At 67.9% G+C, this 56173-nt stretch carries 55 protein-coding genes (2 of these 55 cut by a window edge); 29 read left to right on the top strand and 26 right to left on the bottom strand.

What is annotated here, in order from left to right; all coding sequences use genetic code 11:
* The 5 genes from dnaK to ACWF4Z_RS25950 all read left to right on the top strand — a co-directional run.
* Positions 1 to 676, top strand: partial view of a molecular chaperone DnaK gene (dnaK, locus tag ACWF4Z_RS25970; protein WP_452245745.1) — the 3' end only. 1178 nt of this gene lie to the left of the window's left edge; the window shows 676 of its 1854 coding nt (coding positions 1179–1854); its start codon lies off the left edge, out of view; the stop codon is at positions 674 to 676.
* Positions 673 to 1356, top strand: a complete 684-nt coding sequence (grpE, locus tag ACWF4Z_RS25965) for a nucleotide exchange factor GrpE (RefSeq protein ID WP_452245744.1) — start codon at positions 673 to 675, stop codon at positions 1354 to 1356. Before dnaK ends, grpE begins: the two co-directional genes overlap by 4 nt.
* Positions 1357 to 1383: 27 nt before the next feature.
* On the top strand, positions 1384 to 2559 hold the full coding sequence (gene dnaJ / locus ACWF4Z_RS25960; protein WP_452245743.1) for a molecular chaperone DnaJ: 1176 nt from the start codon (positions 1384 to 1386) through the stop codon (positions 2557 to 2559).
* The gene (locus ACWF4Z_RS25955; protein ID WP_452245742.1) at positions 2559 to 3014 is read left to right on the top strand and encodes a heat shock protein transcriptional repressor HspR; all 456 of its coding nucleotides are present in this window, start codon (positions 2559 to 2561) and stop codon (positions 3012 to 3014) included. Before dnaJ ends, ACWF4Z_RS25955 begins: the two co-directional genes overlap by 1 nt.
* 274 nt (positions 3015 to 3288) lie before the next feature.
* Positions 3289 to 3825, top strand: a complete 537-nt coding sequence (locus ACWF4Z_RS25950) for a GNAT family N-acetyltransferase (protein WP_452245741.1) — start codon at positions 3289 to 3291, stop codon at positions 3823 to 3825.
* Here the strand turns inward: ACWF4Z_RS25950 and ACWF4Z_RS25945 are convergent.
* Positions 3792 to 4976: a glycosyltransferase 87 family protein gene (locus ACWF4Z_RS25945; protein ID WP_452245740.1), complete on the bottom strand. Its 1185-nt coding sequence runs from the start codon at positions 4974 to 4976 to the stop codon at positions 3792 to 3794. The two genes, ACWF4Z_RS25950 and ACWF4Z_RS25945, sit on opposite strands and share 34 nt — an antisense overlap.
* A gap of 167 nt (positions 4977 to 5143) precedes the next feature.
* On the opposite strand from ACWF4Z_RS25945, the gene ACWF4Z_RS25940 reads away from it, so the two are divergent.
* The 6 genes from ACWF4Z_RS25940 to ACWF4Z_RS25915 all read left to right on the top strand — a co-directional run bounded on the left by ACWF4Z_RS25940 (position 5144) and on the right by ACWF4Z_RS25915 (position 13082).
* Positions 5144 to 6940: an ATP-binding protein gene (locus tag ACWF4Z_RS25940; RefSeq protein ID WP_452245739.1), complete on the top strand. Its 1797-nt coding sequence runs from the start codon at positions 5144 to 5146 to the stop codon at positions 6938 to 6940.
* Positions 6937 to 7584: a response regulator gene (locus tag ACWF4Z_RS25935; protein WP_452245738.1), complete on the top strand. Its 648-nt coding sequence runs from the start codon at positions 6937 to 6939 to the stop codon at positions 7582 to 7584. The genes ACWF4Z_RS25940 and ACWF4Z_RS25935 overlap by 4 nt, the downstream gene beginning before the upstream one ends.
* Positions 7585 to 7659: 75 nt before the next feature.
* On the top strand, positions 7660 to 8892 hold the full coding sequence (locus ACWF4Z_RS25930; RefSeq protein WP_452245737.1) for a hypothetical protein: 1233 nt from the start codon (positions 7660 to 7662) through the stop codon (positions 8890 to 8892).
* 250 nt (positions 8893 to 9142) lie between these two features.
* The gene (gene clpB, locus ACWF4Z_RS25925; RefSeq protein ID WP_452245736.1) at positions 9143 to 11725 is read left to right on the top strand and encodes an ATP-dependent chaperone ClpB; all 2583 of its coding nucleotides are present in this window, start codon (positions 9143 to 9145) and stop codon (positions 11723 to 11725) included.
* A gap of 128 nt (positions 11726 to 11853) precedes the next feature.
* On the top strand, positions 11854 to 12384 hold the full coding sequence (locus ACWF4Z_RS25920) for a hypothetical protein (protein ID WP_452245735.1): 531 nt from the start codon (positions 11854 to 11856) through the stop codon (positions 12382 to 12384).
* Between the two features lie 98 nt (positions 12385 to 12482).
* Entirely contained in the window at positions 12483 to 13082 is a 600-nt protein-coding gene (locus ACWF4Z_RS25915) for a hypothetical protein (protein WP_452245734.1), read from the top strand.
* A 439-nt stretch (positions 13083 to 13521) separates the two neighbouring features.
* On the opposite strand, the gene ACWF4Z_RS25910 is transcribed toward ACWF4Z_RS25915, so the two are convergent.
* Both ACWF4Z_RS25910 and ACWF4Z_RS25905 read right to left on the bottom strand, forming a co-directional pair.
* Positions 13522 to 14673 (bottom strand): pyridoxal phosphate-dependent aminotransferase, encoded by a 1152-nt coding sequence (locus ACWF4Z_RS25910; RefSeq protein ID WP_452245733.1) that lies wholly within the window; start codon positions 14671 to 14673, stop codon positions 13522 to 13524.
* Positions 14674 to 14683: 10 nt separating this feature from the next.
* Positions 14684 to 15115, bottom strand: coding sequence for a MarR family winged helix-turn-helix transcriptional regulator (locus tag ACWF4Z_RS25905; RefSeq protein WP_452245732.1), 432 nt, complete (start codon positions 15113 to 15115; stop codon positions 14684 to 14686).
* 308 nt (positions 15116 to 15423) lie between these two features.
* Between ACWF4Z_RS25905 and ACWF4Z_RS25900 the strand changes: the two genes are divergently transcribed.
* Positions 15424 to 16971 (top strand): MFS transporter, encoded by a 1548-nt coding sequence (locus ACWF4Z_RS25900; protein WP_452245731.1) that lies wholly within the window; start codon positions 15424 to 15426, stop codon positions 16969 to 16971.
* 15 nt (positions 16972 to 16986) lie between these two features.
* On the opposite strand, the gene ACWF4Z_RS25895 is transcribed toward ACWF4Z_RS25900, so the two are convergent.
* Positions 16987 to 18942: a glycosyl hydrolase family 28-related protein gene (locus ACWF4Z_RS25895; protein WP_452245730.1), complete on the bottom strand. Its 1956-nt coding sequence runs from the start codon at positions 18940 to 18942 to the stop codon at positions 16987 to 16989.
* Between the two features lie 91 nt (positions 18943 to 19033).
* The gene (locus ACWF4Z_RS25890; protein WP_452245729.1) at positions 19034 to 19732 is read right to left on the bottom strand and encodes a FadR/GntR family transcriptional regulator; all 699 of its coding nucleotides are present in this window, start codon (positions 19730 to 19732) and stop codon (positions 19034 to 19036) included.
* Positions 19733 to 19827: 95 nt separating this feature from the next.
* On the opposite strand from ACWF4Z_RS25890, the gene ACWF4Z_RS25885 reads away from it, so the two are divergent.
* Positions 19828 to 20595: an SDR family NAD(P)-dependent oxidoreductase gene (locus tag ACWF4Z_RS25885; RefSeq protein ID WP_452245728.1), complete on the top strand. Its 768-nt coding sequence runs from the start codon at positions 19828 to 19830 to the stop codon at positions 20593 to 20595.
* A gap of 4 nt (positions 20596 to 20599) precedes the next feature.
* Here ACWF4Z_RS25885 and ACWF4Z_RS25880 read toward each other — a convergent pair whose 3' ends face one another.
* The 5 genes from ACWF4Z_RS25880 to ACWF4Z_RS25860 form a co-directional block, all read right to left on the bottom strand.
* The gene (locus ACWF4Z_RS25880; protein ID WP_452245727.1) at positions 20600 to 21607 is read right to left on the bottom strand and encodes a hypothetical protein; all 1008 of its coding nucleotides are present in this window, start codon (positions 21605 to 21607) and stop codon (positions 20600 to 20602) included.
* Between the two features lie 4 nt (positions 21608 to 21611).
* Positions 21612 to 22124 (bottom strand): SigE family RNA polymerase sigma factor, encoded by a 513-nt coding sequence (locus ACWF4Z_RS25875; RefSeq protein WP_452245726.1) that lies wholly within the window; start codon positions 22122 to 22124, stop codon positions 21612 to 21614.
* Positions 22125 to 22149: 25 nt separating this feature from the next.
* A complete protein-coding gene (locus ACWF4Z_RS25870) occupies positions 22150 to 23751 on the bottom strand; it encodes a hypothetical protein (RefSeq protein WP_452245725.1) in 1602 nt (533 codons plus the stop codon).
* Between the two features lie 80 nt (positions 23752 to 23831).
* Entirely contained in the window at positions 23832 to 24602 is a 771-nt protein-coding gene (locus ACWF4Z_RS25865) for a dolichyl-phosphate beta-glucosyltransferase (protein ID WP_452245724.1), read from the bottom strand.
* A gap of 50 nt (positions 24603 to 24652) precedes the next feature.
* Entirely contained in the window at positions 24653 to 25546 is an 894-nt protein-coding gene (locus ACWF4Z_RS25860) for a LysR family transcriptional regulator (RefSeq protein ID WP_452245723.1), read from the bottom strand.
* A gap of 265 nt (positions 25547 to 25811) precedes the next feature.
* On the opposite strand from ACWF4Z_RS25860, the gene ACWF4Z_RS25855 reads away from it, so the two are divergent.
* On the top strand, positions 25812 to 26756 hold the full coding sequence (locus ACWF4Z_RS25855; RefSeq protein WP_452245722.1) for a LysR substrate-binding domain-containing protein: 945 nt from the start codon (positions 25812 to 25814) through the stop codon (positions 26754 to 26756).
* 23 nt (positions 26757 to 26779) lie between these two features.
* Here ACWF4Z_RS25855 and ACWF4Z_RS25850 read toward each other — a convergent pair whose 3' ends face one another.
* From ACWF4Z_RS25850 to tdh, 5 genes are all read right to left on the bottom strand, one after another.
* Positions 26780 to 27604: an aldo/keto reductase gene (locus tag ACWF4Z_RS25850; protein ID WP_452245721.1), complete on the bottom strand. Its 825-nt coding sequence runs from the start codon at positions 27602 to 27604 to the stop codon at positions 26780 to 26782.
* A gap of 62 nt (positions 27605 to 27666) precedes the next feature.
* The gene (locus ACWF4Z_RS25845; protein WP_452245720.1) at positions 27667 to 28752 is read right to left on the bottom strand and encodes a winged helix DNA-binding domain-containing protein; all 1086 of its coding nucleotides are present in this window, start codon (positions 28750 to 28752) and stop codon (positions 27667 to 27669) included.
* Positions 28749 to 29867: an epoxide hydrolase family protein gene (locus ACWF4Z_RS25840; RefSeq protein WP_452245719.1), complete on the bottom strand. Its 1119-nt coding sequence runs from the start codon at positions 29865 to 29867 to the stop codon at positions 28749 to 28751. The genes ACWF4Z_RS25845 and ACWF4Z_RS25840 overlap by 4 nt, the downstream gene beginning before the upstream one ends.
* Before the next feature lie 188 nt (positions 29868 to 30055).
* Positions 30056 to 31237, bottom strand: a complete 1182-nt coding sequence (locus ACWF4Z_RS25835) for a glycine C-acetyltransferase (protein WP_452245718.1) — start codon at positions 31235 to 31237, stop codon at positions 30056 to 30058.
* Positions 31237 to 32286, bottom strand: a complete 1050-nt coding sequence (gene tdh / locus ACWF4Z_RS25830) for an L-threonine 3-dehydrogenase (protein ID WP_452245717.1) — start codon at positions 32284 to 32286, stop codon at positions 31237 to 31239. The genes ACWF4Z_RS25835 and tdh overlap by 1 nt, the downstream gene beginning before the upstream one ends.
* A 107-nt stretch (positions 32287 to 32393) precedes the next feature.
* Between tdh and ACWF4Z_RS25825 the strand changes: the two genes are divergently transcribed.
* From ACWF4Z_RS25825 to ACWF4Z_RS25805, 5 genes are all read left to right on the top strand, one after another.
* Positions 32394 to 33020: a class E sortase gene (locus ACWF4Z_RS25825; protein WP_452245716.1), complete on the top strand. Its 627-nt coding sequence runs from the start codon at positions 32394 to 32396 to the stop codon at positions 33018 to 33020.
* Positions 33021 to 33048: 28 nt separating this feature from the next.
* A complete protein-coding gene (gene pyrE, locus ACWF4Z_RS25820; protein ID WP_452245715.1) occupies positions 33049 to 33594 on the top strand; it encodes an orotate phosphoribosyltransferase in 546 nt (181 codons plus the stop codon).
* A gap of 76 nt (positions 33595 to 33670) precedes the next feature.
* Positions 33671 to 34474, top strand: a complete 804-nt coding sequence (locus ACWF4Z_RS25815) for a LemA family protein (protein WP_452245714.1) — start codon at positions 33671 to 33673, stop codon at positions 34472 to 34474.
* Between the two features lie 222 nt (positions 34475 to 34696).
* Positions 34697 to 37681 (top strand): AfsR/SARP family transcriptional regulator, encoded by a 2985-nt coding sequence (locus ACWF4Z_RS25810; RefSeq protein ID WP_452245713.1) that lies wholly within the window; start codon positions 34697 to 34699, stop codon positions 37679 to 37681.
* Positions 37682 to 37893: 212 nt separating this feature from the next.
* Positions 37894 to 38283, top strand: coding sequence for a hypothetical protein (locus ACWF4Z_RS25805; protein WP_452245712.1), 390 nt, complete (start codon positions 37894 to 37896; stop codon positions 38281 to 38283).
* Positions 38284 to 38288: 5 nt separating this feature from the next.
* Here the strand turns inward: ACWF4Z_RS25805 and ACWF4Z_RS25800 are convergent, their stop codons facing one another.
* Both ACWF4Z_RS25800 and ACWF4Z_RS25795 read right to left on the bottom strand, forming a co-directional pair.
* Positions 38289 to 39032, bottom strand: coding sequence for a nucleoside phosphorylase (locus ACWF4Z_RS25800; RefSeq protein WP_452245711.1), 744 nt, complete (start codon positions 39030 to 39032; stop codon positions 38289 to 38291).
* A gap of 2 nt (positions 39033 to 39034) precedes the next feature.
* Positions 39035 to 39733 carry a DedA family protein gene (locus ACWF4Z_RS25795; RefSeq protein WP_452245710.1) on the bottom strand — a complete coding sequence of 233 codons (699 nt, stop codon included), beginning with the start codon at positions 39731 to 39733 and terminating at the stop codon, positions 39035 to 39037.
* 63 nt (positions 39734 to 39796) lie between these two features.
* Between ACWF4Z_RS25795 and ACWF4Z_RS25790 the strand changes: the two genes are divergently transcribed.
* A complete protein-coding gene (locus ACWF4Z_RS25790) occupies positions 39797 to 40423 on the top strand; it encodes a TrmH family RNA methyltransferase (protein ID WP_452245804.1) in 627 nt (208 codons plus the stop codon).
* Here the strand turns inward: ACWF4Z_RS25790 and ACWF4Z_RS25785 are convergent.
* Positions 40405 to 40836 carry a MarR family winged helix-turn-helix transcriptional regulator gene (locus ACWF4Z_RS25785; RefSeq protein ID WP_452245709.1) on the bottom strand — a complete coding sequence of 144 codons (432 nt, stop codon included), beginning with the start codon at positions 40834 to 40836 and terminating at the stop codon, positions 40405 to 40407. The genes ACWF4Z_RS25790 and ACWF4Z_RS25785 overlap by 19 nt on opposite strands.
* A gap of 412 nt (positions 40837 to 41248) precedes the next feature.
* On the opposite strand from ACWF4Z_RS25785, the gene ACWF4Z_RS25780 reads away from it, so the two are divergent.
* From ACWF4Z_RS25780 to ACWF4Z_RS25770, 3 genes are all read left to right on the top strand, one after another.
* Positions 41249 to 41914, top strand: coding sequence for an FUSC family protein (locus ACWF4Z_RS25780; protein ID WP_452245708.1), 666 nt, complete (start codon positions 41249 to 41251; stop codon positions 41912 to 41914).
* The gene (locus ACWF4Z_RS25775) at positions 41904 to 43175 is read left to right on the top strand and encodes an alpha-amylase family glycosyl hydrolase (protein WP_452245707.1); all 1272 of its coding nucleotides are present in this window, start codon (positions 41904 to 41906) and stop codon (positions 43173 to 43175) included. The genes ACWF4Z_RS25780 and ACWF4Z_RS25775 overlap by 11 nt, the downstream gene beginning before the upstream one ends.
* A gap of 139 nt (positions 43176 to 43314) precedes the next feature.
* Complete coding sequence (locus ACWF4Z_RS25770) at positions 43315 to 43503, top strand: hypothetical protein (RefSeq protein WP_452245706.1); 189 nt, start codon at positions 43315 to 43317, stop codon at positions 43501 to 43503.
* Between the two features lie 80 nt (positions 43504 to 43583).
* Here the strand turns inward: ACWF4Z_RS25770 and ACWF4Z_RS25765 are convergent, their stop codons facing one another.
* Genes ACWF4Z_RS25765 through ACWF4Z_RS25755 form a run of 3 tightly spaced genes read right to left on the bottom strand, consistent with a single transcriptional unit; the run spans position 43584 to position 47292 of the window.
* Complete coding sequence (locus ACWF4Z_RS25765; protein ID WP_452245705.1) at positions 43584 to 45314, bottom strand: FAD-dependent oxidoreductase; 1731 nt, start codon at positions 45312 to 45314, stop codon at positions 43584 to 43586.
* Positions 45311 to 46183: an intradiol ring-cleavage dioxygenase gene (locus ACWF4Z_RS25760; RefSeq protein WP_452245704.1), complete on the bottom strand. Its 873-nt coding sequence runs from the start codon at positions 46181 to 46183 to the stop codon at positions 45311 to 45313. The genes ACWF4Z_RS25765 and ACWF4Z_RS25760 overlap by 4 nt, the downstream gene beginning before the upstream one ends.
* Positions 46184 to 46200: 17 nt before the next feature.
* Positions 46201 to 47292, bottom strand: coding sequence for a maleylacetate reductase (locus ACWF4Z_RS25755; RefSeq protein ID WP_452245703.1), 1092 nt, complete (start codon positions 47290 to 47292; stop codon positions 46201 to 46203).
* Between the two features lie 64 nt (positions 47293 to 47356).
* Between ACWF4Z_RS25755 and ACWF4Z_RS25750 the strand changes: the two genes are divergently transcribed.
* Entirely contained in the window at positions 47357 to 48139 is a 783-nt protein-coding gene (locus ACWF4Z_RS25750) for an IclR family transcriptional regulator domain-containing protein (RefSeq protein ID WP_452245702.1), read from the top strand.
* A gap of 8 nt (positions 48140 to 48147) precedes the next feature.
* Here the strand turns inward: ACWF4Z_RS25750 and ACWF4Z_RS25745 are convergent, their stop codons facing one another.
* Positions 48148 to 48564, bottom strand: a complete 417-nt coding sequence (locus ACWF4Z_RS25745) for a VOC family protein (RefSeq protein ID WP_452245701.1) — start codon at positions 48562 to 48564, stop codon at positions 48148 to 48150.
* 89 nt (positions 48565 to 48653) lie between these two features.
* Positions 48654 to 49673, bottom strand: coding sequence for an SIS domain-containing protein (locus ACWF4Z_RS25740; RefSeq protein WP_452245700.1), 1020 nt, complete (start codon positions 49671 to 49673; stop codon positions 48654 to 48656).
* A 139-nt stretch (positions 49674 to 49812) separates the two neighbouring features.
* Here ACWF4Z_RS25740 and ACWF4Z_RS25735 point away from each other — a divergent pair, with 139 nt between their 5' ends.
* From ACWF4Z_RS25735 to ACWF4Z_RS25725, 3 genes are all read left to right on the top strand, one after another.
* Entirely contained in the window at positions 49813 to 50532 is a 720-nt protein-coding gene (locus ACWF4Z_RS25735; protein ID WP_452245699.1) for a GntR family transcriptional regulator, read from the top strand.
* A 192-nt stretch (positions 50533 to 50724) separates the two neighbouring features.
* Positions 50725 to 51750, top strand: a complete 1026-nt coding sequence (gene fbaA, locus ACWF4Z_RS25730) for a class II fructose-bisphosphate aldolase (protein ID WP_452245698.1) — start codon at positions 50725 to 50727, stop codon at positions 51748 to 51750.
* A gap of 109 nt (positions 51751 to 51859) precedes the next feature.
* Entirely contained in the window at positions 51860 to 52831 is a 972-nt protein-coding gene (locus ACWF4Z_RS25725; protein ID WP_452245697.1) for an ABC transporter substrate-binding protein, read from the top strand.
* A gap of 25 nt (positions 52832 to 52856) precedes the next feature.
* Here the strand turns inward: ACWF4Z_RS25725 and ACWF4Z_RS25720 are convergent, their stop codons facing one another.
* The 3 genes from ACWF4Z_RS25720 to ACWF4Z_RS25710 all read right to left on the bottom strand — a co-directional run bounded on the left by ACWF4Z_RS25720 (position 52857) and on the right by ACWF4Z_RS25710 (position 55084).
* Positions 52857 to 53822 carry a type IV toxin-antitoxin system AbiEi family antitoxin domain-containing protein gene (locus ACWF4Z_RS25720; RefSeq protein ID WP_452245696.1) on the bottom strand — a complete coding sequence of 322 codons (966 nt, stop codon included), beginning with the start codon at positions 53820 to 53822 and terminating at the stop codon, positions 52857 to 52859.
* A 68-nt stretch (positions 53823 to 53890) separates the two neighbouring features.
* On the bottom strand, positions 53891 to 54622 hold the full coding sequence (locus ACWF4Z_RS25715; protein WP_452245695.1) for an N-acetyltransferase: 732 nt from the start codon (positions 54620 to 54622) through the stop codon (positions 53891 to 53893).
* A 12-nt stretch (positions 54623 to 54634) separates the two neighbouring features.
* Positions 54635 to 55084 (bottom strand): HNH endonuclease, encoded by a 450-nt coding sequence (locus tag ACWF4Z_RS25710; protein ID WP_452245694.1) that lies wholly within the window; start codon positions 55082 to 55084, stop codon positions 54635 to 54637.
* Between the two features lie 145 nt (positions 55085 to 55229).
* On the opposite strand from ACWF4Z_RS25710, the gene ACWF4Z_RS25705 reads away from it, so the two are divergent.
* Both ACWF4Z_RS25705 and ACWF4Z_RS25700 read left to right on the top strand, forming a co-directional pair.
* Entirely contained in the window at positions 55230 to 55637 is a 408-nt protein-coding gene (locus ACWF4Z_RS25705; protein WP_452245693.1) for a DUF3151 domain-containing protein, read from the top strand.
* Positions 55638 to 55678: 41 nt separating this feature from the next.
* Positions 55679 to 56173, top strand: the 5' portion of a protein-coding gene (locus ACWF4Z_RS25700) for a 2-phosphosulfolactate phosphatase (protein ID WP_452245692.1). 141 nt of this gene lie beyond the right edge of the window; only the first 495 of its 636 coding nucleotides appear in the window; it begins with the start codon at positions 55679 to 55681; its stop codon lies beyond the right edge, outside the window.

Raw genomic sequence — 56173 nt, 5'->3', positions numbered from 1 at the left:
GGGTTCGGAGATCTTCACCACGGCCGAGGACAACCAGCCGTCGGTGATGATCCAGGTGTACCAGGGCGAGCGGGAGATGGCGCGCGACAACAAGTCGCTCGGCAACTTCGAGCTGACCGGGCTGCCGCCGGCACCCCGGAACGTGCCGCAGATCGAGGTCACCTTCGACATCGACGCGAACGGCATCGTCCACGTCAACGCCAAGGACCTTGCCACCGGCAAGGAGCAGCGGATGACGGTGACCGGTGGCTCCGCGCTGCCGAAGACCGACATCGACCAGATGGTCCGCGACGCCGAGCAGTACGCCGAGGAGGACCGCAAGCGCCGCGAGGCCGTCGAGTCCCGTAACCAGGCGGAGGGCTTGGTCTACCAGACCGAGAAGTTCCTGCAGGAGAACGAGGACAAGGTCCCCGACGACGTCAAGACCGAGGTCAAGGACGGCGTCGCGGAGCTGAAGAAGGCGCTCGAGGGCACCGACGACGACGCGATCAAGGCCGCGTCGGAGAAGCTCGCCCAGTCCAGCCAGAAGATGGGTGCCGCGATGTACGCGAACGCCCAGGCGGCCGGCGGATCCACGGACGAGAGCACCTCCTCGGACAGCTCGACCGACGACGACGTCGTGGACGCCGAGATCGTCGACGAGGACCGGCCGCAGGACAAGACGGAGGACAAGTGACGGACCGACCGACTGGCAGCGAGTTCGGCGACGGTGAGCCCGTCGTCCGGGACAAGCGCCGGATCGACCCGGACACCGGCGCGCCCCGGGAGGCCGCGGAGCAGTCCGCGGCCCCCGGGCCGGCCGCCCCGGCGGCACAACCGCCGCGGGACCCGTCCGACCTGATCGGCCCGTCGGCCCAGGAGGCCCTGCTGACCGAGGCGCTGAAGGAGCGTACGGCGGACCTGCAGCGACTGCAGGCCGAGTACGTCAACTACAAGCGCCGCGTCGACCGGGACCGGGAGGCGAGCCGCGAGCTCGTCATCGGCTCGGTGCTGACCGAGCTGCTCGGGATCCTGGACGACGTCGGCCGGGCCCGCGAGGCGGGCGAGCTGGAAGGCGCGTTCAAGGCGGTCGCCGAATCGCTGGAGCGGGTCACCGAGAAGCTCGGCCTGGTGAAGTTCGGTGAGAAGGGTGATGCCTTCGACCCGCGCGTGCACGAGGCTCTGCTGCACAACTACTCCGACGAGGTCGACGGTCCGACCGCGACGATGGTGATGCAGCCGGGGTACCGCCTCGGCGAGCGGATCCTGCGGCCGGCCCGGGTGGCCGTCTCGGAACCGACCGAGCAACTGCCGGCCGAGGCCGTCAAGGCCGACGGACCGGTGGAGAGCACTGATGAAGACCAGGCCGCGGAGTAATTCACACGACTGGAGGGGAGGCGCCGGATGAGTACGAAGGACTGGATCGAGAAGGACTTCTACAAGGTTCTCGGCGTCTCCAAGACCGCCGAACAGGACGAGATCAAGAAGTCCTACCGCAAGCTGGCGCGGAAGTACCACCCGGACTCCAATCAGGGTGACGCCTCCGCGGAGGCCAAGTTCAAGGAGGTCTCCGAGGCGTACGACGTCGTCGGTGACCCCAAGAAGCGCAAGGAGTACGACGAGGCACGCCGGCTGTTCGGCAGCGGCGGCTTCCGGATGCCGGGTGGCAGCGGTCAGGGCGGCGGCGGATTCAACTTCGACGTCGGCGATCTCTTCAACCGCGGTGGCGGCACGGCCGGCGGTGCCGGTGGTGGCCTCGGCGACATCCTCGGCGGCATGTTCGGCGGCGGTGGCAGGACCACGACCACGTCGACGGCCCGGCCACGGCGCGGCGCGGACATCGAGACCGAGGCGTCGATCGAGTTCGCCGAAGCGGTGAACGGCGTCACCGTCGCGCTGCGGATGACCAGCGACGAGCCGTGCAAGACCTGCCGGGGGACCGGCGCGAAGTACGGCACGGTGCCGAAGGTCTGCCTCAAGTGCGAAGGCACCGGGATGCAGACGTCGGTCCAGGGTGGCGTGTTCGCGATGACCGAGCCGTGCACCGAGTGCAAGGGTCGCGGTCTGGTCGTCGACGAGCCGTGCGAGACCTGCCACGGCTCCGGTCGCGGCCAGTCGAGCAAGACCATGCAGGTCCGCATCCCCGCGGGCGTGCAGGACGGTCAGCGGATCCGGCTGAAGGGCAAGGGCGCGGCCGGCGAGCGCGGTGGCCCCTCGGGCGACCTCTACGTCACCGTGCACGTGCACACGCACCGGATCTTCGGCCGTCAGGGCGAGCACCTGACGCTGAACGTCCCGGTGAGCTTCACCGAGGCCGCGCTGGGCGCCGAGATCAAGGTCCCGACGCTGGACGGCATGCCCGTCACGGTCCGGATCCCCGCTGGTACGGCGAACGGCAGCAAGCTGCGCGTCCGTGGCAAGGGGTCGGTCCGGCGGGACGGTTCGAAGGGCGACCTCCTGCTCACGATCGAGGTGCAGGTGCCGCACGAGTTGACCGACGAGCAGCGCGCCAAGCTGCAGGAGTTCAACTCGGCATCTGAGCACCCAGACCTGCGGGCCGGGTTGTTCGGGAGCTCCTGATGGGCGTCCCGTTCAATCAGGCGCCGACCTGGGACGACCGCACCCCGATCTACGTGATCTCGGTGGCGGCCCAGCTGGCCGGCATGCACCCGCAGACCCTGCGCCAGTACGACCGGCTCGGATTGGTCACGCCGAGCCGGGCGTCCGGCCGGGGCCGGCGGTACTCCGCGCACGACGTGGCGAGGCTTCGCTACGTGCAGCACCTGTCCCAGGAAGAGGGCATCAACCTCGCGGGAATTCGGCACATTCTCGCGCTACAGTCGGAAGTGGAAGGCCTGCGGACGCGGGTCAACCAGCTACTGGCAGAAGTTCAGCGTGGCGTCGGTGTGTCCCGGCAGAGCAGCAACAGCCGGGTCTTCTCCGCCGGTCCGGCAGGCGATGTGATCGCCATGGGTCGGCAGCAGACGACGACGCGCTGGATCCGGACACAGCCTCTCGAGCTGGGTCCGCGCTGACCGGCGCCCGCCACACCGGCCACGGGTCAGCCGCTCGCACCTGAGTTCGGCTCCAACGACCACCGGAGCGCTCCGAAACCCACCCCTCGGAGCCTCCGGTCCGGTGGAGGCCGTCGTCCCCCCGACGTGCCTCCACAGCCGAAGGCGCGCTTCCCCCGGCGCCCTTCGGCCCCCGCAGGGTGGTCCGTTTCAGGACCGCCCTGCGGTCTTCTCTGTCACCGCGTTCATCTGCTTGACGTGTTGTCTGCGGGCGACAACCGCATACGCTTACACAGTGACCCTCAGTCTGCAGACAGACCGGTTGCTCATCCGGGACTGGGAAGAAGACGACGCCGACGCCGCGCTGGAGATCTACGGCTCGGCCGATGTGGCGCCCTGGCTCTCCCCGGCGATCGACAAGGTCCCGGATGCGGCCAGTATGCGGCTCGTCCTGCAGGCCTGGATCGAGGCCCAGCCGAACTTCGTCGTACCGGCCGGCCGCTGGGCGGTCGCCCGCAGCGACACCGGCGAGGTTGTCGGCGCATTGCTGATCCGCCTGCTTCCGCCGTACGAGGAAGACCTGGAGATCGGCTGGCAGTTGCGGCCGAGCGCCTGGGGTCACGGCTACGCGACCGAGGCGAGCCGCGCGCTGATGCGGTGGGCCTTCAAGGAGGGTGCGGTCGACGAGCTGTTCGCGGTCGCCCGCCCGAACAACAAGCGCGCGATCGCGACGGCCCGTCGTCTCGGCATGGAGTGGGTCGGCGAGACCGACAAGTACTACGACCTGAATCTGCAGGTCTATCGTCTCCGTGCCTCGGAGTTCACCGGCTGAAGCAGGTAGCCGGCTCCCATCAGGAACAGCGCACACAGGAGATACGCGTTGGCGACCACGGTCTGCGCGGCGTTGTAGTTGAACTCCTGGTCGTGGGCGAACGGTAGCCACCACGGCAGACCGGTTACGAACACTGCAGTGATCAAGGCCGAGTACGCCGTACGCCACGAGATCAACCTGGATCGGTGCGACCACAGGACCGCGATCGCGGGCACGATCCAGACCCAGTGACCTGTCCAGGAGATGGGCGAGACCAGGAGACCGGTCAGTGCGGTGACGATCACCGCCTCGAAGGACAGGCCCCGGTCGTACAGCCGGCGGGCGATCAGCAGTCCCGCGATGCCGACGACAGTTGCCGCAAGCAACCATAGGGGCATGGTCGCGGCCGAGCCGTGGGTCACCCGGGCGATCGCGCCGCGCAGTGACTGGTTGCTGATGTAGTGCGCCGGACCCGGACGGTCCGGGTCGAAGACGTACTTGGTCCAGAAGTCGATCGTTGCCCTCGGCATCACGATGAAGGCGAGCAGCATGGTGGCCGCCGTCGTACCGGCCGCGATCGCTGCCTCGCGGAAGCGCTTCGTCACCAGCAGGAACAGGATGAAGATGCCCGGCGTCAGTTTGATGCCGGTGGCAACCCCGACCAGGACCCCGCGGAACCGGTGCGGCATCGGGCCGACCAGATCCAGCATCAGCAGGGCCACCAGCACGATGTTGATCTGGCCGAGTCCGAACGTCGACCACACCGGCTCGAGGACCAAGGCACTGAACGCGATCGCGATCGCTGCGATCGGCGGCCAGCGCAGAGCCTTCGCCGTCGTCCAGCCGATCACCAGCAGAGACGCAGCGGACGCCAGCGTGATCGCTACGCGGGCGAACGGCAGCCCGACCGCGAGGGGTGCGAACACCAGCGCTGCGAACGGCGGATAGGTGAACCCGAGTCCCATCCCCGGGTAGTTGCGGTGCACCGTGTAGATGTCCTGCCCGTCGACGAGCCCACGGGCTGCCGCGAAGTACACCCTCAGGTCGCCCATGGTGTTGTTCCAGGGATGCCACACCAGCAAACAGAGAATCGGCAACATCGTTGCCGTCAGCACCAGAATCCGCGTCGGCACCGGCCGCCGGACCCGCTGTGAAACAAGGTCGATCGTCATGTCTTCGACCCTCCCGGTGACCCCGGTACCGGCACATCGCCGCTGAGAGCCAACTGGGATCCCTGCCGCGAGGGACGTCGTACCGACCTCGGCCGCTCTTTCGGATGACCCCGGTGTCACTCCTGAGAGTGACGGCACAAAGGCCCCGTGGGCCGCAGAATGGATGCGTGACGGGACGACTGCTGCCGGCTTTCAGGCTGCCTACCTTGCGATCGGGCGGCGCCGCGCGGATCACCTGGCCGGATGTCGCCCTCGCGGTGGTGGCTACCGCGGTGACCCAGGTGTGGCTCGTCCTCGAGTCCGGTCACTGGGTCGATGCGCCGCTGGTCCTCGCCGGCTTCATCGTCCTGACCCCGTTGACGCTCGCGATCCGGCGGATCAATCCCGTCCTCGCTCTGACCGCTCTGTTCGCCGGCGCGTACATCTGGTCCGTGACGGTCGGCGAAATCGCCTGGCCGTTGCTGGCCGCCTCTCTGCTGGCCGCCTGGACGGTGCTGCCGCGCTGGGGCACGATCACTTGCTTCGTCCTGGCCGGGGTGGCCGCAGCGCTGCCGCTTCTCGCCGACGGGCTCGACGACTACACCGGATTCGGCCGGGGCGTGTGGACCCGTCTGGGCTGGGTGGGTTGGCGATGGCGGATCGCAGCCGTCCTGATCGTCTGGGTGGTCGTCGTCGTGATCGCTCGGTGGCGATGGGGCCGACAGACGACTCGTCAGCGCGTGGAGGACCTGCTCGCAGCCGTCTTCGGCAAGGCCGACGCGCTGCGGGTCGACGCCCTGATCGGGCTGGGGCTGAGCTCTCTGGTCCTGATCGAGATCTGGGCGGAGAAGGCGCACGGAGAGTGGTGGACCGCGCCCCGCTGGATGCCGTGGATCCTGGTCTACACGCCGCTGACTCTCGCCGTACGACGACGATGGCCGGCCATCCCGGCCGTGGTTCTGGGGGTCGCCGCCTTGGTCTCGTACTGGCAGACCAATGAGCTGTGGGCGATGTTGTTCGCCCTGTCCCTCGCGCTGTATTCGCTGGGCACGGCTCGCCCGCCGCTGAAGTGGTCGGTGCCGACGGCGGTTCTGATTCTGGCGGCGCTGGCGGTGTTCGCGGACCGGATCCGGTATCCGCAGATGAGTGTCATCTTCCCCCGGATCGACAGCCAGGGCTGGGACGTCTACGCCACCATCGTGGATCGGCAATGGCCGATCAGCCTCTCGCTCAGCCTGCTGGTGCCGGTCTGCGCCGGGATTGCCGTCCGGTTGTACGCGCGGAACCGGCAAGCGGCCGCCCGTGAGGCCGAGTTGGAGGAGGAGGCAGTCGAGCGCGAGGCCGAGCAGGTGGTGCTGACCGAGCGGTCCATCATCGCGCGCGACTTGCACGATGTGGTGGCGCATGCCGTGAACCTGATGGTGATTCAGGCCGAGACCGGCCCGGACCTGGTCCAGCGCGGGGAGGCCGACGTACTGGCCGGCTATCAGCGGATCGGCGATGCGGGGCGGCGGGCGCTGGGCGAGCTGGATCGGCTGCTGTCGGCGTTGCGGGACGAGGGCGGCGTACCCGATCCGCAGTTGGCACCGCAGCCCGGGCTCGGGGATCTGCGCCAGCTTGTGAATGACGTGTCGTCCGAGCAGCTCCCGGTCGAGCTGGAGTTGGTCGGCAACACGGCTGCGCCGCCGGAGGGGCATCAGCTGACCGCGTACCGTCTGGTGCAGGAGGGACTGACCAACGCGGTGCGGCACGCGAAGGCGACGAGAGTGCGGGTGACGGTGGAGATCAGCGACGACGGGATCGCGGTGGCGGTTGCCGACGACGGTGCGGGATTCGAGCCGGCCGCCGCGCGTAAGGGTGGCCGGCACGGCCTGACCGGGATGGGCGAGCGCGTCCGGGTCCACCACGGCACGCTGGACATCGAGACCGCACCCGGCGCCGGCACCGTGATCAAGGGCTGGATCCCGCTGGGAGACGCCAAGTGATCAAGGTGATGGTGGTCGACGATCAGGATCTGGTCCGGGACGGGATCTCGATGATCCTGGACGGGCAGCCGGATATCCAGGTCGTTGCCCAGGCGGTCGACGGTGCCGACGCGGTCCGCCAGGCGTCCGCCGTACTGGATCTTGCCGTGGTGCTGATGGATGTGCGGATGCCGGTGATGGACGGGATCGAGGCGACCCGGCGGTTGGCCGGCGGTCCGAAGGTGCTGATCCTCACGACGTTCGACCTGGACGAGTACGTGTACGACGCGCTCCGGGCCGGGGCGAGTGGGTTCCTGCTGAAGCGGTCGTCGCGGGACGAGCTGATCAACGCGGTCCGGGTGATCGCGGCCGGCGATGCGCTGCTCGCGCCACCGGTGACGCGGCGGCTGATCGACCGGTTCGCCGACACCCGGCTCGACCCGGCCGTGGCCGCGCGGCTCGACGTCCTGACCGCGCGCGAGCGGGAGGTCCTGGAATTGGTTGCCAAGGGCAACTCGAACGCCGAGATCGCGGCCGAACTGCACCTGACCGAGCACACCGTCAAGACCCACGTCAGCCGGATGCTGACCAAAACCGGACTCCGGGACCGGGTCCAGGCCGTCATTCTGGCCTACGACGCGGGTCTGGTTTCGGCCGGTCGGTAGTCATTGACTGCCTGTAGTGCCAGGCTGAAAAATATCTGCGACGCCGCTGCCACCCCCGTTCAGAACGAGGACCCTGTGCAGAAGCCAACCGCAGTACTGACCACCGCCCTTCTCCTCAGCTCCGCCGGAATCGCGTACGCCGCGCCGGCCGCGACCACCTACTACATCGACGCCTCCGCGGGCAAAGACTCGAACTCGGGCAAAGACCCCGGTACGGCGTGGAAGAGTCTCGCCAAGGTCAACGGGTCCGGATTCACTGCCGGTGACCGGATCCTCTTCAAACGTGGGGCTTCCTGGACCGGCACGCTCGAGCTGTCGGACGACGGCATCACGGTCGGCGCCTACGGATCCGGCGCGTTGCCGAAGATCGGCGGCCCGGTGCTCACGTGTGTGAACGTGACCGGCTCGGACGTCTTCATCGGCGACCTGCGCGCGAGCGGATGCAACTGGGCCGGCTTCGAGCTCTGGGGTCAGCGCATCGAGCTCGACACTGTCCAGGCAGACAACAACGTCGCCGGTATCTCGATCGTCGACGGCTCGAACGCGAACACGATCCACTGGAGCACGATCGTCGACAACAACAAGATGAGCGTCGACGACGACACCCATCCCGACGACGACTCCGGCGCGTTCGGGATCCTGGTGCACGGTGACGACAACACGATCCAGCACAACACGATCACCGGCAGCTTCCACACCAGCCACGACTACGGGTACGACGGCGGCGCGGTCGAGATCTTCAACGGCAACCGCAACCACGTCGAGTACAACAAGACCGCCGACAACGACACCTTCACCGAGCTCGGCCACGAGGAGGGCAAGACCGCCGACGACAACGTGTTCGCCTACAACACCGTCACGTCGACCAAACCGTCCGGCACCTTCCTGATCACCCGCGGCGCCCAGAGCCAGATCGGTCCGGTACGGCGGACGCTTGCGATCAACAACTCCGTCAACCTGCCGAACGGCGACGGCTGGAGCTGCGACGCCGGCTGCGGCCCGGGCATCCTGAAGCTGCGCAACAACATCGTGAAGGTCGGCAAGAAGGTCGGGTACGACGATTCCTTCGACACCGGCAACCCGGCCGACGCCGCTGATGAGGACCGTGGGGTCTACCAGGGCAGCGTCTACCAGTTCACGCTCGGCCCGCACTCGGTGCGGGCTGATCCCGTCTGGACCACCGACCTCCGCCTGAAGACCGGCAGTCCAGCCATCGGTCGCGCGGAGAAGTCCGGCTATGCCTACGACCTGGCCGACAAGCTGCTCACGGGCCTGACCAGCTGGGACTCCGGCGCGTACCAGTACTGAGCTTCGTCCTGCAGTGATCTTTGGGCTGCCCGAAGGGGGTGGCGCCGGTGGGCGCCACCCCCTGACGCTTGTCCACAGGTCCTCGATCGGTGGTGGCCGAGGGTGCCAAAACGGATACAACTAGTGGTGAGGGCGGAGCTGGACCCTGAGATGTCCCGGATATTTCTCAGAGTTGAGTGGAATGCACTCAAGTCTGGATAGGTTGTCTTCTGTGAGTCCTGTTCTGTGAGCTTGAAAGGTTGGAAACTCGATGGATGTTCAGCGGTTGACGACGCTGGCCCGGGAAACCCTGTCGGTCGCGATCCGTCAGACCTCCGCGGCGGGCAACCCGACCGTGGAACCGATACACCTGCTGTCGGGGCTGCTCGCGCAGCCGGAGGGGACCACTGTGAGTCTCCTCGAGGCGGCCGGTGGTGACGTCGACGCCGTACGACGCAAGACCGCCGAGCAGCTGAGCCGGCTGCCGAAGGCGAGTGGCGGGAGCGTGCAGGCACCGAGCCTGTCACCGAAGACGGGCGAAGTGCTGAACCAGGCGGAGCAGCGCGCGCTGGGGCTCGGGGACGAGTATGTCTCGACCGAGCACCTGCTGATCGCGCTCGCCACGGTCGACGGCGTCGCGAAGTCGGCCCTCGGGGTGACCGCGAACGCGCTCCTGCAGGCGTTCGACCAGATGCGCGGCAACCGCCGGATCACCTCGCCGGAGGCCGAAGGAACCACGAAGACCCTGGAGAAGTACGGCGTCGACCTGACCGAGCGGGCCAAGGACGGCAAGCTCGACCCGGTGATCGGCCGCGACTCCGAGATTCGTCGGGTGGTCCAGGTGCTGTCCCGTCGTACGAAGAACAACCCTGTCCTGATCGGTGAGCCCGGCGTCGGCAAGACCGCCGTCGTCGAGGGGCTGGCCCAGCGGATCGTGGCCGGAGACGTGCCCGAGTCGCTGCGTGGCCGCCGGCTGATCAGCCTCGACCTCGGGGCGATGGTCGCCGGTGCGAAGTACCGCGGCGAGTTCGAGGAGCGGCTGAAGGCCGTGCTGACCGAGATCAAGGAGTCCGACGGTCAGATCATCACCTTCATCGACGAGCTGCACACCGTTGTCGGCGCCGGCGCGACCGGTGAAGGCGCGATGGATGCGGGCAACATGCTGAAGCCGATGCTCGCGCGCGGTGAGCTCCGGATGATCGGTGCGACCACCCTCGACGAGTACCGGACCCGGATCGAGAAGGACCCTGCGCTGGAGCGCCGGTTCCAGCAGGTCTTCGTCGGTGAGCCCTCCGTCGAGGACTCCATCGCGATCCTGCGTGGGCTGAAGGAGCGGTACGAGGCGCACCACAAGGTGGCCATCTCCGACAGTGCGTTGGTCGCGGCGGCAACCCTCTCGAACCGGTACATCACCGGCCGCCAGTTGCCGGACAAGGCGATCGACCTGGTCGACGAGGCCGCGTCGCGGCTGCGGATGGAGATCGACTCGTCCCCGGTCGAGATCGACTCGCTCCGCCGGACCGTCGACCGCCTGAAGATGGAGGAGCTCGCGCTGTCCCGCGAGGAGGACGCCTCGTCGCAGGAGCGGCTCGGGCGGCTGCGTGCCGACCTGGCCGACCGTCAGGAGGAGCTGCGCGCGCTCGAGGCTCGCTGGGAGAAGGAGAAGTCCGGCCTGAACCGGATCGGTGAGGTCAAGGAGCGGATCGACGAGCTCCGTGGCCAGGCCGAGCGGGCCCAGCGCGAAGGCGACTTCGAGACCGCCTCCAAGATCCTGTACGGCGACATCCCCGAGCTCACCAAGGAGCTGGAGGAGGCCTCGGCCGAGCCCGAGGTCGTCGACGGCCCCGACGCGATGGTGAACGAGGAGGTCGGCCCGACCGAGATCGCCGAGGTGATCGCGATGTGGACCGGCATCCCGACCGGCCGGCTGCTCGAGGGCGAGACCGGCAAGCTGCTGCGGATGGAGGACGAGCTGGGCCGCCGCCTGATCGGTCAGCGGGAAGCGGTCAAGGCCGTTTCGGACGCTGTCCGGCGAGCGCGGGCGGGCATCTCGGATCCGGATCGACCGACCGGGTCGTTCCTGTTCCTCGGTCCGACGGGTGTCGGTAAGACGGAGCTGGCGAAGGCGTTGGCGGACTTCCTGTTCGACGACGAGCGGGCGATGGTCCGGATCGACATGTCGGAGTACGGCGAGAAGCACAGCGTCTCGCGGCTCGTCGGTGCTCCTCCCGGCTACGTCGGGTACGAAGAGGGTGGCCAGCTCACCGAGGCCGTCCGGCGGCGCCCGTACTCGGTGATCCTGCTCGACGAGGTCGAGAAGGCCCACCCGGAGGTCTTCGACATCCTGCTGCAGGTGCTGGACGACGGTCGGCTGACCGACGGCCAGGGTCGTACGGTCGACTTCCGCAACGTGATCCTGATCCTGACCAGCAACCTGGGCTCGGCGTACCTGGCCGACATGGCGCTGGACGACAAGGTGAAGCGTGACCAGGTGATGGCCGTCGTCCGGCAGTCGTTCAAGCCGGAGTTCATCAACCGGCTCGACGAGATCGTGCTGTTCGACGCGCTCGGCACCGAGGAGCTGACCCAGATCGTCGCTCTGCAGATCAAGGCGCTGCAGCGTCGACTGGTCGACCGCCGGATCACCCTGGACGTCGACGAAGGCGCGATGGAGTGGCTCGCCATGACCGGGTACGACCCCGTGTACGGCGCTCGCCCGCTCCGGCGGCTCGTGCAGTCCGCGATCGGCGACGAGCTCGCCCGCGGCATCCTGAACGGCACCGTCCGCGACGGGGAAACCGTCAAGGTGACCCTCAACGAGTCCAAGGACGCCCTGGAAGTAACCCCCGTCTGACCGACGAGCTCAACAGCCGGGCCTGGTCCACACCAGGCCCGGCTGTTGTCTGCCTGTCTTTCTGGGGTGTGGTTTGGTGGGTCTGGGAGGATCGAGGCTGGGGACAGCTGGAAGGAACACATCACCGCATGAGCGATCCGCACGGCAGCGATCCGACTGAGGACAGGCCCGGTCCGTACCGAGGTGTCTTCGGCGGTCCGTCCGTTCCCCCGGTGCCGCCTGTGCAGCCGCCGTACGGTGGTCGTCCCGGCGCCTACAGCGGTGTGTACGGCGCCCGCGCCTACCCGCAGGCCCCGCCGAAGCAGGTCACCATCGCGTCGGTCATCTCCCTGGGCCTGGGCGCCCTCTGCGTACTCCTGGCCGCCCTGACCGTCACGTCGGCCGGCGAACAAATCTCCGAGGTCCTCACCGGCTCCAAGGACAACCAGCCCGCCGCCGTAGCCGCCGCGATGTTCTGCGCCGTCCTCTACACCCTCCCAGCCCTCTACCTCCGCAAGCGCCGCCCCTGGTCCCGGTACCTCCTCATAGCCGTAGCCGCCATGGGCATAGCCGGCGGCATCATGGCCCTCCCCGCCAGCCTCCTAGGCCTAGCCATCCACGCCACCCTCCTGACCCTCATGCTCCAATCCCCCACCAAACACTGGTTCCACCCCCGCTGACCAGGCCACCCCCTGCCCCACCCATCTGCCCCCACCTGCCCCACAAAACCTGTGGACAACGCGACGCATCACCTACCGGATTCGTGCACAATCCGTGAGTGCCAAGCCACCCTCCCCCCGAATTCACCCTGGCCGCCTGGGTCGACGAGTCGATCGTCGTCGACTGCCCGGGCAAAGACGGGACCTACACGATGGCAGCAGTTGTGGCAGATCCTGCCGAATGTCCCGATGTGAGGGATCGGCTCCGGGCGCTCACCGTGCGACGTAACGGTCGGTTGCACTGGGCCAAAGAGCCGGCGAAGCGCCGGGACGAGATCGCGGCGCTGATCGCGAGTGTCGACCTGGCCGCGATCGTGGTCGTCGGCTCGCCCTTGCACGGTCCGAAGCAGGAACGCGCTCGGCGATGCTGCCTGGAGCGGTTGCTGCACGAGCTGGCCGCGTTCGGCGTAGGCGACGTCTGGCTCGAGTCGCGGTCCGCGGTCCCCGACCGCCGGGACATCAGGCTGGTCGACAGTGCGCGCACCAAGGGCGTCGTGCCAAGCAACCTCGTGGTTCGTTTTGCTCGGCCGAAGGATGATCCGATGCTCTGGATCCCGGACGCCATTGCCGGGGCGGTGACGGCTGCCAACTTCGGGGAGCCGCGGTGGATGCTCGCGATGGCGGAGATCCTCACACGGCACGATGTCGTCGTGCGCTAGACAGCGCGAAGGCTGGGTCCCACCCTCCGGAGGGGTTCCCAGCCTCACTTCTCGATCGAGCAGCGCCCGTGAGCTGATCGCATTGTGTCACGCCAGCTCGCGCTTGTCACCCGTGATCGACAGCGCTCGCCGCAAAGGTCTGGTGTCTCACCGGCCGTTCATCGAGTTCGGGCGGCCGCTGCAGGAGCCGATGCTTTGGCTTCCTGACGTCGTAGCAGGGGCTGTCACGTCCGCGCAGCTGGGCGAACCCCGGTGGCTCCTGACCCTCTCGGATCTGGTTGAGGTTCATCACGTGCCGATCCGATGAAACGCGAAAGCTGGGGCCCTTCATCCGGAGGGAATCCCAGCTTCACTTCTCACCAGGCAGCGCGTGGCGAGCTACGACCAGTCTCTCACACTCCACCGGGCCATGTCGCGCACCATTCACAGCCTCGCTGGGTCAGAGTTTTTGGAGGCGGGTCAGGGCTTGGTGGAGGATTGTGGGTTGTTTGCAGAAGGCCCAGCGGACCAGGGGGCGGCCGGGGTCGGGGTTGTCGTAGAAGACTTGGTGGGGGATGGCTACTACGCCGGTGCGTTCGGGGAGTTCGCGGCAGAAGGTGATGCCGTCGGTGTGGCCGAGGGGGCGGATGTCGGTGGTGACGAAGTAGGTGCCTTGGGGGCGGTGGACTTCGAAGCCCAGCTCGGCCAGGCCGTCGGAGAGCAGGTCGCGGCGGGACTGGAGGTCGGCGCAGAGGGCGTCGAAGTAGTCGTTGCCTAAGGCAAGTGCATGCGCGACGGCGGGCTGGAACGGCGCCCCGGACGTGAACGTGAGGAACTGCTTGGCCGTCGCCACCGCAGTCACCACCTCGGCCGACCCGGTGACCCACCCGATCTTCCACCCCGTGACGGCAAAGGTCTTACCAGCGCTACTGATCGACACGGTCCGCTCGGCCATCCCGTCGTACGACGCCAACGGCCGGTGCTGGAGTCCGTCGTACACGAGGTGTTCGTAGACCTCGTCCGTGATGACGACGAGATCGCGCTCCACCGCCAGCGAGCTGATCCCGCGCAGCTCCTCGTCCGTGAGAACGGTGCCGGTCGGGTTGTGTGGTGAGTTGATCAGCAGCACCTTCGTCCGCGCCGTGACCGCGGCCCGTAGCTCGTCCAGATCAAGCCGGTACGACGGCGCCCGCAACGTCACCGGCACCCGCCGACCCCCGGCGAACGCGATCCCGGCCGCGTACGAGTCGTAGTACGGCTCGAGCGCGATCACCTCGTCGCCCGGCTCGACGAAGGCGAGCAGGGCGGCCGCGATCGCCTCGGTGGCACCGGTGGTGACGAGCACCTGCGTGTCCGGGTCGTACGAAAGCCCGTAGAACCGCTTCTGATGGTCGACGATCGCCTGCCGCAGCGAGGGCACCCCACGCGCGGGCGGGTACTGGTTCGCGCCGGCGCGGATCGCCGCGATCGCATCCTCGAGCAACGAGTCAGGTCCATCGGTGTCGGGGAACCCTTGGCCGAGGTTGATCGACCGGGTCGCCACCGCGAGTGCCGACATCTCGGCGAAGATCGTCGTACCGAGGCCGGTCAACCGCTCAGCGTGTGCGCGCATGCCCTCGACCTTAACCGCCGGCGGTCTCCACCATGCGCGTCAGCCAGGCGCGCGCGTTGTCCCGATCGGTCTGGCTGAACGACGCCTCGAGCTCGTCCTCGAGCTTCCGGATCGCCGGTGTGGCCTCGTCGAGCTTCCGCGCCCCCGCGGCGGTCAGGTTCAGGCGCTGGGTCCGGCGGTCGTTCGGATTCGGCGAGCGCTCGACCAGGCCGGCACGCTCCATCCCGGTGACCAACTCGTTCGCGGACTGCCGGGTGGTGCCGACCACGCGGCCGACGTCGGCGATCGTCAGGCCCGGATCCTTCCGCACGCACAGCAGCGTCCCGTACTGCTGCACCGACAGCCCGTGCTCGTCGAGCACCTCCGCGAGGGCCGACCGCATGCTCAGCCACGCATGCCGGACAAGAAACGTCACGCAGCCGTCGTCCTGGTAGGCGTCCATGGTCCCCATTCTGCCGTGTCCCTGAAGGGACAAGGGAAGGAAGGAAAGAGAAGAGGGGAACGAGGGGCCGGGTCCGTGGAGGGGCAAGGGAAGGAAGGAGGGGGGCATTCTGCGGGGTCGGGGGAGGGGCGGACCGGTGGCACTCGTCAATCGGATGGTTGGGCGCCTGCTCAGGCTCAGGACCTTGTCCTGGCGAGGCCGGGTTCGTGGTTGGTGAGTGGCTGGAGTCCGCATCATAGATTGACAGGTTCCTGTCAATCGGTGACGATGGAGGTCTCGTCAGGGTCCTGACAATTATAGGAGACTTCGTGTCCACGATCGACCCCCGCCGGCAACGCCGCATTCTCGCGATCCTGGTCGTCTCGGCCGTACTCATCTGGATCGACTCGACCGTCCTCGGGATAGCTCTCGAACGCATCGCCGACCCCGTCCACGGGCTCGGTGCCACGCCCGGCCAACTCCAGTGGGCCGTCGGCATCTATTCGCTCCTGTTCGCCACCGCGCTCTTCCTCGCCGGAGCCCTCGGCGACCGCTACGGCCATCGGACCGTGCTCGTCCTCGGTCTGCTGATCTTCGGTGGTGCGTCGGCCTGGGCCGCCTGGGCCACCGACCCGACCGCCCTGATCCTGGCCCGCGCGGCCATGGGCCTCGGCGGCGCGCTGATCATGCCGCCGTCGATGGCGATCATCGGCTGGGTCTTCCCGCCGGAACGCCGGGCCGCCGCGATCGCGGTCTGGGGTTCGTCGGCCGGTGTCGGCGTCGCCGTCGGACCCGTGGTCGGCGGTCTGCTGATCGACCACTTCTGGTGGGGTTCGGTCTTCACGATCAACCTGCCGCTCGTCGCCTTCGGCGTGATCGGCGCCCTGCTCGTCCTGCCGAACCCCCGCAGCCCGCAGCGGCGTCGCCTGGATCCGCTCGGCCTCGGCCTGTCCACCCTCGGCCTGCTCGGTCTGTCGTACGGGCTGATCGCCGGCGGCCACCAGGGCGGCTGGGATCGCTGGCAGGTCTGGGCGAGTATCGCCGCCGGTCTCGTCCTGCTCGCCGCCTTCATCTACTCCGAGGCGCGCGAGGAGCAGCCGAGCTTCGACCCACGCCTGTTCCGCAATCGTCGCTTCGCGGCCGGCAACTTCGCCTTGGCGGTCGTCTTCCTCGCCCTGACCGGCCAGAGCTTCTACACCGTCTTCTACCTGCAGGGCGCGCGCGGCATGAGTGCCCTCACGGCCGGCCTCATGTCGTTGCCCGGGGCAATGGGTGTGATCGTCGGCTCACAGCTCGGCGCGCGGCTCGCGGCGCGCTTCGGCGTCGCCAAGGTCTCGGGTACGGCGGTCTTCGTCCTGAGCCTCTGCTTCGGCACCAACCTGCTGTACGACGTCAACACCTCGCTGGTGTGGATCGGCATGGTCGGTGTCGTCATCGGCCTCTGCATCGGTATGACCACGGCGCCGACCACGGCCGCCGTACTCGCGACCTTGCCACTGGATCGGATCGGCGCCGGGTCGGCGGTCAACAACGCGCTGCGTCAGGTCGGCAGCGTGCTCGGGGTCGCCGTCATCGGGACGGTCGTCTCGTCGACGTACCAGCATCGGATCGCTCCGTCGCTGGCCGGTCTCCCGGCCGATGCCGGTACGTCGGCCGAGGCGACCCGGCACGCGGCGGGTGCCTTGGGTCGCCCCGACCTGGTCAAGCTGGCGAACGACTCGTTCGTCCACGCCATGCACACCGCAGCTCTGGTCTCCGCCGCGATCGTCCTCACGGGTTCGATCGTCCTCATGCTCGCCTTCCGGAGCTCCAGGCCATCACAATCGCCGACCCCGGTGACTCCCCCGCGGGAGCCGGCCGAGACCGGTCGATTGTGATGGCCTGAGGATCGGTCAGCTCCAGGGTGACGGCGGCGGCGGGGGTACGACGGCGGGGCGGTCCTCGCACCACGTCGCACCGGTCCAGCCGCCGTCGTTACCGGCCAGCAGCCGTACGTCGAACTCCGGCGGCCCGTTGAAGTGGAACGTCCCGCAGTTGTTGACGAACGGAGCCCCGACGTTCCGCGCGTCGACGTTCTCGAACGTCGCCCACCCGCCGACCCGGGCGTTGACCACGTTGGTCCCGGTGCCGTCGACCTTGATGTTGCGGACGGCAACATTCGTGATCCCGTAGTCGTCCTTGACCGGCCAGTCGACCACGAACATCATCGCGTTGTACGTCGAGTCCAGGAACGAACTGTCCGTGATCTCGATCGTGCCGGACATCGAGGACTGCAATGCGTACAGCCAGATGGCGCCGAGACCGATGTCCCAGTTGAGATCGCGTGGGCCGCCGCGGACCGTGGTGTTGCGGGCGAACGTCAACGTGCCCTCGAACGGCGTCGCGTTGAACCGCGATCCGGCGTGCAGCGTGCTGCCTTCGCGGATCGGGTCGGCGACCAGGTTGTCCGTGACGGCGTTGTCGCGACCACCGTAGATGGCGATGTCGTTCGCGAGTACCGGCGTCTGGACGGTGTTGTGGTCGTACACGTTGTTGTGGTTGACCAGCCCGCCGGGATTCGACTCCGACCACATCGCGAGGCCGTCGTCGCCGCTGTTGCGGACGAAGTTGTTGGTGGCGCGGACGTTGGAGACGCCGAGGTGCAGGTTCATCCCGTCGGCGACCGCGTCGGTGATGACGTTGTTGCGGATCAGTAGACCGTCCATCGGGCCGTCCAGCCAGATACCGACCTTGGTGTGGTGCAGGTAGAGGTTCTCGATCGTCGAGCCGCCGCCGATCGCGCCACCGATTCCGTTGACCTGGTCGGTGTCGATACGTTCGCGGACGTCGCTCTCGATCGCGAAGTCGGACAGGTGGACCTGGGTGCTGCCGCCGGCGTCGGCGTACTTGCCGTAGAAGCCGGGTGCGCTGTGCACGGACTTGTCCGGTGCGGGCTCGGCGAGCGGCAGGACCTTGCCCTTGATGATCGTCCACCAGTTGCCGGCGCCACGGATCGTCACCTTGTCGACAACGATGTGCCGGTTCACCTGGAACGTGCCGGCCGGGATGAAGACCGACCAGCCGATCCGCTGCGCGGCCGCGATCGTGCGTTCGATCGCGGGTGCGGCGTCGTGGCGGCCGGTGGGGTCGGCGCCGAAGAGCCGCACGTCGAGCGACCTGGCCGGCTGGTGCAGCGGCGCCTTCACGAGCTCGAAGTCGGCGACGTCGAGTACATACCAAGCAGCGTTGGTGTTCTTGGGTACGGCGAACCGCACCCGATCGCCGGCCCGATAGGTCCGGTCCAGCAGCACGCGCTGCTCGTCGTAGAAGTGGTTCGGACGGAACGGCTTGGCGACCGGGTCCGGCTCGGGCTTCCACCACCCCGGGGTCGGGTCGACGTTCGGGTCGTTGGAGAACGGATACATCCCGTACAGCCAGGCGTACTGCGACGTCAGCGTCAGCGTCCGCTTGTGCTGACCGTTGACCGTCAGGTCCAGCGGCGCGGTGATCCCACCGCCGGTCGGTGCGTCCGGGATGCTGTATCGCAGGGTCAGCGCGTTCGCGGCTTTGGTCAGCGTGAACTCGACGTACTGCTTGGCTTGCAGTCGTACGGCGGTACGCCCGGAAGCCTCGGCCGGCAACGTGTACGCGTCGCGGCTCGGCCCGATCGTCTCGCCGGTGAAGAAGGCATTCTCAGCCTCCTGCTCGACGAACGGTACGGTCGCGCCCCGCCCGGCCACGAGGGCCGGATCGAGACCTGCCCGGGTCACCCGAGGGTCCGGATGGGCAGACGCTTGGGACGTGAGGAGCGCGCCGAGCAGCGCGGTGGTCAGGGCCACGGCGGTGAGGCGCAGGGGTGAACGGGACATCAGCGGATCCCCCTCCAGAAGAAGTGCTTGGAGGTTATGCAGCCGACTTCAGTTACGCAAGATCTCGACAGTCGACAGAAATTTCCGAACCTTATCCGGGGTTCGGTTGCGGCTCGGGGCGGAGGGCGCGGAGCCAGAGTTCGGTCTGGGCGATGTGCGCGGACGCTGCGGTGGCGGCCGCCGAGGGGTCGCGGTTCGCGATGGCGGCGAGGATGGCTCGGTGGCCGCGGTCGCTGGTCTGTTTGATCGCGTCGAAGTCGGCGCCGGGTTCGAAGATGCGGTAGTGACCACCCCGGCCGCGGATGACGCCGGTGAGGGCGGTGACGGTCGGATTGCCGCCCGCCGTACAGATCGCGTCGTGGAACTCGGCATCGAGGTGCTGGATCTCGGTCGCGTCGGTGGTGGCTTCGAGGCGGTCGAGGATGTCACTCAGGCGAGCTTCCAGCTCATCGTCCTGACGCGCCGCGGCCGCGGCGGTCGCGTGGGCCTCGAGCACCCGTCGTACCTCGATCAGTTCGAGGACGCCTTCGAGCGGGATCAGCTGGACCGACAGGGAGAACCGGCTGATGATCTTCGCCGGATCCAGAGCCGAAACGTACGTCCCGGAGCCGTGCCGGGACTCGATCACGCCGAGCGCGGCGAGCGAGCGTGTTGCCTCGCGCAACGAGCTGCGAGACACCCCGAGGTGGTCGCACAACTCCGGCTCCGGCGGAAACTTCGCCCCGGGCCCGAGCTCCCCCGACGCGATCATCTGCCGCAAACCCGCCAACGCCTTGTCCGTGGCTGCCATTCGCCACCTCCTCAATCTTCGCCTGCAGCGTAAGTCCTCAGACGACTTGCAGTCGTGACAGACTGGGTCCTGGCACCTATGGGAGGACTGGACACGTGGCGACTGCGCTGATTACCGGGCCGACGACAGGGATCGGCCGGGCGTTCGCGAACAAGCTGGCCCTCGAGGGGTACGACCTCGTGCTGGTCTCGCGCGACGAGGCGCGGCTCAAGGAGACCGCGGCCGATCTGACCCGGCTGCACGGGGTCGCCTGCGAGGTGCTCGCCGCTGACCTGACCGACACCGACGACCTGGCCCGGGTGGAGGAGCGATTCCGGACCGGCCCGATCGAAGTGCTGGTGAACAACGCCGGATTCGGCCAGAAGAAACCGTTCTGGGCCAACCCGATCGACGTCGAGGAGAAGCAGCTCGACCTGCTGGTCCGCGTCGTCCTGCGGCTCACGCATGCCGCCGTACTCCCGATGATCGAGCGTGGATCCGGTGCCGTGATCAACGTGTCGTCGGTATCGGGGTTCCTGCAGCGGGGGAGCTACAGCGCGCACAAGGCGTGGGTGACGAACTTCAGCGAGGGACTGTCGATCGAGCTGCACTCCAAAGGCGTCGCGGTGATGGCGTTGTGCCCAGGCTTCGTACACACGGAGTTTCACGAGCGGATGGGGATGGACAAGACCATCATCCCGTCGTTCATGTGGCTGGACGCGACCGACGTGGTCGAGGCCGGCTGGAAGGACCTGATGCGCGGTACGGCGGTGTCCGTGCCCAGCTTGCGGTACAAGCTGATCGTCGCCGCCGCCCGCTACACCCCGCGCACCCTGATCGCCCGCGTCTCCACCGTCGGTCTCGACGGCCGTCGACGGACCTGAGCTCCTACCGGATCGGATCGTCGGTGCCGAGCGACTGTTTGGCGGGATCGCTGATCAGGCGGACGGATGCGGCGATCGACTTCGGGCTGAGTGCGTCGGCGCCGGCTGCCTGGGCTGCGTAACCGCTGCCGAGCCCCAGGATGATCGCGCTGTTGGCCTCGACCAGCGCCGGACGCCCGTCGACCTTGCCGGTGGTCTTGAGGTGCGGATCCGCACGGACGATGCCGACGCTCACCAGCGCTGATCCTGCGGCCGGATCGTCGGGATCGGCGTCGGCCAGATCGATGGAGATGTTGCGCGACGCGTCCGGCGTGACGTAGGGCAGCCTGACTCCGACGACCTTGAAATCATTCGGGACGATGTCCTGGCTCAGCGTGAACGGGACCCGCAAGCGGGCCGGATTCTTCCGGCGGTGGATGGCCTCGGCGATGTGCCGAGCGCGGTCGGTCCGGTCGGGCCAGTTGACGTACAGGACGACAGTTCCCCACGCGTTGTCGGCGTACTGCCAGGAGATGTGGACCCCCGATGCATCGGTCCATGCGTAGACCGGTCGGCCTTCGATGTCCTGGAGCCGATCCACCGTGCTGAGATCGGCGTGGGTCCCTGGGGCGTAAAGCGTCGCCACACCGTCGACGCCGGCGGACTTCGTCGGATCTGTCGCAGTCAACTCGATGACCTGGAACCGGCGCCCGGTGGTGTAGGCCGATGGAGCGACACCGCCGGCCGTGCCGACGTCGAACTCCCGGTTCCAGACGTCGAAGAGTTCGGTCGAGCCTGGGGGTGGACCGGCGGGTTGCGCCTTGTCGTCGCGGAGTGCGTCCAGCAGCAGGGGTGATGCGGACACAGCGCCGACGACGGCCGCCACGCCGACGCCGCCGAGGAAGCGGCGGCGACGGACCGTCCTGCGGCCGTCGCGGACCGCGCGGTCGACGCTGATGCCCTCCAGCGCCTCGTCCGGGGACTCGCGCAGCGCCTTGAGCAGGCCTGCGTAGTCCTCTTGATCGGGGCTCATGGGTTCACTCCTTCCTCAGGACGGGTTCGAGGCGATCGCCGAGCAGGCGACGCAACATGGTCAGCCCACGGGCGGTCTGGCTCTTCACGGTGTTCTCCGGACATCCCAACGTGGAGGCGGTATCGCGGACCGACAGGTCGTACAGGAAGCGCAGCACCAGGACGGCCCGAGTCTTGGGCGGGATTCGCGTCAGTGCGTCGGCGACGACCATCCGCGTCTCCACTTCGGGCGCGCGGGTCGCGGGCGTTTCGATCGGGGTCTCGACCAGGCGAACCTTCGACGACCAGCCGAGCCGCCGTTCGTTCAGGAAGGTGCGGACCACGATGGTCCGCACGTACGCATCCAGGTTGTCGGCCGCCTTGGCTTTGTGCCAATGCACGTACAGCTTGGTGATCGCGGCCTGGACGACGTCGTCGGCTCGATGGGCGTCCTTGGTGAGGGACCCGGCCAGCCTCCGCAGGTCGGGCAGGCGGGTCGTCACGTAGTCGACGTACTGCTGTTCGTCCTGAGCCCGCACGGCCGCACCTCCCTCCGTCCGACCATCATCCGCGCTCCAGGTGCCACACCCACACACCGCCAACGAACGAACTGCGGCCCAGCAACTCGTCCAAACAGGTACGGAGCTGGTCGCGGCCCGGTTCCAGTACGACGGCTTCCGCTCGCCAGAACCGCAGATCCGCTTCGACCTGGGCCGGGTCGATCGTGCACTCACCACCGTTGGCGACCTGCCGCATCAGGGTCGCGGTCGGCCGAGCCTCGGCGCCGTACCCGCCCTCGCGATCTGGCCCATGCGGGCCTACGAAGTACCCCTCCGGCAGCGCGAACCCGAACCCGGCCGCCGCCTGCCACCGCATCGCCCGGGCATCCGCCGGATCAGGAGGCGGAGCCGGTACGACGGTGTGCCCGGGCCGCACGTAATCACGCCAGAGCCCGGCAGTGAAGAACTCAGGCACCGGCGCACGGGCCACAGTCACCAACGGCGTCGGAACGATCGGCAGCAGCGCCACAGCAATCACGCCATACCCAAGCCGCCGGTACACCTCGGTGCCGACCTGCTGGAGGTGGTGGATGCTGATGGCAAGGAGTGCTCCGATCAGTGGCACGCACACCATGGCCAGCCGGGACTCGATCACCGACTCGTACAGCGGGAGCCGGGAGACGATTGCCCAGGGCCCCGGAAGTTCGGTACCGAATGCCGCGATCGTCGGGCCCATCGACAACCAGGCGACGAGAGCCGTGGTGATGCCGAGGATCCGGACCGTCGGGTGCTTGCGCAGGGCAATCACCAGGCCGAGAGTGAGGATGATCAACGGCCAGCCGAAGAACGCGTTCTCCTCGGTCCGATTCATCGACAGCTCGCGCGCGACCGCTGGATCACCGACGAGCGATCGGGTCGAGAAGGCGGTGAACGCGTCGAGAGTGTTCCCCGAAGGTCCGTGAACCAGGCTGTGGTAGCTCTGTGGACCCGCGAACTGCCAGAGCAACGGGAGCGCGATGATCGCGACAGCAAGAGCCCCGGCGCCCGCGAGCGTGGTGACGTATCGGTGGGCGAAGGTGCGCGCTTCCCAGGGATGGACGGTCGCGTAGACCAGCGCGAAGATCATCAGACCGGTTGCCGCTAGCAACAAAACTTCTTCGCCAAGGAACACCTGATAGGCGATGAGGAGGCCGAGGATGATCGCGGTCCGTCGGCCGGGAGGGCGGGGGAGCAGGAGGAGGGGGATCACGGCGAGTACGACAAAGTTCGGGTGTGCGTTTGCGTGCGAGATCATCGACGGCGCGAAGCCGCAGAAGGCGCCGCCGACGATCGCGGCCGGCGTCGAGGCGATCCGGCGGGAGAACATCCAGTACCAGGCGAACGCCGTACCGGCCAGGCCGAGGGTGAGGACGACTGCCCAGGTCACCCCGGAGCCGAGCAGGACCGTGACCGGGATCAGCGGGACACTCAGGCCGAGCATGGCGGTGTTCGCCATCAAGTTGACGCCGAGCGGATAGTTCAGAAGCGTTGTAAACAACGGGTTGTGGCCATGCAGGACCCGATGCGCAGTAATGTCGAAGAACCACTGCCATTGCTCTTGATCCTGACCGCCGTCCCACAGATACCGCCCGTTCGGATCCGCCCACAACCCGTGCAGCAGAACCACGCCAACCACCAAGTAGCCGCCGGCAATCAATCCCACCGCCACCCGCGATCGCGTTGGTACCGCGACCGATGTACTCAGACTCATGAGGCGTGGACAGCGACGCGAGGTGGAAGCAGTTCTGGTTGGACGAGATTCTCCAGCGCCGGCAAAGCGTGGTGGTAGCGACGTATCCGCGCCAGCTCCAACAACCCAGCCAGATACCCGCTCGCGCGCAGCTTTGAGCCTGCCTGGTCCGACCATCGAACCGGAACCTCCGCGACCTCCAGTCCGAGCCGGTGGAACAGATGCAACACCTCGGCATCCGAGCACCATCCGTCCACCCGGGCCAGCTGGTACACGAGCCGTCCGCGTGGTCCGTCGTACAACTTGAATCCGCACTGGGTGTCCTGGATTCCTGGTACGGCGACCGCCTGGATGAGCGCGTTGCCGATCCGGCCGCACACCTCCCGCAATGCGGTTTGCCGCACCTCCAACTCCGACGCCGGCAGCGCGCGCGATCCGATCGCGGCGTACGCCCCACGATCGAGCGCCGCCTGCAGGACGCCGAGCTGTTCGACCGGCGTCGCGTTGTCCGCGTCGCACATCAGCACCCGATCGCCACGCGAGGCGAGTATGCCGACGCGCACCGCGTGCCCCTTGCCGCGGTTGACCGGCCAGCGGATGAGGCGGACGCGTTCGTCGGCCACGGCCCGGACAGCCGGCGCGGTTGCATCCGCCGAGCCGTCATCGACGACCAGGACCTCCCAGTCCTCGCACGTCGTGCCCAGATAGGCAGTCACGGCCCGCAAGGTCTGCGGAAGCCGCCGCTCCTCGTTGTACGCGGGAATCACCACACTGAGTTGAACTCTCACACCCCGCTGACCACGCCCGGCTCACGATCCGTTGTGTGACCCGGCTCACATCACAGCTTCTCGGCGACCTCGGTCAGTACAGCGAGAGTCGCGGTGATCAGCGGGTGATCGGCCCGGCTCGCCCGGATGGCGGCGTACACGCGCCGGGTCGGGACGGGCTCGGTCAGCGGCCGGATGACCGCGAGTGCCGGTACGGCCAGCCGTGGGACGAGCGAGACTCCGCCGCCGGCCTCGACCAAGGCGGCTACGGCCTGGAAGTCGTCGGACTGATGCACGATCCGTGGCTGGAACCCGGCCTGCTCACACGCCAGCAGTACGACGTCGCGGATCGGATTACCCGGTGCCGTCATCACCCAGTCGTCGCCCGCGAGCATCGACAGTTCGATCGCGTCGTACGCCGTGGCCGGGTGCGACGGCGGGAGGACGGCCACGAAAGGCTCGGCGTACAAGGGGATTCGGACCAAGCGCTGGTCGTCGGCGCGAGGTGAGCCGCGGTGCTCGACCGCGATCGCGATGTCGGCGTCGCCGTCGAGCAGTTGAGTGATGCCCTGGTGGCCTTCGGCATCGCGTACGACGAGGTCGAGGCCGGGGCTCGTCTCGCGCAGCCGGCTGAGCGCGGGCGCGACGAGCAGGCTGATCGCGGTCGCGAATGCGGTGACGCGGATCTCGCCGTTGGTCCCGTTCGCGTGCAGGCGCATCGCGTCTTCGGCGCGTTCGACCTCGGCCAGGATGGTGTCGGTGTGGGCGAGAAGCAGGCGGCCGGCCGAGGTGATCGCTACCCGGCGGCCGCGGCGTTCGAGCAGTTCCTGGCCGACCTCGGATTCGAGCGCGGCCAATTGCTGGGAGACCGCCGAGGGCGTCAGATGCAGCACCTCGGCGGCCGCGGTCACGGTCCCGTGGTCAGCAAGCGCTCGCAACACGCGCAGGCGTCGTACCTCGATCACGAACCTCAGCTTCGCACAGCTCCTCGGCCCTGCTGCGCTGGAGCAGGCGCTTGAGCGCGCGGAGTGGACGTGAGCGCGGAGTGTGCGGGCGGACGGGAGCATGCGGCGTCGCGGAGTGGGTCTGCTCGTGGATCGCCTTGATCATGGAGAACGGGACGTAGTTCACGGTGGTTCCTTTCGACCCTTCGACAGTAGGAAAGCGTGCCTTGATACGTCCAATGAAAGTTCTCCACACTGTTGATGTTGCTGGTGCATGATTGGTCGTATGGAACTACGCCAGCTCAGATCGTTCGTCGTGGTGGCCGAGGAGCTGAACGTCGGCCGGGCCGCGATCCGGCTGCACCTGACCCAGCCGTCGCTGAGCCGCCAGATCGCCGCGCTCGAGCGCGACCTCGGGGTGGAGCTGTTCGCCCGGGTCCGCAAGCGGTTCGTGATGACCGCCGCCGGTGACACGTTCCTCGCCGAGGCGAAGGACCTGCTGCGTCGGTCGGACGAGGCCGTACGCGCGGCGCAGCGGACGCAACGCGGTGAGCTCGGGACGCTACGGCTGAGGTTCGTCCAGTCGGCGACGTTCGAGGCGCTTCCGCGGATCCTCGGTGCGTTTCGGGAGGCCTATCCAGAAGTGGTGCTCGACCTGGAATCGCTGACGACGCTCCGGCAGACCGAGGCGCTGCGCGACGGGCGGATCGATGTCGGCCTGCTCCGGCCGAGCACGCCGGCGGTCGGGCTCGGGTCGGGCGTTGGGCTTGGATCGAAAGCGTCTGGCAAGCGTGGTGCGACGACCGTCGTCGAGTTGGCGCCCGGGCTCGTGTCGCGAGTGGTTTCGGCGGACCCGCTGGTCGTGGTGTTGCCGGCGCGGCATCGGCTGGCCCGGCGCAAGCGGCTCCGGCTGGCCGAGCTCGCCGACGAGCCGTTCGTGTTCTACTCACGCCCGAGCGGTCCGGCCGTCCACGACACGATCGTCGCGTTCTGCCGGGCCGCCGGCTTCACGCCACGGATCGAGCAGGAGGCTTCCGACGTACAGACGATCGTGTCGCTCGTCCAGGCCGGCCTCGGCATCTCATTGCTGATCAGCCCGACGCCGCCGACCAACCCGGAGGCGGTCGTCTACCGCGAGTTGTCTGACGACCTGCCGCCCTGGCAACTCTCCGTGGTGTGGTCGCCCGACAACCGTTCCCCGGTCCTCACGCGATTCCTGGAGCTCGTCTGACCTGAGCCCGGGTCAGGTAATGCCTAGCCGAGGGTGTCGGGGTCGCCGCCGGTGCGGACGCCGGTTTCGAGGTCGGCGATCGCGGCCATGTCGTCGTTGTCGAGCTTGAAGTCGAAGACCGCGATGTTCTCCCGGATGCGGTCCGGCGTCTTCGACTTCGGGATCACGATGTTGCCGAGCTGCAGGTGCCAGCGGATGACGACCTGGGCCGGCGACTTGCCGTACTTGGCGCCGATGTCCTTGAGGGTGGCGTCCGCGAGCAGCTCACCGGAGGCGAGCGGGCTCCACGCCTCGGTGATGATGTCGTTCTCCGCGTTGAACGCGCGCAGCTCGTCCTGCGGCAGCGCCGGGTGCAGTTCGATCTGGTTCACCGCGGGGCGGATCGAGGTCTCCTCGAAGATGCGCCGCAGCGCCGTCTCGTGGAAGTTCGAGACGCCGATCGCGCGGACCCGCTTGTCGGCGTACAGCTGCTGGAACGCCTTCCAGGTGTCGACGTACTTGTCCTGCTTCAGGCACTGCCAGTGGATCAGGTACAGGTCGACGTACTCGAGGCCGAGCTTCCCGATGCTCTGGTCGAACGCCCGCAGGGTGCTGTCGTAGCCCTGGTCGTCGTTCTGCAGCTTGGTGGTGATGAACAGCTCGTCACGCGGGATGCCGGACGCGGCGACGGCCCGGCCGACGCCTGCCTCGTTGTTGTAGGCGGCCGCCGAGTCGATGTGCCGGTACCCGGCCTCGAACGCGGTCGTGACGACGTCGGTGACGATGTCGTCCTCGACCTGCCAGACGCCCAGGCCCAGCTGCGGGATCTCGACGCCGTTGTCCAGAGTGATGGTGGGGACTGTGCTCATCTGTCTATTCCAGCCCTCCAACAGGGTCTGGCCCAGTCATCCGACGTGTGACAACAACCTCATCAACCGCCCGTAACCACCGCGTAGGACTTCGCATCCGGCTCCAGGAACGCCAGCAACGCGCTCCCTTCACGCTCAAGGTCGGTCAACGTCTTCTTCAGAGTCCGGCCGAACGGCGTGACAGTGAGAGTCGCCACACCACGCTTCTTCTCGGCCGTCCAGAGCCCGGCGACCAGCCCGTCGACCGTGTACGTCGCCTTGACCCGCAGGTTCTTCGTGTAGACGGCCGGTTTGTGCTCGTCCGCGATGATCCGGTCCCGTTTCGCGTGAGAGAGCAGCAGGTTGTCGAACTCGGGCAGGAACCGGACCGGCGCCGTAGTGTCCGGATCCGGCCGCGGCCCATCGGGTACGTCGTACAGCGTCTTACCGGCCTGGTCCGTAAAAGTCTCCAGCTCCAGCTCGTCGAACCATGGTTTGGCTTTCGGTAGGCCCGACCAGGTCTGGAAGTCCGCGGGCGTCGCCGGTCCGAACGCGCGCAGGTATCTCGTCACCAGCTCCTGGGCTTCGGCGCGCTTGTGCAGCTTCGCGCCGATCCAGTCCTCAGCCGGTGTGAAACGGGCGTTTGCCGACCAGCTCCACCGGGCGTCCGTCGGATACATCACCAGCGGCACCATCATCCGGGTGCAGAACCCGAGGGCCCGCTCGTTCACCTCCGGGAACTCGAGCTGCAGCGCGTCCCGCACCTCGGTAAACGTCAACGGCTCCTTGGCCAGCAACTTCGTCGCGGCCGCGACCACCTTCGTCGGCTCCAGGCCCGTGGCCCGATCGGCCAGGACCTTCAACCCAGCCTCGAGCACCGGGCTCACCGTCGTACGAAACCGCCGGTAGTCCTCCGCGGTCAGCAGATGCAACGTCCCCCGAAAGAACGTCGCCCGCACGACGTCCCGCTCAGCCACGGCTGCATCGAGCTCCGATTCCTCGAATCCCTCGATCCGCGTCCAGAGCCCGACGTACGGATGCTTCGGCTCCTGCCCCTGCATCCCTGCCAGCCGACCGACCACCTCGACCGCCGGCACGCTCTCGCGCTCGAGCAGTAGCTGCCGTGCCAGTGTGGCCCGATTGATCGCCCGCGGGCTGATCGTCGTCATGTGAGGGACCCGAAGAAGGCGCGGATGTCGGTGGCGAACAACTCGGTCTGCTCCAAGGCGAAGAAGTGACCGCCCTTGCCGGGCTCGTTCCAGAAGCGGATGTCGTCGTAGCTGCGGTCGGCCAACTCGCGGGGATACGGGACCGAGGACGGGTGGGCGATCCACCTGTCTTCCGCGCTCAGGGTCACGGCGACCGGGACCGTGACGCGGGGGCGTGCCGGGTTGTGCGCGTAGTCGTAGTACGAGCGGAACGACGCACCGATGCAGCCGGTCACCCAGTACAGCGTGAGCATGGTGAGCAGCTCGTCACGGTCGAAGGCCTCGTCGATCCGGCCGTCGCCCCAGGCATCGAACTTGTCGACGATCCACGATGCCAGCCCCGACGGTGAGTCCAGCAGGGCGGCGGCGACGGTGTCCGGCCGGGTGGCCTGCAGATGGCTGTAGCCGCCGTCGACCTCTTCCTCGTCGACATCGCGTTGGTGGAGATACGCCTGCTCGGCCGCCGACAGCGGGCCGCCCTCGGTCGATGCCTTCGGGTGGATCGTGTGGAGCCCGACCACCTGCCCCGGATGCAGCCCGGCCATCCAGTGGACGACGTCACCGCCGACGTCTCCGCCGACCACGCCGTACCGCTGGTAGCCGAGCACCTGCGTCATCAGCCGGTGCCATCGCTCGGCGATCCACTCGCGGGTCACCGGCTCGGCCGACACCTCGGAGTAGCCATGTCCCGGCAGTGACGGGATGACCAGATCGAAGCTGTCCTGCAACCGCTCGGCCAGCGGCAGGTACTCGGTGAACAGGCTCGGCCAACCGTGCGCGAGCACCAGTGGCAGCGCATCCTCGCGACCCGAACGGACGTGGACAAAATGAATCTGCGCACCGTCGAGCTCGACCGTGTACTGCGGCCACTCGTTCAACCGCCGCTCCTGCGCACGCCAGTCGAACCCATCGCCCCAGTACCCGACGAGCTCCTTCAGATACCCAACCTCGGTCCCGGCCTCCCACCCGCCGGCCCGCGTCGGCGCAGGAAACCGCGTCCGCCGCAACCGCTCCCCCAAGTCCAGCAAAACCCCGTCCTCGACCCGAACCTCAAACGGCACCACGACCTCATCCACCCCCAAAGTCTCCCAGCGCCCACCGACAAAGTCAGCGTCCAAAGCCCTGCGCTGTGACCGCGAGTGAGTTGCATCGGCTGCGATCCTCCGCCTCCGCCTGCAGAGCCGACTCAACCTCGGGACTGAGACTTGGATTCATCGCCATACCCTGCATGATGCCGTCTCGGCGCTGGCCGGGGTACCAAGTATCAGGCCAGGGCGGCGCGGGCTTCGGTGAAGGCGGTGATGGCTCGTGCTACGTCTGAGGTGGAGTGGGCGGCGGAGAGTTGGACTCGGATTCGGGCCTTGTTGTGGGGGACGACGGGGTAGGAGAAGCCGATGACGTAGATGCCCAGGTCGAGGAGTTTGTCGGCCAGGCGGCCGGCTTGGGCGGCGTCGCCGATCATGACGGGGGAGATGGGGTGGTCGCCGGGGAGTACGTCGAAGCCGGCCTCGGTCATCTTGGTGCGGAAGAGGGCGGTGTTGGCGGCGAGCTTGTCGCGGAGGTCGCTGGAGCCGGCGATGAGTTCGAGGGCCTTGAGCGACGCGGCGGTGACGGACGGCGCCAGGGAGTTCGAGAAGAGGTACGGGCGGGAGCGCTGGCGGAGGAGTTCGACGATCTCGCGGCGGGCGGAGACGTAACCGCCGGATGCGCCGCCGAGTGCCTTGCCGAGCGTGCCGGTGACGATGTCGACGCGGTCCTTCACGCCGAACAGCGAGGGCGTGCCGGCGCCGTCAGCGCCGACGAAACCGACCGCGTGGGAGTCGTCGACCATGACGAGAGCGTCGTACCGGTCGGCCAGGTCGCAGATCTCGTCGAGGGGAGCGACGTACCCGTCCATCGAGAAGACGCCGTCGGTGGCGATCAGCCGGTAGCGCGCGTCGGCGGCGTCCTTGAGCTGGGCTTCGAGGTCGGCCATGTCACGGTTCTTGTAGCGGTAGCGCTTGGCCTTCGACAACCGGACGCCGTCGATGATGCTGGCGTGGTTGAGCTCGTCGGAGATGATCGCGTCCTCGGACCCGAGCAGGGTCTCGAAGAGCCCGCCGTTCGCATCGAAGCAGGAGCTGTAGAGGATGGTCTCCTCGGTGCCGAGGAAGGTGCTCAGGGCACTCTCCAGATCCTTGTGGATCTGTTGCGTACCACAGATGAACCGCACCGACGCCATCCCGAAACCCCAACGGTCCAAGGCGTCCCGCGCCGCCGCGATCACCTCGGGATGGTCGGCCAGGCCGAGATAGTTGTTCGCACAGAAGTTCAAGACCTCGTTGCCGGAGGCAACGGAGATCAGAGACTGCTGGGGTGAGGTGATCACCCGCTCGGACTTGTACAGCCCGGCGTCCCGGATCTCGCCGATGGTCGCCGTCAAGTCGTCCCGCATCCGCCCGAACATCAGTGCTTCTCCTCCAGAGCCTCGTTCGTCCAGTCCAAGATCACCTTGCCGCACTGCCCACGCCCGGCCACCTCGAAGGCGGCCTCGAAGTCGCCGTACCCGAAGCGGTGGGTGATCACCGGCGTCAGGTCCAGACCACGTTCCAGCATGACCGACATCGAGTACCAGGTCTCGAACATCTCCCGGCCGTAGATGCCCTTGATCGTCAGCATGTTGAGCACGACCGTGCCCCAGTCGATCGCGATCTCGTCGGCCGGCAGGCCGAGCATCGCGATCTTGCCGCCGTGCGTCATGTTCGCGAGCAGCTCCCGCAGCGCGGTTGGTTGGCCGGACATCTCCATCCCGACGTCGAACCCTTCGCGCATACCGAGGCTCTGCTGCGCCTCCGCGATGGTCTCCGTGCCGACGTTCACCGCGCGGGTCACGCCGATCTTCCGGGCCAGGTCGAGCCGGTACTCCGACAGATCCGTGATCACCACGTTCCGCGCACCCGCGTGCAGAGCGACGGCGGCGGCCATCACGCCGATCGGTCCGGCGCCGGTGATCAGCACGTCCTCGCCGACGAGCGGAAACGACAGCGCAGTGTGTACGGCGTTCCCGAACGGATCGAAGATCGCGGCGACATCCAGGTCGACGGGATCCCGGTGGACCCAGGCGTTGCCGGCGGGGAGAGCGACGTACTCGGCGAACGCGCCGGGCACATGGACGCCGAGGCCCTTGGTCTTGATGCAGAGATGGCGTCGGCCGGCCCGGCAGTTGCGGCAGCGGCCGCAGACCAGGTGACCCTCGCCGCTGACCAGATCACCCACGGCGACATCGCGTACGCCGACGCCGACCTCGACCACCTCACCGCAGAACTCGTGGCCGGTCACCATCGGCACCGGCACGTTCTTCTGCGCCCAGGGGTCCCAGCTCTGGATGTGCAGGTCCGTACCGCACAGTCCCGTCCGGAGCACCTTGATGAGCACCTCGTCGGCCTCGATCTTCGGTTCCGGCACATCCTGCAACCACAGGCCGGGCTTGGCCTCGGCCTTCACGAGTGCCTTCACGGCACACCTCCACTGACGGCGTCGTCCACATCGTCGTCCCGGGCAACCACCCCCGTCCATCGACACGTCGTGCACAGCCTTTGCAGTTCATCTGCATACTGGTCCCCATGCGATCGGCCATCAGGGGACTGGGGATCGTCTTGTTGGTGGTCGGGCTGGGGTTGCTCGGGTGGGTGGGCTGGCAGTACTTCGGGACCGGGATCGGCTCGAACCAGAAGATGGGCGAGGCGCAGGGCTCACTGCGCGACGAGTGGAAGGCGTCCACGAAGCCTTCTGCAGACCCAGAAGCCGGTACGCCGATCACCCTGCTGCGGATCCCGAGGTTCGGGGCCGACTGGGAGAAGCCTGTCGTGGAAGGGGTCGGCAAGAACGAGCTTGCCCGCGGCATCGGCCACTATCCACAGACACAACTGCCGGGCGAGCCGGGGAACTTCGCGATCGCCGGACACCGGGTCACGCACGGCTCTCCGTTCCGGAAACTGCTCGAGCTACGCCAGGGCGACCAGGTCATCGTCGAGACCGCGGACGCCGTCTACACCTACGAGCTCGACGGCTCGCCGCGCGACCTGACCGTCAAACCGGCCGACAACTGGGTCCTCGACCCCGTCCCCGGCAAACCCCGCGAGGTCCCGACCAAGTCGGTCATCACCCTCACCACCTGCCAGGACCTCTTCCACTCCCCGGACAGATCAGTAGCCTTCGGCCAGCTGGTCAAGGTCACCAAGAAGTCCTGAGTCGCGGGTTGTTCTAAGCTCATCGCCTATGAGCTACGACCGGGACGGACTGCTGGAGCAGGTCAAGACCAAGGCCATCGTGCATGGCAAGGTGACGTTGGCTTCGGGCAAGGAAGCCGACTACTACGTCGACCTTCGGCGGATCACGTTGGACTCGGCGGCCGCGCCGCTGATCGGTCCGGCGATGCTCGAGCTGACCAAGGACCTCGAGTACGACGCCGTCGGCGGACTCACGCTCGGTGCCGACCCGGTCGCGATGTCGATGCTGCACGCGGCCGCGCGGGACGGGCGGTCGCTGGACGCGTTCGTCGTACGGAAGGCCGAGAAGACGCACGGTCTGCAGCGGCGGATCGAGGGGCCGGACGTGAAGGGCCGCCGAGTCCTTGCCGTCGAGGACACCTCGACCACCGGCGGATCGGTGCTCACCGCGGTCGAGGCGTTGCGCGCGGCCGGCGCCGAGGTGGTCGCGGTCGCGGTGATCGTGGACCGCGCGACCGGAGCCCGCGAGAAGGTCGAGTCGGAGGGTCTGGAGTACCGCACCGTCTTCGGCCTCGAAGACCTCGGCCTCAACTGATCCACAGCTGCGGACTGCGGACCCGGGGCGGCGTTAGAGTCGCTGGCAGCATTACCGACACTCGGGAGCAGGGGAAATGACTTTCGTCATCATCGCGGTCGTGGTGATCGTCGTGATCTTGGCCATCGTGCTGATCACGTCGTACAACCGGTTCGTCAAGCAGCGGAACCTGATTCAGGAGTCCTGGCGGCAGATCGACGTCGAGCTGCACCGTCGCTACGACCTGATTCCGAACCTGGTCGAGACGGTCCGGGCGTTCGCGGCGCACGAGCGGCACGTGTTCGAAGAGGTCGCGCGGCTGCGCACCCAGGCAGTGAACGTGCAGGGCGCGTCCCCGGAGCAGCGGGCCGCCGCCGAGGGTGAGCTGTCCGGCGCGCTGCGGCAGATGATGATCTCGGTCGAGGCCTACCCGCAGGTCCAGTCGAACCAGAACTTCCTCGGCCTGCAGCGCGAGCTGACCGACACCGAGGACCGGATCGCGGCCGGCCGCCGGTTCTACAACGCCAACGTCGGCGACTACAACACCCGGATCGAGGCCTTCCCGTCGAACCTGATCGCGGGCGGGTTCAAGTTCGAGAAGGCCGGCTACTTCGAGGTGAAGGACGAGTCGGTCCGCTCGGTCCCGCAGGTCTCGTTCGGCACGATCGGGTCGGTCGCCGGTGAGCAGGCGCCGCCGCAGGTGCAGGCCGGCGCGCCGGGGTCGGGTCAGATCCACCCGCAGATGCCGGGCGACCAGGGCGGCTACTCCGCCGCGCCGCAGGTGCCGGGACCGCAGAGCCCCGAGGGGTACCAGGGGCAGGGTCAGCCACCGGTGGGCGGCCCGCCTGCGGGTTCCCCCGCTCCGCAGGACGGACAGCCGCCATTCACCGGTGGCCAGTAGTAGGCACCGGCTTCCCGTAATCCAGGACCCCCGATCCCGGATTCCCCACCAATGCCAAGCCTGGTGGTGACGGCGGTCAAGTCGCCACCACCGGGCCTGCCCTCCCCCCGGTACCTGTGTCAACAGTGCCGCAGTGAGATACATCCGGCGTACATCGGACTTCCCGGTAGGTACACACCGATGTCACGATAGGTCGGTTCCAGAGTGGAGAGGCATAGGCAAGTGGACAGTCTGAGGTACGGAATCCTCGGACCTCTGCGTCTCACCCACAGCCAGGGCCAGCCGCTGAAGGCCGCGAAACCGCGCCAACTTCTGGCCACCCTGCTTCTCCACCCCAACCGGTTCGTCTCGACCGATCTGATCGCGGACGCGCTCTGGGAGAGCAGTCCGCCGCGGTCCGCGACGGCGAACATCCGCACTTACGTCCGCGTCCTGCGTGGCGTGCTGCAGGACGCCGGACTGCCCGCTCCGATCGACACGTCGGCGGCCGGCTACAGCATCGAGGTCGGTGTCGACGAGCTCGACGCCAGCCTGTTCGAATCGCTGCTCGCCGAGGGCGGCCACCTCCGCGACGCCGGCGAGGGCCGCCAGGCGACGCAGGTGCTGTCCCGCGCGTACTCACTCTGGCGTGGACGCCCGCTGGAGGACCTGACCATCCCGGCCGCATGGGAAGGCACGATCGCGCGGCTCGAGGCGCAGCACCGCGGCCTGGTCGACAACCTGCTCGACCTGCGGCTCGAGTACGGCGACGCGAGCGGAGCCGCCGTGCTCCTGAGTGCACGGCTCACCGACGATCCGTACGACGAACAGCTCTGGCGCCGGCTCGTCGACGCCCTCCTCGCGGCCGGCCGGGTCGGTGAGGCTCGCGCTGCCTATGCCAAGGCCGTGCAGACGCTGGCCGACGAGCTCGACATCAAGCCCGGCGCCGAGCTCGAAGCCGCCGGCGCCCGCGCCGAGAACGGCCGCTCCGCCAACTGGCCGAACCCAGGCATCCCAGCAGCCCGTACGACGGAACGCCCCGACCCGGAGGCGCCACCACCCGGCCCGTACGCGGCGCCCGAGCTGACCGACCCGCAGCGACCGCCGAGTCAGCTGCCGCTCGACCTGGCCGATTTCAGCGGCCGCTCCGACCACCTGGAGCAACTCCGCGACCTGGTCTGTGGTCGGGATCCGGTGCGCCCACCGATCGCGGTCATTTCCGGGGCACCCGGGACCGGCAAGACGTCCCTCGCCGTGCGGCTCGGGCATCTGGTCCGGGACTCGTTCCCGGACGGGCAGATCTACCTGGACATGCACGGCGCGACGCAGCCCCGCGATCCGGCCGCCGCGCTCACCGATCTGCTGCTCAGCCTCAACCTGCCCGACTTCGCGATCCCGACCGATCCCGAGCGGCGGTCGGCGATGCTGCGGTCCGAGCTGGCCAGTCGCCGGGTTCTGATCATCCTCGACGACGTCGCCACGTCCGGCCAGGTCACTCCGCTGATGCCGGGTACCGGCGCCTCCGCGGTCGTCGTCACCAGCCGCAACCGGCTGATGGATCTGGCCGGCGCGGACAGCATGCCGCTCGACACGTTCGACGACGGCGAAGCCACCGCACTCCTCGAATCGGTCGCGGGCGCGGGCCGCGTCGACCGGTCCTCGCCCGAGGCCGAGGAGATCCTCGCCGCCTGCGCGAACCTGCCGCTCGCGATCCGGATCGTCGGTAGCCGGCTGGCCCAGCGCCCCGACCTGAGCCCACGCGAGCTGGCCCGCCGGCTGCGCGACGAAACGTCACGGCTGGATGAGCTGAGCATCGGCGAGCTCGCCGTACGGACCAGTGCGGACCTCAGCTACGACGCACTCAGCGCGGAGGAGGCCCGGCTCTATCGCTTGATCGGCCACTTCGCAGTAGGTGTCTTCTCCGCCAGGGCCCTCGAGGCGGTCGCGTCGCCGGCGTCCGTACGGCGAAGTCTCGACCGGCTGATCGAAGTGAACCTGGTCCGAATCAGCTCGGTCGACCAGCGTGGGACGGCGCGCTACCGCGTCCACGATCTGCTTCGACTGCACGCACTCGGTGTCGGCGACGAGCGGCAGAAGGCGCAGGCGGTCAAGGACGTGGAGATCGTGCTCGACGCGATCCTCAACAAGATGCGCCGGGCCAACAACGCACTCGCCTTCGAGTACTTCGGCGTCCTGGAGCACACCGGTCCGTTGACGGCTCCGGACCCCGCGCCGTTCAGCGACACCGATGCGTTCGCGTGGTTCGACAGCGAGCGCAGCACGTTCGTGCCGGCGATCCGGGCCGCCGCCCAGAACGGCCTGCACGAGTATGCCTGGCGGATCGCGGCCGCCTGGGGTCCGTACCTGGACATGCGTGCCGGCTTCGACGACTGGAACGGATCGCATCAGCAGGGCTTGCTCAGCGCGATCGCCGCCGGGGATCGGCGGGGTGAGGCGATCATGCATCGCAATCTCGGTCAGCTCGCGCTCTACAAGGACGACTGGGAGGCCGCCTGGCGGCATTTCGAGGCGGCCGCGCCGATCTTCGTCGAGGTCGGCGACCGACTCGGTGAGGGGATCACGGCCGTGGGGATCGGCACGTGGCTGCGCTTGCGGAGTTCGGCCGACGAGGGCCTTGCGTACTACGAGACCGCGATCGAAGCGTTCGTCGAGGTCGGCAACGCGAACGCCGAAGCGCTGGCCCGGACCGCGGCAGCCAATGCCTTTCTGACCAAGGGGGATACGGAAACCGCCGCGAGTTACCTTGCGGTCGCCTTCCGGCTCGCGGCGCAGCGCGTGGACAGTCACCGCGAGGCCAAGGTCCGACGACGGATCGCGGCGCTCCGGGCCCGGCAAGGGCGGCACGACCAGGCGGTCCGCCAACTGAGGACCGCGCTGGCGATCTTCAGCGGGATGGGCGACGACCACTGCGCGACCTACGCCCGCGCGGATCTCGGGCAGGCGCTGATGGAGCTCGGCGAGGTCGCCGCGGCCCGGAAGATGCTCCTGGACGCCATCGACCTCGGTCATCGGCTCGGCGACCGCAGCCTGGAAGGTCAGTCCGCACAGCACCTCGGCCGGCTCTATCTGTCCACGGGCAACCTCGACTCGGCCCGCCGTACCCTCGATCGGGCCGCCCGCGCCTGGCAGCAGGCCGGGAACGACGCCCGCGCCGCCGAGTGCCGCCGGGAGCTGACGACGTTCGACTCGGGTGCAGCTGCCGGTTGATGACACCGGCGGTTGATGACACAGGCAGTTGATGACACAGGCAGTTGATGACACAGGCGGTTGATGCTCGCAGTCAGCTGATCACCCTGTGTTGTTGACCATTCAAATGTACGGCGGCTGTATCGGCCCACGACAGGATTGCGTCGCACGACGGCGGACAGGCCGGCGGTTCGGGGAATCGGGGGAGAACTATGGCCTGGGGGGATGTTGTCGTGGAGCGCCGAAATGTCCCGCGGGTGTCGAACCCGCGGGACACCGAGGCGGCGTTGAACTGGCAGCTGGAGCGGGTGGGCTCGGAGGCGTGGCAGGACTGGCCGCTGAAGTTTCAGCGGATGGCGTTCGGCTATGCCCAGGACAGCGGCTGGCACGATGCCGCCGACGCGGTGCGTTGGCTCGACCACCACGCCCTGCTTCGCGAGGGGGCGGCGCCACGGGGGGCGCTGGTCTGGTACCACGCGGCAGACCGGATCCGAGTGGCCTGCTCACTCGGCTCCGGTCAGGTGGTGGGCCCCCTACTCACCGGCCCGGTGGAGATCGCCGACTTAAGTGCCTTGAGCAACGACTATGTCTGGTCCGACGCCCTGTTCCCCTTCGGTCACTGACGCCTTCAGAGGCGCGCGGCGGCCGCTAGGGCGCGTTCGAAGAGGGCTGTGCGGATGTCTTTCGCGTTGACCCAGTCGCGGTTGTCGTAGGTTTCGCCGGCCAGTGTGTCGCCCGCGTACAGCATCTGGCCCACGCGGACGCCGCGATACTTCGCTACCGCGAAGAAGGCCGAAGCCTCCATCTCGACCGTGATGCAGCCCTCTGCCAATCGGCGGTCCACCCGCGAGCGCGGCTCACGGAAGATCGCGTCGGTGGTCCACGTCGTACCGCTGCGGTACGGCACGTCAGTCGCGTCGAGGCTCGCGGCGATCGCGGCGTTCACCGTCTCGTCCGCACGCACGAATCGCGACGGAGCCAGATAGTGGTACGACGTTCCTTCGTCACGCAGGGCCTGGTCCGCGATCACAACCTCGCCCAGCTTGAGCTCCGGGATCAACGCGCCTGCCCCGCCGACGGCGACGAAGTCCCGGCAACCCATCACGATGGCTTCTTCCATCGCCGCGCAGGCTGCCGGAGCGCCGATTCCTGGAAAGAAGTAGGCGATCTGCTCGCCTTCCCAGGTCGTGACGTAGACGGGACGGCGATCCTGGGTACCCAGCCGCGCGTGAATCGAGCCGCCTGCCTTCTCCACCACCTCGGTGAAGAAGCACATGACCGCTCGCCGAGGTGCGCCGTTCGGAGTGAAGTGCTCGGACGGCTCGATGACTCCCGGCTCGGTGAGATCGTCCTCGAGCAGGGGGATCGTCATGGTCAGTCGTTGTTGTTCGTGGCGGCGTGCTTGGGGCCTGCGGGCTTCGCCGTGTCGCCGCCGGACCTCCGGTTGCGGCGTTTGGCCAGGAAGTACTCGACGGCCATCGGGATCAGCGAGATCAGCACGAGCAGGACGAGCGCGGCCTCGAGGTTCTTGTGGATGAACCCGACGTTGCCGAGCGCGTGGCCGAGCAGAGTGACGCCGCACGCCCAGAGGACGGCGCCGATTCCGGTCCAGAGGAAGAACTTCTTCGGGTCCATCTTGCCGGCCCCGGCAACGATCGTGATGAACGTCCGCACGATCGGGACGAACCGCGCCAGCACCAGCGCCCGCGGGCCGTACCGGTCGAAGAAGTCGTGGGTCTGCTCGATGTACTTCGGTTTCAGGAAACGGGCGTTCGGATTGCGGAAGAGTCTCGTACCGAGGGCTCGGCCGATGTAGTACCCCGAGACGTTGCCGAGGAACGCCGCGACCGTGAGGATCACGCACGCGAGCCAGAGGGGGACGTTGATGGTCCCGGCCGCGATGAACAGACCGACGGCGAACAGCAGCGAGTCGCCGGGCAGGATCGGGAACAGCAATCCGCACTCGATGAACACGACCGCGGCAGTGCCCCAGAGGGCCCAGTCACCCAGCCAGTTCAGCAGGTACTCCGGGTCCATCCAGCTCGGCAGCAGCATCGCAACTTGTAGAAGCACGCGGACAGGGTAGCGTCCCCAGCTGTGCGGGAGCTGAGTGGCGATGATCTTCGCGGAGCGGACATGGTCGGGCCGGCCGAGGTCGGAGTTGGGCCGTGGCAGGGCGAATGGCCGGATGACGCGCGCCTGGATCCGGAGCTACTGGCGGGCGGGGACCGGCGGAACGTGGTCGACAAGTACCGGTACTGGAAGCTCTCGGCGATCGTCGAGGACCTCGATCAGCAGCGGAACCCGTTCCACGTCGCGATCGAGAACTGGCAGCACGATCTGAACATCGGGTCGGTGGTGCGGACGGCGAACGCGTTCCTCGCGTCCGAGGTGCACATCGTCGGCAACCGGAAGTGGAACCGGCGTGGGGCGATGGTGACCGATCGCTACCAGCATGTGCGGCACCACCCACAGTTGGCGGACTTGGCGTCGTACGCCGCTGACCTTGGGCTGCCGGTGATCGGGATCGACAACCTGCCGGGGTCGGTGCCGTTGGAGACTTTCGCGTTGCCTGCTGGGTGTGTGCTGCTTTTCGGGCAGGAGGGGCCCGGGCTGACTGCTGAGGCTCACGAGATCTGCACTGCGGTGTTGTCGATCGCGCAGTTTGGTTCGACTCGGTCGATCAACGCCAGTGCGGCCGCGGCGATCGCGATGCACGCGTGGATCCGGCGGCACACGTTTGGTCAGGTATCCAGCAGTTGATCGAGGAGTGCGGCGGCGAGGTTGAGGACGGCGCGCTCGGTCGGGTTGAGGCGCGCTTCGATCGCATCTGCGAGCCAGTCGTCCGAGCTCTGCATGTGATCGGCTAGGAGCTTGCGGCCGCGCTCTGTCAGCTCGATGGTGTGACGGCGGCGGTCCCGGGTGTCCTGGGACCGGCTGATGAGCTGCTGCTCCTCGAGGCTAGCCAGCACGCGGGTGAGGGACTGTGGCTGGACGCGCTCGGCAGCGGCGATCTCGCTCGCGGTCAGCGCACCTCGCCGATGCAGCTGCCCGAGTACGGCGATTCCCGTCCGGCCGGGTGACTCCGTGTCCCGCTCGGCCCGCAACCGCAACGCCAGCCGCGTGCTGGCCCGCCGCAACGCCACGGCGGTCTCCCGCGAATCATACGCATCCACTGATCGATACTCCGTTGCTCAGGCTTGGAAATGCTAAGCTCATCTTACTATGACCGTCCTCGCGCCGCGTGACATCCTCCGCTGGTCCCGCGATACCCCGATCCATCGCACCCAGCCCGTGGTGGCGGCCCTGGCGATGGCAGCCCCCGTCGCGTACGGCGTAACCTCCGGCCACCTCGTTCACGCCACGTCCGCAGCCCTGGCCGCGATGGCAACCACCCTCAGCACCACAACGGCGCCCACTGCCGGTTTGCCCCTCTGGCGTTTGGTGGTTCGGGTTGGGGGGATTGGGGTGGTGGTTACTGCGGCCGGGTTCGGTGGGGCTTGGTTGGGTGGGAGTGGATGGGTCACCGCCGCGGGGATTGTTGGGTTGGCCGCGGTGGCTGCTGTGGTTGGAGGATTCAGTCGGTGGATGGCTGAGGCGACCACGCGGTTTGTGACGTTTCTGGTGATTGCGAGCGGGCTGGGCGCGGCGGCCGATCCGCTCGGAGTCACGCGGTGGTTTGCCGTCGGCGCCGCATGGTCGGTGCTGCTGACGTTGTGCGCCGTGCCGTTTACGCGTGACCACGAGCAGCCGGCGGGACCGTCGTACCGGATCTTGTGGCGACGGTGGACGCGCAACCTGGGTCGGATGGACGGCTGGCGGTATGCCTTGCAGTTGGTGCCTTGTCTGGCGTTGGCTGAGGTGGTCGGCGTTCTGTGGCATCAGGACAAGGCGTACTGGATCGCGGTCGCCGTGGTCATCGTCGTCCGGCGGAAGGGCGGTTCGTTGCTTCGGGCAACACAAAGGTGCTTGGGCACGTGCGTCGGTGTGCTGATCGGCGGCGCGCTGATCCTCTGCGTCCCGCCGTCCTGGGTGATCGTCGCGGTGGTCGCGCTCCTCGCCGGCGCCAGACCGTTGCTCAAGGAGCGCAACTATGCCGCCTACGCGACAATCATGACCCCACTGCTCGTACTCTTGCTGGACCTCGGCCGGACCCCCTCGCTCTCGACCGTCGGCTATCGCATGATCGACACCGTCATCGGCTGCACGATCGCGCTCACCCCTACCGTCATCAGGAGATTCCATGTGGCCTGACCACGCAATCTTGTGGCAGGTGTATCCGCTCGGATTCACCGGCGCCGAGAAGAACGCCCGTACGACGATTGCCCATCGCCTGCCCCACCTGGAGAACTGGCTCGACTACGCCATCGAGCTCGGTTGCTCAGGGCTCCTGTTAGGCCCGGTCTTCGCGTCCGAGACCCACGGCTACGACACGATCGACCACTTCCGCATCGACCCGCGCCTGGGCGACGACGCCGACTTCGACCACCTCATCGCCGCCGCCCACGACCGCGGCCTTCGCGTGCTGCTCGACGGCGTCTTCAATCACGTCGCGCCTGCCTTCGCGCCGCGATCCGTTGCCGCACCCAACGATTGGTTCCGTCGTACGCCGGATGGCACGCCGGTCACGTTTGAGGGCCACGAGCAACTGGTCGCACTCGACCACGGTCATCCCGCCGTGGCGCAGTATGTCGCCGACGTCTTGTCCCACTGGCTCGATCGAGGCGTCGACGGTTGGCGGCTCGACGTGGCCTACGCCGTACCGGCTGAGTTCTGGCGCGATGTCCTGCCACGCAAGAGTTTTCCGGACGCGTGGTTCTTCGGTGAAGTCATCCACGGCGACTACGCCGGGTACGTCGCTCGCAGCGGCCTCGACTCGGTCACGCAGTACGAGCTCTGGAAGGCGATCTGGAGTTCGCTCAACGACGGCAACTTCTTCGAGCTCGCGTACGCCCTTGGTCGCCATGATGCGCTGTTGGACACGTTCGTGCCGCAGACATTCGTCGGCAACCACGATGTGACTCGGCTCGCGACGCAGTTGGAGGATGAACGGCATCTCGGTCATGCGCTCGCGATCCTGTTCGCGGTGGGCGGCGTACCGAGCATTTACGCCGGCGACGAGCAGGCGTTCCGCGGGCTGAAGGAGGAGCGGGCCGGCGGCGATGACGCTGTTCGGCCGGCGTTCCCGGATACGCCTCACGGACTCGCGCCGGAGGGCTGGCCGACGTACCGGTTACACCAACGTTTGATCGGCGTACGGCGGCGCAACCCGTGGCTGACTCGCGGCCGGACGACCGTCGAGCACCTGGCCAACCGGTTGGTTGCCTTGCGGACCGTTGCCGCAGACGCCTCCGTGCTACTCCTGCTGAACATCTCCGATCAGGAAGAACGCTTTCCGGTCGACGCGACCGGGTTCACAATCGACGCGCAACCGGAGCCCGGCGTGCCGGCGGGCGATCCGTTGCTGGTGCCGCCGCACAGTTGGCGATTCCTGACTCGGACAGAAGATTCCTGACACGTCCGTAACCTCGTCCGGCGTCCCGCGTTGATCCCGGTGACAGAAGTGAGGCTTCTCGACCAAAGTCAGCCCCAACTCGGGCGGGGCGACGTGTACGCACGTCGTATGGGTTTGTGACGGGAATAGGGGGTAGTTGATGGGTTCACTGTGGGACGAACTGATCCATGAGCTCGGGACCGTGCGTGCGTTGAGCGCGGCGGCTCTGGAGGCGCGCACCGAGACGTCCCGGGTCGCGCTGATCACGTTGCTGGACGCCGAAGCCGCCGAGATCTCGGCGATCCTCGACCGCATCCTGCGCGAGGCCGACCAGGTCTCCGCCGCCTGACACCACGCCGCGCCGCTCAACCCGGCGCGGCTCCTCCGCCGCCTGACAACCTGCCGCGCCGCCCAACCGGCGCGGTGGGGTTAGCGGCTCAGGAGGTTGGTCAGGGCTTGGCGTAGGGCCTCGGCGGGGTCGTCGGGCTGGTCGAAGGACCGGTAGGCGATGTGCTGGTCCGGGCGGACCAGCAGGCATCCGCCGTCCGGGATCTCACGCACGCGGGACCAATCGCCGTACAGGTCTTCGAGCTCGTGACCCGGCCCGATCACCAACGCTTCGATCGGTACGCCGAGGCTCTCCGACACCGATTGCGCCGCCTTGACCCACGCCTCGCCGCCGATCCCGGTGAGCAGCGTGAACCGTCCCTTGCCGACCACATCGAGTGTGCTGACGGTCTCGGACCCGCGCGTCAGCCAGGAGTGCGGGATCCGCGCTCCCGGCCACGTCGTCGGGTGGTAGTAGAGCTCCCGATCCCGGTCGTACGACGGCTCCGGCGTACCGTCCGGGATCACGGCGGTCGAGTGGTACCGCTGCCCGAGCTCCACCCCGTGTGCGTTGAACTCGTAGTCCTTCAGCTCGATCGCGGCCCGCAACTCCTCGCGCTGCGCCGCGCCCTTCGGGGTGTCGTCCTTCCGCGACTCGATCGTCCGTCCGGCGGGCGCATCCGGTGTCATCCCCAACGCGCGGAAGATCTGGCCGAACTGGGTCCGGCTCTTGTTCGCGCGATCCACGATCTGCTTGGCGATCGGCGTCCGTTCCGTGTCGTACGTCGCGAGCAGGTCGGACCCGGCCTGTCCCTTCAGGACCAGGGCGAGCTTCCACGCGAGGTTGTACGCGTCCTGGATCGACGTGTTCGAGCCGAGTCCGTTGCTCGGCGGATGCCGATGGATCGCGTCGCCCATGCAGAAGACGCGGCCCTTCGAGGCCTGTTCGGCGTACATGTGGTTGACGCTCCAGACCGACGTGCCCTTCAGCTTCACGTCGATCGTGTCGTCGCCGACCAGGTTGTGCACGATCTCGGTCGCCATCGCCTCGTCGACCACCGGGGCCGGCTGATTGATGTCGTAGCCCCAGACGATCAGCCACTCGCTCCACGGCCGGACCATCCGGACCAGCCCGGCGCCGATGCCGCCGATCTGCGCGCCCGGCTGGAGGACCCAGTACAGGACGCTCGGGCGATGTGCGACGTACCGGGACAGGTCGGCCTCGAAGACGATGTTCATCGAGCCCTCGATGTCCATCGCGCCGGCCATCGGCAGGTCGATGTCCTGTGCGACCTTGCTGCGACCACCGTCCGCGCCGATCAGGTACTTGGCGCGGATCTGGTACGTCTCGTCGCTCCGGCGGTCTCGGACCGTCGCGGTCACACCGTCCTCGTCCTGCTCGAGTGAGAGGTACTCGGTGTTGAACCGGAGCTGTGCGCCGCGGCTGGCCGCCGTGCTGATCAGGATCGGCTCGAACAGCGTCTGCGGCAGGTCACACGGCAGAGTCGGGCTCGCCTCGGTGTAGTCGGCCAGCCGACGCGGATGCGTGCCCCACGTGCGGATCCGGCCGATCTCCTCGCCGGCCAGGCTGGTGCAGAACGCAGTCTCACCCATCAGGTGATGCGCGGTCCCCTTGGCGACAACCTGGTCCTCGATGCCCATGTCGCGCATCAACTCGATCGTGCGCTGGTTGGTGATGTGTGCGCGCGGCGTGTTGGCGGTCCAGCCGTAGCGGGACAGCACAATGTTGTCGACGCCGTACGTGGACAGGAAGAGTGAGGCGGCGCCGCCGGCCGGGCCGCTGCCGACGATGAGCACGTCTGTGGTGATCATTGCTGCGTCTCCTCGGTGGTGGCGAGCACCAAGTCGTAGCTGACGGTGTAGTAGGGCTTGTCAGGTGTCTTGCCGTCCGGTGCGGTGCTACCGGCCGGGTGTTCGGTGAAGTCCGCGATCAACGAGTCCTTGACGCCGAACACCGCGTCGTTCCCGAGGAACTCGTCGCCGCGCGCGAAGACGTGCGTGATCAGCCGCGCGTAGCCGGGCGCCGTCACCATGAAGTGGATGTGGGCCGGCCGCATCGGGCCGCGACCGCCGGCGCGCAGCAGTTCGCCGACCGGACCGTCATCGGGGATCGGGTAGGCGACCGGCTTCACCGCCCAGAACGAATAGTTGCCATCGGCATCGGTCGTCAGGTGGGCGCGGTTCTGCGGCCCGTCGACGTCCTTCTGTACGTCGTAGAAGCCGTCCTCGTCGGCCTGCCAGGTCTCGACCAGTGCGCCGGCGATCGGCTCGCCCTTCGTCGTGAGGACCCGCCCGCTCACCAGGCACGGCTGTCCAGGGGCGCCGTTCGCGATGTCCGCGCCGAGCTCGACGCCGGGCGAGCCCTCGACGAAGAAGGGGCCGAACACAGTTGATTCGGTGGCACCCGACGTACTCGGATTGCTGAGACCGACAGTCAGCATCGACAGGCCGAGCACGTCGGCCAGCAGCACGAACTCCTGTCGAGTCTCGGTCGAGATCTGACCGGTCCGGGTGAGGAAGTCGATCGCGGTGAAGTACTCGTCCTCGGACAGGTTCACCTCCCGCGCGAACGCGTGCAGGTGCCGGACCAGCGCGCTCATCACGACCTTCGTGCGTGGGCTCGTGCTGTTGTCGAAGCTGGCCACCACGGCGTCGGTCAACTCGTCGCCTTGCAAATCCATCCGGTCGCTCCTCGTATCTACAGGCCGTCGGGCCGCGTCCCGGCCCATGCGCGGGTGAGGATCTCTTGGACGAGCTCCTCGGTCACCGGGATCGGGTTGGCCGTCGGTTGGAACGCGTGGGCGGCTTCCCTGGCTTGATCGTGGCTCAAGCCCAACTCCCGCAGGCTGACCGGTACGTCAGCGGCTCTGAACAGGTCGTAGAGCCCGGCAGCCAGGTCGTCGGTCTGCAGCGCCTCTTCCAGCCGGGCCTTGGCTCTGGGTACGGCGGGCGCATTGACGCGGGTCACTTGAGGCAGGACCGCGGCGTGGGTCTCGGCGTGCGGGAGGTTGTAGGTGCCGCCGAGGAGATGGCAGAGCTTGTGGTGCAGGCCGGTGCCGGCGGTCGCGAGTGCGGATCCGGCGAGGCAGGCGCCGTACAGAAGGTTGCCTCGGGCATCTAGATCGGTGGGAGCCTGGAGGATCTTCCGGAGTCCGGTGGTCAGCGCCCGTACGCCTTCAACCGCGGTCGTCTCGGTGATCGGATCGGCCTTGGTTGTCCAGACCGCCTCGACGCAATGCGCGAGCGCGTTGGCGACGCTGGCTGCCGTGACATTCTTCGGGAGGTGCTGGCTGAGTACGGCGTCGTAGACCACAGTCCTCGGTAACACTCGGAGGTCGGTGCCCGTTGCCTTGCGGCCGCTCGTGGTCTCACCCCACACGGGCGTCATCTCCGAGCCGGCATAGGTCGTCGGGACAGCCACAATCGGCACGCCGCCGACAAGGGCGATGGCCTTGGCCAGGCCGATCGCGGAGCCGCCGCCGATCGCCACGATGCCGTCGGCGCCTACCTCACGTGCCTTCGCTCGCGCGGCCTCCGCGACGTCGGTCGGTACGTGCTGAGCCACACCGTCGATCCGTCCGGCGAACCGATCACCCAGCTCGGCCTCGACCACGTCGGCCGCGTCTCGAGCTGACTTGGTCGCGATCAGCAGCGTCCGTCGTACGCCCAGGGCCTCGACCTCATCGGCCACCTGATCGAGGGTCCCGGCACCGAACACGACCCGCCCGGGCAGGTACGTGTGGGCGAACTCGACGGGTGTGGGGTCGCCGGGAGGAACTGGACCGGGCATGGGCTGCTCCGCTAGGATTTCGCTGAGCGAATAGTTCTTCTTTCAACGAAAAGTAGGCTAGCCGATGGCGGGTGAGGCGTCTACCGGCACGTTTCTGCAGGGTCTGGAGCGTGGACTCGCCGTGATCCGCGCGTTCTCGGCCGCTGCTCCGTCGCTGACCTTGAGCGAGGTCGCACGCGCCGTCGGGATCACTCCGGCGACCGCCCGGCGGATCCTGCTCACGCTCGAGGAGCTCGGGTACGTCCGCAGCGACAGCCGGCGCTTCTCGCTCACCCCGCGAGTGCTCGCGCTCGGCTGGGCGTACCTGTCCTCGCTGGACCTCGGCGAACTCGCCGGCCCGTTCATGGAGGAGCTGAGCGCCACAACGCGCGAGTCCTGCTCGATCGCGACGCTCGACCTCCCCGACATCGTGTACGTCGCCCGCGTGCCGACCAGCCGGATCATGACCGTCGCGCTCGGGGTCGGCGCCCGGCTTCCGGCGTACCCGACGTCGATGGGCCGAGTCCTCCTCGCGGGCCTCGCCGATGACGAGCTGACGTCGTACCTCTCGAGCTTGCACGCGGAGGCACTCACCTCGCGCACGGTGACGGGCGCCGACAAGCTCCGCGAGACGATCGACCGCGCTCGGACCGACGGCTATGCACTCGTCGACCAAGAGCTCGAGCTGGGGCTGCGGTCGATCGCTGCCCCCATCCACGACGCCCGCGGTCGCATCATCGCCGCCCTCAATGTCTCGGCCCACGCCTCCCGCTCGACCCTCGCCTCACTCCGGACCGACGTCCTCCCGCACCTCCAAGCAGCCGCCGACCAGATCACCACGGCCCTGACCCACCGCGGCCACGTCTGACTCCGACGTCAGCTCTTCAGTTCGGCGAGGATCTGCAGGTAATGCGGGTTGTTCATGATGCCGATGAGGTTGCCGAACGGGTCCACCACCGATGCGGTCCGGAAGCCGGTGTTGTTGCCTCGTTCAACGACTCCTTCGTTCACTGTCGCACCCAGCTCGACCATCCGGGCGAGCTCAGCCTCGACGTCGTCCACGTGCCAGTAAACGATCGCGCCCCCACCGCTGCCGACCTGGTGCGGCGCATACTTCGCATCGATGATCCCGAGCTCACACTCCAGGTCCCCGAACCGGAACTCGACGTAGGCCGGAGTCTCCACGTCCGGCACCGCGTAATACGCGTCGATGCCGAGCAGCTTCGAGTACCAGTCCCGCGCTCCCTTCACATCGGCGGCGTAGAAACTGACAGTGGCAAGTCCTCGCAACATGGTGGTGGTCCTTCCCTCGGCGCTCCCTATGACCACCACCTTCCCAGCCAAAGCGCTCACCAAATGAGCACTTTGATCGGACCCTCGGATCAGTCGGTTTGGGTTACCTTGCGGAGGCCTCGGGGGGCGTCGGGGTTGAGGCCTAGTTTGCGGGCCAGGGACTCGATGGCTCGTTGGGCGGGGATGATCAGGGCCAGGGGAGCGAGGGTCTCGGGGAGGTCGGGGCCGACGAGGTTGACGTCGCAGCGGGAGGCGAACGTGGGGTTGCCGCCGATGCCGAGGATCTTGCTGCCCTTCTCCCGGACGAGTCCGGCCAGCTCGGTCATCCCGGGCAGCGCGGGTCCGTCGGCGGCCGCGACCAGGATGGTGACGAGGTCGGAGTCGACGACCGCGATCGGGCCGTGCTTCAGGTCGGCGTACGAGAGGCCGCGGACCGGCTGCAGGCAGGTCTCCTCCAGCTTGAGCGCGACCTCGAGGGTCGTGCCGAAGGTGAGCCCGCGACCACTCGCGAGCACGTCGTGCGCGCCGGCGAGCAGGTCCGCGGCGGCCTCGACCGAGCCTTCCAGCATCTTCGACGCCGCGTCGGGAACTCGCGCGATGTCGGCGTCCAGCGTGCCCGGCTTCTGCGCCAGCGCGTCGACCGCGACGGTGATCGCGGCCAGCTGCGTGGTGTAGGTCTTGGTCGCCGGTACGGCGAGCTCCTTGCCGGCCTGCGTGATCAGCGCGACGTCGGCGGTCGAGGCCAGCGGGCTGTCGCCGTCGTTCGTGATGCCGACGATCGCGGCGCCGTTGCGCTTGGCCCACTCCGCGGTGTCGACGATCTCCTGGGTCGCACCCGACTGGCTGACCGCGACCACGAGCGAGTTCGAGAGGTCGAGGTTGGCGCCGTACAGGGTCGCCACCGACGGGGCGGCCAGCGACGCCTGCCGGCCGGCGTGGATCTCGGTCAGGTAGCGGCCGTACACGCCCGCGTTGTCCGAGGATCCCCGGGCCAGGAAGATCACGTTCCGCCGGCCGGCAGCGAGCCGCGTGATGTCGTGGCGGAGCGGCAGAACATGCTCGAACGTCGCGGCCAGGGCGGCCGGCTGCTCGGCGATCTCGCGCGCCATCTGGGTTTCCTGCGCGGGGAGAGACACCACTAAGATCACTGGTCCTATCTGGTCTTAACAGGTATGCTGCGCACGATAGCAGTGAGCGGCACCCCGGGGCACCCCCGAGTCCCGCCGAGGTCTGGAGGATCGAGATTCGATGGTGGCGACCAAGCGGGCCCAGGTCCGATCGGTACTGGAACGGCTGATCGACGTCGAGCTGCACCCCGGCGACCCGATCCCCTCCGAGCGCGCCCTCGTGGACAAGCTGAACGTCTCCCGGGTGACCGTCCGGCAGGCGATCAGCGACCTGGTCGAGTCCGGCGCCCTGGAGCGCGTGCACGGCAAGGGAACGTTCGTCACCGGCCCCCAGGTCGACTCCCAGTTGCACCTCACGTCCTTCTCCCGGGAGATGCGGGCCCGCGGCCTGGAGCCCGGGACGGTGGTCCTGTCGGCCACCGAGATCGAGGCCTCCGACGAGACCGCGAAGGGCCTGCGGGTCGCCAAGGGCACCAAGGTGATCCGGGTCGAACGACTCCGCACCGCTGACGCCTCGCCGATGGCCTACGAGGTCGGCTACTACCCGTCCGCGCTCTTCCCCGGCCTGCTCGGCCGCGAGCTCGGCACCCTGTACGACGTCTTTGCCAGCGAGTACGACGTCGTCGTCACCTCCGGTGAACAGACCGTCCGGGCGGACAACGCCGACGGCCATGTCGCCCGGGTGCTCGGCGTGGCCAGGCGGGCACCCCTGCTGGTCCTCGAGCGCACCACCTTCGCCGGCCGCAAGGTCGTCGAGCTGTCCTGGTCGGCCTACCGGGCCGACCGCTACCGGCTGCACATGGCCCTGACTCCCCGCGGCCCGAGATCCGGGACGGCCTGAGCCGGGAATCCAGGTGTCATCAGGACGCAACGAACTGGATCTGTCCTGTTCACCAACTGGTCTGCAATCCTGCCACTTGCTCCCCGGCCACCGGGCCGGTCCGGCAGGCAGGCCGCCGGATCCGACGAAGTACCCGGTGGCCATACTGGAGCTCAACCCCCATGAACAGTGTTGTGAGGAGTACCGCGAGACATGCCTATTGCCACCCCTGAGGTCTACGCCGAGATGCTGGACAAGGCCAAGCAGAACCGCTTCGCCTACCCGGCCATCAACGTCAGCTCGTCGCAGACGCTGATCGCCGCGATCCGCGGTTTCGCCGAAGCGGGCTCGGACGGCATCGTCCAGATCTCCACCGGCGGTGCGGAGTACCTGTCCGGGTCGACCGTGAAGAACATGGTGACCGGCTCGGTCGCCCTGGCCGCGTACGCGCACGAGGTCGCCAAGAACTACCCGGTGAACATCGCGCTGCACACCGACCACTGCCCGAAGGACAAGCTGGACGGCTTCGTCCGCCCGCTGCTGGAGATCTCCGCCGAGCGCGTCGCCCGGGGCGAGAACCCGCTGTTCCAGTCGCACATGTGGGACGGCTCGGCGGTCCCGCTGGCGGAGAACCTGGAGATCGCCAAGGAGCTGCTGGCCAAGACGGCCGCGGCCAAGATCGTGCTCGAGATCGAGGTCGGCGTCGTCGGTGGCGAGGAGGACGGTGTCGCCAACGAGATCAACGAGAAGCTCTACACCACCGTCGAGGACGGCCTGGCCACGGTCGAGGCCCTCGGCACCGGTGAGAACGGCCACTACATCACCGCGCTGACCTTCGGCAACGTGCACGGCGTCTACAAGCCGGGCGCGGTCAAGCTCCGGCCGGAGATCCTGAAGGAGATCCAGGACCAGGTCGGCGCCAAGGTCGGCAAGGAGCGCCCGTTCGACCTGGTCTTCCACGGTGGATCCGGCTCGACCCTCGAGGAGATCCGGGCCGCGGTCGACTACGGCGTCATCAAGATGAACGTCGACACCGACACCCAGTACGCGTTCACCCGCCCGGCCGCGGGCCACATGTTCAGCAATTACGACGGCGTGCTGAAGGTGGACGGCGACGTCGGCAACAAGAAGGTCTACGACCCGCGCGCCTGGGGCAAGCTGGCCGAAGAGGGCATGGCCAAGCGCGTGGGCGAAGCCTGCGAGAGCCTGCGTTCGACGGGCACGTCGCTGAACGGCTGACGTCCGAGCTGTTGCGAGCGGGCCTGCCTCGGGGACTACTCCGGGGCGGGCCCGTCCGCGTTTCGGGCCGAGTGCACGAAGTAGATTAGGTAAGCCTATCCTTAGGCGCATGCGCAAACCTTTCGCTCTGGCGGTCGCTGGTCTGACGGCTGTCGTGCTCGCCGCCTGTGGGTCCGGTTCCGGCTCGGAACAGGAGGTCTCGGCCCAGGCCGCCAAGGTGGCGACGAAGTTCGGTGACGTGAGCGTGCCGGCGGATCCGCAGCGCGTGGTCGCGCTGGGCTGGGGTGATGCCGAGACCGCACTGGCGCTCGGGGTCCAGCCGATCGCGGCCAGCGACTGGCTCGCGTTCGGCGGGGAGGGTGTCGGCCCGTGGGCGAAGGGCAGGTACCAGCAGGCGCCGCAGCTGATCAACACACTCGAGCCGCAGTACGAGAAGATCGCCGCGCTCCGGCCGGACCTGATCCTGGATGTGAAGTCCAGCGGCAAGCAGGACCGGTACGACACCTTGAAGGCGATCGCGCCGACGGTCGGCGTCCCGAACGGTGGCGACTCGTACAAGACCAGCTGGGAACAGCAGACCGAGATGATCGCCGCGGCGCTCGGCCGGGTCGAGCAAGGCCGCAAGCTGATCGCCGACACCGAGGACAAGTTCGCCGCAGCGAAGAGGCAGCATCCGGAGTTCGAAGGGAAGACCATCACTCTGGGCGCCAGGACCAGCGACGGGTACGGCGCGTACGTCGCCGGCACCGGACGCGTGGACTTCGTCGAGCGGCTCGGCTTCCGCAACAATCCGGCGGTCCAGGCGAAGGCGACCACCAGCTTCTCGGTGCCGATCTCGCAGGAGAACCTCGGGATGCTGGATGCCGACCTCACGGTCATGGCACCGATCGGGATCACGGCGCAACAGATCACCGACGATCCGTTGTTCCGTGCGGTGCCGTCGGTGAAGGCCGGCCGGTCGGTCGTCTTCGACGACAAGACCATCAGTTCTGCGTTTGCCACGGACTCGGTCCTTTCGGTCGGGTACGCCTTGGAGAAGGTCGTCCCCCTGTTCGCCGCCGCCCTGAAGAGCAACGGATAGCTGGTGCAACGCCACGATTCGGTGGTTACCGAACTCGGGCGAGGTCGAAGTGGCGGACCCCGGTACGGCGGGCTGCTCGGGAGAAAGTGGAGCGGACTCGGTCGATCACCGCGGGTGGGTCGTTGAGGTCGGCCCAGGGGATCCAGCAGTGCTCGACGGGCTCCGGTGCGGATGGGTCTGGAGCCGGTGAGGGCTCGATCGACTCATCGGCGTCGGGCTCGAATTCGTCGTACCAGAAGGGGAAACGGGGCTCGAACTCGACGACCGTGCGCTCCTCGGGGAACCAGAGCGCTGTCGTGTCCGCGTGGGTTGAGGCTTCGGCGTCCGGAGCGGCGCACACGGCCGGGCGAGGGAAGCCGGCTTGCGTGAGGATGATGCGCAGGCGTGACTCGGCGACTGACGACGAGTCTGTGCAGGCGCGGGACACGACCTCGAGGGAGCGCTCGTTGCCGTGATCATGGGCCGCGCGCTTCAGACTGCGCTGCGTGACGAGGCCGGCGTACAGGGCGGCGTCGGCCAGGACGATCGCCGCGGCTGTCGGCGCGGTCGCGGCCACCTCGGCGATGGCGCGGGCGGGTGAGGACATGCGGAGCTTGTTCCACAGTTGGATGCCTGGGCCGACTGGATCGCGGACATGCCGGTGCACGCCGCCGACACAACCCGAGCGGCCGGCCGGGGCAGTCACGTGGACACACGTCAGGTCGAGACCCCACAGCGGCAAGGCATGCAGAGCCGCGGCCGATTGGTGGCTGGCGTAGACGTTCGGCCCGCCGGAGCGGAGGACGCGCGACAGCTTCCGTAGGTGGACGACTTCGTTGGTGATGAGAATCAGAGCACGACGCTCGGCGTAGGTGCCCGGCCGGATGCGGCGCCAGCCGCCGGTGTCCAGCAAGGAATCGATGTGCGGATCGGGGTAGCCACAGGCCCGCGCATCGGCACGAGTGAACACGCCACCCCGGATCGAGGCCATGACTGCAAGTTGAGGGTTCATGCCCTAGAACGTGCCGTGATCACGCCCCGATCCGACGAACAATTTCCAGCCTGTGGAGAACCTGGGGATCAGACCCGATGTCGAACCCAGACGTTGGATTCCACATACACAGCACAGTCGCTCTCGACATCACATTGGACGAGCGCCAGGGCTCCTGGGACCTCAACCGGTCCGCTCCGATCAAAGGGCAGACCTGTCCACCGCCGCCACTCCTCGAGCGAGCCCGCAACCACCCAGGACGCGGGCGCCAGGCCGACGACCTGTCCACCGGCTCGGACGTGCGTACGAAGCCACGGGTCGAACGGCAGGCCGTCTGCTCGGACGCGGGCGGCATAGTCGCGCATCGGCGTACGGGGTTCCAGGTGCTTTCGGCTCGGTCGGACCGGCGCGTACAGGTCGGCGAGACCGAGGTCCGCCACAGCGTCCCGTAGCGCGGCCAGCAACCGCCCGGCGACCCCTTGTCCCTGAAAGCTCTGGGCGACGCTGATGTTCAGTGCGCAGGCCGCGTCCGGGGTGACGCCGCGACGAGCGTCCGCGAATGCCCAGACGACCGCTTGCTCCCAGCCTCCCGCTGGGAGCTCGGCCCGCGACGACAGTTGGACGGCGTGAGCGTCGCCGACGACGTCACCCGCACAGGTCGCCACCAGACAGGTCGTCGGGAAGGCCGTGAGGGTTTGCCAGAAGTAGGCGTCGGACACGCGGTTGTGTCGCATGAACTCGGGCCACGGGCCCGCGTCGAACTCGGCTCCGGCCAGGTCGGGGCGCTCAGCGACCGTGGTGATCCGGAGGTCTGAGGGCATAAAAATAGCTCGTCATTTTTCTATGACGAGCTCGGCGCGAGTTGGTACCCAGGGTTGCCAGAGGAGCGGCATGTTGGCTTCGGCGGGGGTGCGGTTGCCTTTGCGCTCGTTGCAGGCGGCATGGGCGGCCACGGCGTTCAGCCACTCGGTGCGGCCGCCCCTGGATCTGGGTTGGACGTGGTCCATGGTGTCGGCGTTGTCCAGGCCGCAGTAGGCACACCGGAAGCGATCACGCCGGAGCACACCGTGCTTGCTGTACTTCATCCGACCGGCCGCGTAGCGCCAATGTGTCACGACGTACCGGACCAGGCGCAGCACTCGGGGAACCGGAAAAGGGCCGATCGTCCGCTCTCCGTGCGCCTCTTCCACCACTGCGACCTCTCGCACCAGCATCCGGATGGCGTGCTGGATCGAGACGGTGTGCAGCGGCTCGTATGACGCGTTCAGGACTATGACGCTCATCCGGTGCCTCCTTCCGGCCGTAGCTGGGAACCACGGCGGTCTTGACGCAGGGTCTCAAGCATCCGTGGCCGGTCGGTGAACGGTCAACGGATTTCGTCGGACGGTCACGTGCCGCTACGGCAGCGTGATCGGCGAAGATGTGCCTATGGAATTGAACAATCTGCTCTCAGGTCCACCCGAGACACTACTCCCAGTCGACCCGGCCGCGGCGGAACTCGCCGCCGGGGCAGCTGCGGTGGACGTCGCCGCCAAGTTCCCCACCTCGTCGCTGGCCTGGGGCGTGCTGGCCGAAGCGGCGCTGGCCGACGGTCGCACCATCGAGGCGTACGCGTATGCGCGGACCGGATACCACCGCGGCCTGGACCTGCTCCGGCGGAACGGCTGGAAGGGCCACGGGCCGGTCCCGTGGGAGCACGAGCCGAACCGCGGGTTCCTGCGGTGCCTCGCCGTACTCGGAAAGGCAGCGGCCCTGATCGGCGAGAACGACGAGGCCGAGCGCTGCGCCACCTTCCTGCGGGACTCCTCACCGACCGCGGCCGACGTCCTCAGCTGAACCTTTGCGGGGCTGGTCGCGAGGACGGAAGGATCCGCTGAATGACCAGCCCCTACGCGCAGAACAACTTCCGCGTCGGCTTCGACTGGGGTCCGGCCGGTGCGGCCGCCGTACCCGGCTCGATCGTGGCTGTGGTGGACGTGCTGTCATTCACGACGGCAGTGACGGTCGCAGTTGACCAAGGCATCGATGTGTACCCGTACCGCTGGCGTGACGAAACAGCCGTTGCCTACGCCAAGCAGTACGACGCCACCCTCGCGGTCGGCAGATCCGAAGCCGGCCCGGGCGACATCAGCCTGTCCGCCGCGACTATCCGCCGCGCCCAAGGCGTCAGGCGGCTGGTCCTCCCGTCACCCAACGGATCGACCATCACGCAACAGCTCAGCGACAGCGGAGCCACCGTCATTGCGGTGTCCCTGCGGAACCGACGCGCTGCGGCCGAATGGGTCAACGCACGGCGGACCGACGAGCTCAAGGTTGTTGCCATCGCGGCCGGTGAGCGGTGGCGGGACGGGTCGCTCCGGCCGGCTGTGGAG

This window comes from Kribbella sp. NPDC055071 (assembly GCF_053608045.1).
This window is presented reverse-complemented; position numbering and strand designations above follow the sequence as displayed.

Bases quoted from the DNA above. Each gene is read 5' to 3' on its own strand.
- ACWF4Z_RS25750 (WP_452245702.1), top strand. From the start codon at position 47,357: ATGGCGGGTGAGGCGTCTACCGGCACGTTTCTGCAGGGTCTGGAGCGT.
- ACWF4Z_RS25710 (WP_452245694.1), bottom strand. From the start codon at position 55,084: ATGAGCGTCATAGTCCTGAACGCGTCATACGAGCCGCTGCACACCGTC.
- clpB (WP_452245736.1), top strand. From the start codon at position 9,143: ATGGATGTTCAGCGGTTGACGACGCTGGCCCGGGAAACCCTGTCGGTC.
- ACWF4Z_RS25745 (WP_452245701.1), bottom strand. From the start codon at position 48,564: ATGTTGCGAGGACTTGCCACTGTCAGTTTCTACGCCGCCGATGTGAAG.
- ACWF4Z_RS25725 (WP_452245697.1), top strand. From the start codon at position 51,860: ATGCGCAAACCTTTCGCTCTGGCGGTCGCTGGTCTGACGGCTGTCGTG.
- ACWF4Z_RS25890 (WP_452245729.1), bottom strand. From the start codon at position 19,732: ATGGCAGCCACGGACAAGGCGTTGGCGGGTTTGCGGCAGATGATCGCG.
- fbaA (WP_452245698.1), top strand. From the start codon at position 50,725: ATGCCTATTGCCACCCCTGAGGTCTACGCCGAGATGCTGGACAAGGCC.
- ACWF4Z_RS25720 (WP_452245696.1), bottom strand. From the start codon at position 53,822: ATGAACCCTCAACTTGCAGTCATGGCCTCGATCCGGGGTGGCGTGTTC.
- ACWF4Z_RS25920 (WP_452245735.1), top strand. From the start codon at position 11,854: ATGAGCGATCCGCACGGCAGCGATCCGACTGAGGACAGGCCCGGTCCG.
- ACWF4Z_RS25760 (WP_452245704.1), bottom strand. From the start codon at position 46,183: ATGGATTTGCAAGGCGACGAGTTGACCGACGCCGTGGTGGCCAGCTTC.
- ACWF4Z_RS25850 (WP_452245721.1), bottom strand. From the start codon at position 27,604: ATGAGCACAGTCCCCACCATCACTCTGGACAACGGCGTCGAGATCCCG.
- ACWF4Z_RS25735 (WP_452245699.1), top strand. From the start codon at position 49,813: ATGGTGGCGACCAAGCGGGCCCAGGTCCGATCGGTACTGGAACGGCTG.
- ACWF4Z_RS25905 (WP_452245732.1), bottom strand. From the start codon at position 15,115: ATGGACGCCTACCAGGACGACGGCTGCGTGACGTTTCTTGTCCGGCAT.
- ACWF4Z_RS25945 (WP_452245740.1), bottom strand. From the start codon at position 4,976: ATGACGATCGACCTTGTTTCACAGCGGGTCCGGCGGCCGGTGCCGACG.
- ACWF4Z_RS25895 (WP_452245730.1), bottom strand. From the start codon at position 18,942: ATGTCCCGTTCACCCCTGCGCCTCACCGCCGTGGCCCTGACCACCGCG.
- ACWF4Z_RS25815 (WP_452245714.1), top strand. From the start codon at position 33,671: ATGACTTTCGTCATCATCGCGGTCGTGGTGATCGTCGTGATCTTGGCC.
- dnaJ (WP_452245743.1), top strand. From the start codon at position 1,384: ATGAGTACGAAGGACTGGATCGAGAAGGACTTCTACAAGGTTCTCGGC.
- pyrE (WP_452245715.1), top strand. From the start codon at position 33,049: ATGAGCTACGACCGGGACGGACTGCTGGAGCAGGTCAAGACCAAGGCC.
- ACWF4Z_RS25740 (WP_452245700.1), bottom strand. From the start codon at position 49,673: ATGGCGCGCGAGATCGCCGAGCAGCCGGCCGCCCTGGCCGCGACGTTC.
- ACWF4Z_RS25770 (WP_452245706.1), top strand. From the start codon at position 43,315: ATGGGTTCACTGTGGGACGAACTGATCCATGAGCTCGGGACCGTGCGT.
- ACWF4Z_RS25910 (WP_452245733.1), bottom strand. From the start codon at position 14,673: ATGCGCGCACACGCTGAGCGGTTGACCGGCCTCGGTACGACGATCTTC.
- ACWF4Z_RS25775 (WP_452245707.1), top strand. From the start codon at position 41,904: ATGTGGCCTGACCACGCAATCTTGTGGCAGGTGTATCCGCTCGGATTC.
- ACWF4Z_RS25755 (WP_452245703.1), bottom strand. From the start codon at position 47,292: ATGCCCGGTCCAGTTCCTCCCGGCGACCCCACACCCGTCGAGTTCGCC.
- ACWF4Z_RS25780 (WP_452245708.1), top strand. From the start codon at position 41,249: ATGGCTGAGGCGACCACGCGGTTTGTGACGTTTCTGGTGATTGCGAGC.
- ACWF4Z_RS25845 (WP_452245720.1), bottom strand. From the start codon at position 28,752: ATGACGACGATCAGCCCGCGGGCGATCAATCGGGCCACACTGGCACGG.
- ACWF4Z_RS25880 (WP_452245727.1), bottom strand. From the start codon at position 21,607: ATGAGCCCCGATCAAGAGGACTACGCAGGCCTGCTCAAGGCGCTGCGC.
- ACWF4Z_RS25715 (WP_452245695.1), bottom strand. From the start codon at position 54,622: ATGCCCTCAGACCTCCGGATCACCACGGTCGCTGAGCGCCCCGACCTG.
- ACWF4Z_RS25955 (WP_452245742.1), top strand. From the start codon at position 2,559: ATGGGCGTCCCGTTCAATCAGGCGCCGACCTGGGACGACCGCACCCCG.
- ACWF4Z_RS25705 (WP_452245693.1), top strand. From the start codon at position 55,230: ATGGAATTGAACAATCTGCTCTCAGGTCCACCCGAGACACTACTCCCA.
- ACWF4Z_RS25855 (WP_452245722.1), top strand. From the start codon at position 25,812: ATGGAACTACGCCAGCTCAGATCGTTCGTCGTGGTGGCCGAGGAGCTG.
- ACWF4Z_RS25825 (WP_452245716.1), top strand. From the start codon at position 32,394: ATGCGATCGGCCATCAGGGGACTGGGGATCGTCTTGTTGGTGGTCGGG.
- ACWF4Z_RS25765 (WP_452245705.1), bottom strand. From the start codon at position 45,314: ATGATCACCACAGACGTGCTCATCGTCGGCAGCGGCCCGGCCGGCGGC.
- ACWF4Z_RS25800 (WP_452245711.1), bottom strand. From the start codon at position 39,032: ATGACGATCCCCCTGCTCGAGGACGATCTCACCGAGCCGGGAGTCATC.
- ACWF4Z_RS25790 (WP_452245804.1), top strand. From the start codon at position 39,797: ATGGTCGGGCCGGCCGAGGTCGGAGTTGGGCCGTGGCAGGGCGAATGG.
- ACWF4Z_RS25835 (WP_452245718.1), bottom strand. From the start codon at position 31,237: ATGTTCGGGCGGATGCGGGACGACTTGACGGCGACCATCGGCGAGATC.